This is a genomic window from Thalassococcus profundi (assembly GCF_003344785.1).
GTDB lineage: Bacteria > Pseudomonadota > Alphaproteobacteria > Rhodobacterales > Rhodobacteraceae > Puniceibacterium > Puniceibacterium profundi.
Map to the genome: position 1 here is coordinate 1 of NZ_QPMK01000002.1, position 55,782 is coordinate 55,782.

The following is a 55,782-nucleotide window of genomic DNA, read 5'->3' on the forward strand; positions in this document are numbered from 1 at the left end:
GGCCCCGGGCAAGGCGCATTCGGCCCTGTCGCCGCTGCCGGTGGCGGCGCTGCGCCTGCCCGACGACACGGTCGAGGCGCTGACCCGGCTGGGCCTGCGCCGCATCGGCGATCTGCTGGGCCAGCCGCGGGCGGGGCTGGCGCGGCGTTTCGGCACCGGGCTGGTGCTGCGGCTCGACCAGGCCATCGGCAGCGCGCCGGAACCGGTGAGCCCCGCCGCCCCGCCCGACCGCTTTGCCACCCGGCTGAGCCTGCCCGACCCCATCGGACTCGAGGACGATCTGCGCGCCGGCGTGGACAAGATGCTGGCCCCGCTTTGCGCGCGGCTGGCGCAGAAGGGCGTCGGCGCGCGGACCCTGCGGCTCGAGGTCTACCGCACCGACCAGACCATGCAGTGGGTCACGGTGAGCCTCGCCCGGCCGTCAGACACCCCCGACCGGCTGCGCCCGCTGCTGGCGATGAAGCTGTCCGAGATCGACGCGGGTTTCGGCATCGACATGCTGCGGCTCGAGGCGGTGCGGCACGAACCCCTGCACGCCCGCACCCGCACCGGACACCTGGAGGCCGGCGCCGCCGTCGCCGCCCGGCTGGCGCAGAACACAGCACTCGACGACCTGATCGGACGGCTGGGCGCGCGTATCGGGCTCGAGGCGATCACCCGCCGCCATCCCGGCGCCAGCCACCTGCCGGAGAAGTCGAGCCAGACGCTCGCCGCCGCCTGGTCCGACCCCGCGGGCGACTGGCCCGCACCACCCGCGCCGCGGCCGCTGCTGCTCTGGCCGCCGGAACCGGTGCAGGCGCCCGACCACCCCGCGCCACCCGACACCTTTCGCTGGCGCGGACGCGACTTTACCCTGCGCGGCGCGCAGGGCCCCGAACGGATCGCGCCGGAATGGTGGCTGGACGATCCCGACTGGCGCAGCGGCCAGCGCGACTACTGGCGGGTGGACACCGACCGGGGCGACCGGCTGTGGCTCTACTATGCCCATGGCGCGGCGCTGTCCTCGGGATGGTTCTGCCACGGCGCCTTTGCCTGAGCCGGCCAAACCCCTTGATCTTGCGCGCGATCAGCGCAACTCTTGATCCATGAACTCGCTCACCCCCTTTCCCGGACCGCAGGGCAGCGCCGAGGTCGTGGCCTTTCACCGCACCGAGCTGAGCGTGATCCTGGCGCTTTACGGTCGCATGGTCGCGGCGGGCGAATGGCGCGACTACGGCATTTCCAACCTGCGCGACCTCGCGGTCTTTTCGGTCTTCCGGCGCACCGCGGAAAACCCGCTCTACCGCGTCGAGAAACGCCCCAAGCTGCGCAACCGGCAGGGCCAGTATTCGGTGGTCGGGATGGACGGGCAGGTGCTCAAGCGCGGCAACGACCTGCGCACGGTGCTGCGGGTGCTGGACCGCAAGCTGATCCGCCCCGTCGACTGACGCGTCAGAGCCGCGCGTGCCGGGTGACCGGCCCGTCGCCCTGCGCCGCGATGCGATTGATCGCACCCTGCAACGCCTCAAGCGCGACGGCCATGTGATGGGCATTGGCATGGACCAGCGTATCGGGGCCTGCGACCCAAGCTACGTGACCTTTCCAGAACAGCAGATCCCCCCGTTGCGGCGGCGTGCCGTCGGGCAGGGTCGTGCCAAGCGCCGCCTCTTGCAGGTCGCTGTCGCCTGGGCAGCCGATGCCGCAGGCCGTGCAGGCGATCTGGACCAGGCCCGAGCAGTCGATCCCGAAAGCGGAATTGCCGCCCCAGAGATACGGCGTCCCGATCAGCCGTTCCGCCACGGACACGGGGTCGGCCTCCGGCTGATCGAGCGGCGCGAGGTGCTGTGCAGGCACGAAAAGATCCCGCTTGGAGGTATCCCGAGCCCAGGCCATCCGCGCCCAGCCGTCCGCCACCTCCAGCACCGCCAGTTCCGATCCCATCGACAGCGGCGTGACCGCGCCCGGTGCCTTCAGACCGGGACTGGTCTTGGCATAGCTCTGCGCCGCAGCGATCCGGTGAGTGGTGTCTGCGTGACCGGATGCGTCCAGCCCGGCAGTGTCGATCCAGCCCGAGTAACGGTCGGCCAGAGTGTCGCCCCAGGCCCAGCCGGTGCCATCGTCGATCGCGCGGATCGAGAACGCCTGACCGCGCAAAATCTGCCGGTCGCGGGCGCCCATTGGCGCGACGCAAAGGTCGGTCACCGGGTGCGGCAGACGCACGACCGATGCCTCGACCGGCCGCACGCCTTGTGCGCGGCAGGCCTCGGCGATCTGGGCGTCCGAGGCTTGCGACCAGAACCGGCGGCGGTCCATCAGATACCCAGCACCTGCGGCAGCGCACCGAAGATCGCCCGCGCGCCCTGCCCCAGCCCGCCTTTGCTGCGCCCGGGGGCGGGGCTGGGCTGCCAGCCATAGATGTCGAAATGGGCGTAACGCGGCGTGTCGGTGACGAAGCGGCGCAGGAAAAGGGCCGCCGTGATCGCACCGCCGAAACCGCCCGACGGCGCATTGTCGAGATCGGCGATGCCGGGCTCGATCAGCGCCTCGTAGGGTTCCCAGAATGGCAGGCGCCAGACCGGGTCGGCCATGTGTGGGCCTGCTTCTTGCAAAGCCGCGGCGACGCGGTCGTCATCGGTAAAAAAGGGCGCGAGGTCCGGCCCTACCGCCACCCGAGCCGCCCCCGTCAGGGTTGCCATGGAGACGATGAGGTCGGGTTTCTCCTCGTCCGCCAGCGCCAGCGCATCCGCCAGGACCAGCCGGCCTTCGGCATCGGTGTTGTTGATTTCGACCGTCAGACCCTTGCGCGAGGTCAGGATGTCCTGCGGGCGGAAGCTATTGCCCGAAATGCTGTTCTCCACCGCCGGGATCAGCACCCGCAGCCGCAGGTTCAGATCCAGCGCCATGATCATCCGCGCGAGACCCAGAACGTTGGCGGCGCCGCCCATATCCTTTTTCATCAGGCCCATGGAGCTGCCGGGCTTGATGTTGAGCCCGCCGGTGTCAAAGCAGACGCCCTTGCCCACCAGCGTCAGAGCCGGACCGCTGCCGCCCCAGCGCATGTCGATCAGGCGCGGCGCATCGGCGCTGGCGCGGCCCACGGCGTGGATCATCGGGAATTCGGTTTCGAGCGTCTCGCCCCTCGTGACCTCGACCTCTGCGCCGAAGTCCGATGCGAGGTCGCGCGCCGCCGCCTCGAGGGCGGTCGGCCCCATGTCCGAGGCCGGCGTGTTGATCAGGTCCCGGGTCAGCGCCTCTGCCGCGGCCAGCGCCTCGATGCGCGGGGCATCGACGCCTTCGGGTGCCACGAGGCCGGGCGCCTTCGCGGCCTGCGCACGGTAGCGGCTGAAGGCATAGCCGGTCAGCAGCCAGCCAAGAGACTCGGTCGCCGCCGCCTCGCCCGGAAGGCCGGATGCGATGCGGTAGCGGCCCGGCGCCAGCTGTGACACGGCCCCGGCGAGGGCGAAGCGCTGGCGCGCGCGCGCCGCGGCGGTGCCGTAACCCGCCAGCGCCATCGCCGGCGCGCCGTCGTCGCCCGGGATCATCAGGGCGCTGCCCAGGCCGCCGGAAAAGCCGCTGGCCGACAGCCAGGCCTGCACCCGCGTGGGTTGCTGCGCCGCCCAGCCCTCGACCGCATCCGGTTCGAGCACGTGAAGCGGCAACGCGGCGTCAGCGGGAGCGGCAAAGGTCAGGGGCATGGGCGGTCCTTTCAAAGGTCTGCGCCCAACCTATCCCGGTGACCCGCACCCGCAAGGGGGATCAGATCGACAGGTCCTGCAATTCCCAGATCGCCGTCAGCGACCGTTCGCCGTAGCGTGCCAGCCGTGCCAGCGTGGCCGCCAACGCGGTTTCGTCGGTGTCGTCGATGCAGGTGATCACGTGCTTTGCGACATGCGTCAGCCCGGTCATGCCGATCTGGTCGGCGATGGCCATCAGGGCGCGCGTGTTGCGCCGCATCTCGGCCAGATCCGCCTGGCAATACAGCCGGTCGATATGACCCAGCCGGTAGGCCAGCTCCTCCATCGCGCGGCACACCACGTTTTCGGCCCCGCGCGGCCCCAATTGAGAATAAAGCGAATCAAGCCGATCCGCATCCAGCCGCGCACCCTCTCTGGGTGCCAGAGTTACCACCTCTTGCACGTCCTATGTCCTTCACCCTTGCCCCCATGGCCCGGAAAAACTGGCGCATCGGGGTTCCCAAAAGGTTGAAGCGCAGCGGCCTTTTCTCTCGAATTCCCGTCAAATTCAGCATAATTACGCGGGAGCACACCCGCCCATGGAGGATGACATGAAGGCCGCCAAACCTCTCCCGCCTTATCTGGTCCGGCGCTACCAGGGATGGAAGGCGACGACGTATTCCGAGAATTCGACCTGGTACAAGCATCTGGCCAACGAGGGCCAGCATCCCCGCGCGATGGTGATTTCCTGCTGCGACAGCCGCGTGCATGTGACCTCGATCTTCGGTGCCGACACGGGCGAATTCTTCATCCACCGCAACATCGCCAACCTGGTGCCGGGATACGAACCCGACGGCGCACAGCACGGCACCTCAGCGGCGGTGGAATACGCGGTCACGGCGCTCAAGGTCGCTCATCTGATCGTCCTGGGACATTCGAGCTGCGGCGGCGTGGCCGGCTGCATGGCGATGTGCTCGGGCCATGCGCCGGAACTGCTTGAAAAATCGAGCTTTGTCGGGCGCTGGATGGATATCCTCAAACCCGGTTACGAAAAGGTGAAGGACGAGCCCGACCCGGAGACGCGCCAGCGTATGCTGGAAAAGGAAGCGGTGCTGACCTCGCTCAACAACCTCATGGATTTTCCCTTCGTACGCGAGGCGGTCGAGGCGCAGTCGCTGTCGCTGCACGGTCTCTGGACCGAGATCGGCGCCGGGGCGCTGGAGTATTACGACCCGGCGAAAGGCGGCTTCTACCCGGTCTGAAGCGGTCCGAAATCAGGCCAGGTTGCCGGAGTGGCCGTCGCGATGCGATTTCACGCAAGGTCGGCCGAGCCGGGCGGCCAGCGTCCGCAACGGCACACCCAACATGGTCCCGGTGCAGACCGGCATGTCGGTCTCCGCGTTGATCACGACCAGATGACCATCGCGGAAGGCGACGCCATAGCCCTTGGCGGCAAGCCGCTCGACCAGGTCGCCCCAGCTGCCCGCGGCTTCAAGCAGCGGAGTCAGGAAGCTGCGCAGCAGCGCCAGCGTTTCGCAATCCAGGGGTGGGGGCAGGACATCGTCCGAGGCGGCGGCATCGCGCCATCCCGCGGAACTGTCTGACTGATAGCGCATGCGCTTTCGTTCCTTAATCGTTACAAAACCACATTGCCCTGTCCACGTGGCAAAAAAAGGGCCGAATCGGTCCTTTTGAAGATTCTTACAAGGATGTGATGGATTTGGCGCGTTTTCAGGAGCCGGCTGCCGGTTTCTCGTGCGTGGTAACCGCGCGTTAACCGGATATCTGGTCCGATGCGGCCATGGACAGCTGCGAAATCTCCTTGATCCTGCCGAAACCGATGCTGGACGCCGCGCGGCAAATCGCGCGCGAACGCGATGTCAGCCTCGGCAGCTTGCTGCGCCATGCCCTGGCGGAAGAAATCCGCCGTGCGACGCGCAACGCGAAGACGCCCAACCGGGCGGATGAGCAGCTCCTTGGTCCCTTGCGGGCCCTCCTCGCCGTCGATTTCGGCGCGGCACAGGGCTGGGCCGAACTGCAGGCGCGACTGCGGGCAAAAGGCTTCGCCCTGCGCGAAGCCGGGGGCGGTCTTGCCCTGCACGCGCATTCCGACGGGACGCGGCTGTGCAAGGCGTCGGAACTCGGCCACGCCTACGGCAGCCTCATGCGCCGCTTCGGCGCGCCCTTCCCCGGTCACGCGCATCGGCATCTCGCCGACCGGCTCTTCGGCCCCCCGAACGACACGGGGCCGCCCGCAGGCGACCCCGATGAAGATTTCGACGTGATCGAACGCGATCAGCCCTTCTTGAGCACCCGTTGACCCAGCACTTCGGCGATCTGCACCGCGTTCAGCGCCGCGCCTTTGCGGAGGTTGTCCGAGACGCACCAGAGGTTGAGTCCGTTCTCGATGGTGCTGTCCTGCCGGATGCGGCTGATGAAGGTGGCGAAATCGCCGACGCATTCGACCGGCGTGACGTAGCCGCCGTCCTCGCGCTTGTCGATCACCATGATCCCCGGCGCCTCGCGCAGGATGTCGCGGGCCTCGTCCTCGTCCAGCGGATCCTCGAATTCGATGTTGATCGCCTCCGCATGGCCGACGAAGACCGGAACGCGCACGCAGGTCGCGGTCACCTTGATCTTGGGATCGACGATTTTCTTCGTCTCGGCCACCATCTTCCACTCTTCCTTGGTCGAGCCGTCTTCCATGAAGACGTCGATATGCGGAATCACGTTGAAGGCGATCTGCTTGGTGAACTTCTTGGCCGGCTTATCGTCCGTGGGGTTGTAGACCGCCTTGGTCTGGTCCCAGAGCTCGTCCATGCCCTCCTTGCCCGCGCCGGAGACAGACTGGTAGGTCGACACCACGACCCGCTTGATCCGTGCGCGGTCGTGCAGCGGCTTCAGCGCCACGACCATCTGCGCAGTAGAGCAGTTGGGATTGGCGATGATGTTCTTCTTGGAATAGCCGGTGATCGCGTCCGCGTTCACTTCCGGAACGATCAGCGGCACGTCCGGGTCGTAGCGGTAGAGCGACGAGTTGTCGATCACCACGCAGCCGGCCTTTGCCGCGACAGGCGCGTATTTCTTGGTGGCATCCGATCCGATGGCAAAGAGCGCCATGTCCCAGCCGGTGAAATCGAAGGTGTCGAGATCCTGCGTCTTCAGCGTCTTGTCGCCAAAGCTCACCTCGGTGCCCAGCGACCGGCGCGAGGCCAGCACGGCGATCTCGTCGACGGGAAATTCCCGCTCGGCAAGGATGTTCAGCATTTCGCGGCCCACATTGCCCGTGGCGCCTGCGACGACGACTTTGTAGCCCATGATCGGCTCCTTTCTCGGATCGGCGGGCGCATCCGGCCCGGTTGGCGCGTTGCATACCGCAGGCCACGGGGATGCGAAAGGCCCAGCTTGGAACAGGCACCGAGCGGCGGCGCCTATAAATCAGGCAAATTTGCATAATGATTCGGTATGTTTCAGCGTGCGATCAAGGCGCGGCGCAAAGCGGAAAGGCACCGCGGAAAGCGAAAAACTGTTTGAAAATCAGGCTTTCATCGGCCATTTCCATCGGTTTCGGTGGATTCCCGCCGGTTTTTGCAGACGCAGCATTTACGCTTGTCTAATGTTTGTGCGAACGCCTAAATACCGTCGACAGTCAGGTGACGTCCCTGACCGCCGGGGGAACCCCGAACCGGTCGATCCGGGCTCCAGGGACGCAGAGATTTTAGATCCGATGTCGGGATGCATTTCGTGTGACTATTGAAGGGGACAGGGTGTGATACTTTACAAGATCGCGACCACTCTGACGCGCAAGCAGAAACAGCTCTTCTTCATGGTCTTCGATGCCATCATGGTGAGCGTGGCCATGGCTGCCGCGATTCTCCTGAATTCGTCGATCGCCCTGCGCCCGTCCCTGATGGTCGAACTCGGCGCGCTGGTCGCGGTGATGACGGTCGCGGGCCTTGGCTATTCGGTCTATCTCGGCCTGCCCCGGATCAAGCTCAATGCCTATGAGATGCGCGGCATCATCCGCACCGCGATCTTTTCCGCCGCCGTCGGGATCACCGGCGCTGCGCTCAACGGGCTGATTTCGCCACGGCTCCCGGTCGAAGTGTTCGTGATCTTCTCGCTCTTCTACCTCGTCGCGGGAGCGGCCTGGCGGATTCTTCTGCGGCAGTTCCTGTTGCAGATCTATCGGCGCGGCCAGTCGCGCATGCGGGTCATCATCTATGGCGCGGGCCAGACGGGGCAGCAGCTGCTTGCGGCCCTGCGCACCGACGATGCCATCGTGCCGGTGGCCTTCGTCGATGACAATCCGACCCTGCAAAGCCTGGTGGTCGCCGGTCTGCCGGTTCACGCGCCGTCGAAGATCAAGGACTTGATCCACGAAAAGGCCATCGACAGGGTGGTTCTGGCGATGCCGTCGATCAGCCAGTCGAAACAAGCCCGCATCGCGCACCGCCTGCGCGGGATCGGGTGCGAAGTTCACGCGCTGCCGTCCTTTGCCGAACTGGTGGGCGACGGGGACCTGCGCAAACGCTCCTCGCCGGTGTCGCTCGATGATCTGCTGGGCCGCAACCGGCTGGAAAAGGAACTGCCCGGCGTCAGTCATGCCTACAGCGACCGCCGCATCCTGATCACCGGCGCGGGCGGGTCGATCGGGTCGGAACTCTGCCGCCAGATCATCGCCTGCAAGCCGGATTGCGTTGTCCTGCTCGATCACTCGGAACTGGCGCTTTTCCGGATCGACCGGGAAATGCGTGAACTGGCGGATGGGCTGACGGTCATCCCGGTGCTCGGATCGGTCTGCGATGAAGCGATGATGCGCGACATCCTGGCGCGCCACGACATCGACGTGGTGCTGCATGCCGCCGCCTACAAGCACCTGACACTGGTCCAGTCCAATTGCATCGCGGGTCTGCGCAACAACGTCATCGGCACCAAGGTCATCGCCGATGCCGCGCGCGAAGCGGGTGTCGAACGGTTCATCCTCGTGTCGTCGGACAAGGCGGTCCGCCCGACCAACGTCATGGGCGCGTCGAAGCGGCTGGCCGAGCTGGTGGTGCAGGACCTGGCGACGCGATCGTCGGGCACACGGTTTTCCATGGTGCGCTTTGGCAACGTCCTGGGGTCGAGCGGTTCGGTCATTCCCCTTTTCGAAGAGCAGATTGCTCGCGGCGGCCCGGTGACGCTCACCCATGGCGAAGTCACCCGCTACTTCATGACCATTTCCGAAGCGGCGCGGCTGGTACTGCTGGCGGGCTCCTTTGCCCGCGGCGGCGATGTCTTCGTGCTCGACATGGGCGACCCGGTGCCGATCGCCAAGCTGGCACGCCAGATGATCGAAGGCGCGGGCTATACGGTCAAGGATGCCAAGCATCCCGATGGTGACATCGAAATCCAGGTGACAGGCCTGCGTCCGGGCGAAAAGCTGCACGAGGAACTGCTGATCTCGTCCGACATGCTGACCACGCCGCATACGAAGATCCTGCGCGCGCAGGAAAGCTACCTGTCGGAAATCGAGATGGCCAACGCGCTCAAGGACCTGCGCCGCGCCATCGCGACACTCGATGCCGACGCGGCACAGGCGGTGCTGCACCGCTGGGTGGAACGGCACGACAGCGCCGTCATCTCGGGGGAAGGCGCCGTCTGAACGGCGTCAGGACCGCCGGCCTCTCCGACCGGACCCTCCTTACCGACCGGGAATGTCGCTGCGCGGCGGCGCCGGATCCCAGTTATCGATGATGTCCGCGGCCTCTTCTGCCGTCTCCACGAACCGGAAGAGATCGAGGTCTTGCGGCGAGATCGTACCCGCTTCGGACAGTGCGTCCCAGTTGATGATCTTTTCCCAGAACGCCCGCCCGAACAGCAGGAACGGCACCCGGTTCATCCGCCCGGTCTGGATCAGCGTCAGCGCCTCGAACATCTCGTCCAGCGTGCCGAAGCCTCCGGGAAAGACGCAGACCGCCCGCGCGCGCATCAGGAAGTGCATCTTGCGGATGGCGAAATAGTGGAAGTTGAAGCACAGCGAGGGCGTCACGTATTCGTTCGGCGCCTGTTCGTGCGGCAGCACGATGTTGAGCCCGATGGACTGCCCGCCCTCTTCCATGGCGCCGCGGTTGCCCGCCTCCATCACGCCGGGCCCGCCGCCGGTGACGATGACGAACTGCCGGCCCTCGGCCTCCATCGACTTGCGGGTCATCAGCCGGGCAAAGCGGCGCGCCTCGTCGTAGAACCGCGTGAGCTCGGCCAAGGTCTCCGTGCGCGCGCGCGCCTTGTGCTCGGGCGCCGGGATGCGCGCGCCGCCGAACAGCACGACGGTGGACTCGATCCCGGCCTCGTCCAGCGCCAGTTCCGGCTTCAGCAGTTCCAGCTGCAGTCGCACCGGGCGCAGTTCCTCGCGGCAGAGGAAATCCTCGTCCGCGAAGGCCAGCCGATAGGTGGGCGCCCGCGTCTGCGGCGTGTCGGGCACGTGGTCCGCGGTGTCGCGGTCGAGGTGGGCATCGCGGAACGGGCTGCGGCGGTCGTCTTTCATGGCGGGGCCTTTCGTGGTTTAGACCATGGGTAAAGACTTCGCGCGCCATGCGCCAGAGACAGGAGCCGCCATGGACTGGAAACAAGAGATCGCCGCCGCGGCGTCGCGGATCGCGGGGCATGTCGTGCGGACGCCGGTGATGATGTCGGACGCGCTCTGGTCCCGCCCGGTCGCGCTCAAGCTCGAACAGATGCAGCACACCGGCAGCTTCAAGGCGCGCGGCGCCTTCAACACGCTGTTGAGCCAGCCGGTGCCGAAGGCGGGTGTGGTGGCGGCATCCGGCGGCAATCACGGCGCCGCGGTGGCGCTGGCGGCGACGCGGCTGGGGAACCCGGCCGCGATCTTCGTGCCCGAGATGGCCGGCGCGGCCAAGATATCGCTGATCGAACGCACCGGGGCCGCGCTGACCGTGGTGCCGGGTGAATATGCCAACGCCCTGGCGGCGGCGCAGGAACACGAGGCAACGACCGGCGCGATGCAGGTCCATGCCTATGACGCGCCCGCGACCGTGGCGGGCCAGGGCACCTGCTTTGCCGAATGGGACGCGCAGGGGCTCGATGCCGATACGGTGCTGATCGCGGTCGGCGGCGGCGGGCTGCTGGCCGGGGCGCTGGCGCATTGGCAGGGGCAGCGGCGCGTCATCGCGGTGGAGCCCGAAACCGCCGCAGCCCTGCACGCGGCCCGCGACGCGGGCGCGCCGGTGGACGTGGCGGTGTCCGGCGTCGCCGCCAATGCGCTGGGGGCACGGCGCATCGGCAGGCTGGGCTTCGACCTGGCGCAGGCGCACCTGGCGGAGTCGGTGCTGGTCCCCGACGCCGCGATCACCCAGGCGCAGGTGGCGCTCTGGCAGGCGCACCGCATCCTCGTGGAACCGGCGGGCGCCTGCGCGCTCGCCGCCCTGATCACCGGCGCCTATGTGCCCGCGCCGGACGAGAGTGTCGCGGTGCTGGTCTGCGGCGGCAACATCGCGCCCGATCCGCTGCGCTGACGCAGACCATCTGCGCATTGTCTGCCGGGGATGCCAAGGCTATAGGGCTTGCAAACGCCATAACCCCGGGGGAGACGTCCAGATGTCCAACGCACAGCTTGAAACCGCCATCGAAGCCGCCTGGGAGGCGCGCGACACGATCACCCCGCAGACCGGCGGCGAGACCCGCGAAGCAATCGAGGCGACGCTGAACGCGCTCGACAGCGGCCAGCTACGCGTCGCCGAACGGCAGGAAAACGGCGACTGGCACGTCAACCAATGGGCCAAGAAGGCGGTACTGCTGGGCTTTCGCATCAAGGACATGGAAACCCAGCCCGGCGGACCGCAGGGCGGCGGCTGGTGGGACAAGGTCGACAGCAAGTTCCTGGGCTGGGGCGACAGTGACTGGAAACAGGCGGGCTTTCGCGCCGTCCCGAATTGCGTGGTGCGCAAGTCGGCCTATATCGCGCCCGGCGTGGTGCTGATGCCGTCCTTCGTCAACCTCGGCGCCTATGTGGACAGCGGCACCATGGTCGACACCTGGGCGACCGTGGGCAGCTGCGCGCAGATCGGCAAGAACGTGCACCTGTCGGGCGGCGTCGGCATCGGCGGCGTGCTGGAGCCGATGCAGGCGGGTCCGACGATCATCGAGGACAACTGCTTTATCGGCGCCCGCTCCGAGGTGGTCGAAGGCTGCATCGTCCGCGAAGGGTCGGTGCTGGGCATGGGCGTGTTCATCGGCCAGTCCACCAAGATCGTCGACCGCGAGACCGGCGAGGTCTTCATGGGCGAGGTGCCGCCCTATTCCGTGGTGGTGGCGGGGTCGATGCCCACGAAGAACAACCTCAACCTCTACTGCGCGGTGATCGTGAAGCGGGTGGACGAGCGCACCCGCTCCAAGACCGGGATCAACGAGCTGCTGCGCGACTGATCCGGGCGATCGGACTGGGCGCCCGGACGTCTCGAGACGTCCGGACCGCTTTTCTCGAGAAAAGCGGGCGCCGCGGAAGGCTCCCAAAGAATTGACGGATGCAACGACAGGCCCGGAATTCTCAAGAATTCCGGGTCGCTTTTCTCGAGAAAAGCGACTGTGCGGATCCGGGGCCGCCCCGCCATCAGGTCAGGCGCCGCAGGGGTTCGCGATTGCAGAAGATCACCAGCTGACCCGCATTTTCCACCACCGAAAATCCACGCCGCCGCATGTCGGCCAGGAACGGATCGAGTCCGATGAACCGTTCGATGTCGCGGCGCTTGCGGCGGATGACACCGCCCTGCCGCGCGGCCTTGGCCGCGAAGAGATCGGCAAGGAATCGGTCCGGGGTCAGGCAGGCGGGCAGCGTCATGCGCCGATGATCTCGCGGCAAGGTTAACAAACACCCAAGGAAACCAATCGTCGCCAAGGCGCGTTGGCCTTGATGATTTCAGACCTCCCCCTCGTTCCGCTGCTCGCGGTCTTCGCCGTGGCAGCGGCCGCCGTGGTGCTGGCCTCCATACGCGCGACCCGCCTGGCCGACATCATCGCCGACCGCACCCAGATCGGCGAGGCGCTTGCCGGGGGCCTGATCCTCGGCGGAGCCACGTCTCTCGCCGGGGTGGTCGTTTCGGTGAACGCGGCGCTGTCGGGGGATGCGAGCTTTGCCTTTTCCAACGCCGTGGGTGGGATCGCGGCGCAGACGCTGTTCCTCGCCATCGCCGATCTTCTGCACAAGAAGGCCAACCTCGAACACGCCGCGGCGGAGCCCGCCAACCTGTTCCAGGCGGTGATGCTGATCATCCTGCTCAGCCTGCCGATCTGCGCCATGGCCGGACCGGACATCGGATTCGTCGGCGTGCACCCGGTCTCCATCCTGCTGTTCCTGGCGTACCTGGCCGGGGTTAGGGCGTCCTCGACCGTCAGCGAGCAGCCGATGTGGCGCCCGGTCAAGACCGACGCCACGCGCGAGGACGAGCCAGAGGACGACGACGAAAAGGGCCGCTCCGCCCGCGGTCCGGCGCTGCGCTTTGCGGGGCTCGTCGCGATCATGGGCGTCGGCGGTTGGGTCATCAGCCAGGTGGGCGCGACCTTCATCGACCGGTTCTCGTTGTCCTCCAGCCTCGTGGGCGCGCTGATCACCGCCGTCGTGACCTCGCTGCCAGAGCTGGTGACGACGCTCGTCGCCGTGCGGCGCGGGGCGTTGCAGCTGGCCGTGGGCGGGATCATCGGCGGCAACACCTTCGACACGCTCTTCCTTGTCGCGTCGGACATCGCTTATCGCGACGGGTCGATCTACCACGCCGTGGATATCACAGACCTGTACTGGCTGGGCACCGGCCTGATGATGACCGCGGTCCTGCTGGCGGGCCTGATCCTGCGCCAGCGCAAGGGACCGGCTCGGATCGGCATCGAAAGCGTTCTGCTGATCGCGATCTATGCCACGGCGCTGGTGGTCGAGGTCACGCGCTGAGCGCCGGCGCTTGACATCGTACCGGCACCCGCGCCATCTGCGCCCATGTCTGACAAACGCGTATCGAAGCAAAAGGTCTACACCCTGCTGGTCGAGGTCGGCCGCAAGTCCGGCGACGGCTTGCCCAAGGGCGCCACCGGGGCGGCGCTGCTGTGCTATGCGAGCGGCATCGACGAGGCGGAGGCGGTGCGCGAGACCGTTGCGATCCTCAAACAGGCGGACCTCGCCCCGCTCGACGTGACCGGATACGGCACCGAAGAAGAGCGCCGCGCCGAGGGCCACGAGATCGACGCGGACGAAAGCGCGCTGATGGCGCAGGCGCTCTCTGAAAATTCGGTGATCGTGGCGCAGATGACGCCTTTTTTCGAAGCCGACGACGCGGCGAAGAGCTAGATCAGGCGGCCCGCGCCTCGGCCAAAGTGATCGCCTCGAAGGGCCGCAGCACCTGGTATCCGGCGCGGTGATGTTCCGGCAGCAGCGCCTGCGGGCAATCCGCCAGCAGGGTCGCCCGAAGCCTGTCGCGTTTGCGGCGCAGGCGTCCGGCATAGAGGCTTTCCATCGCGGCGTCGGCGGCGATCAGCGCTTCGTGACCCGGCAGCAGCAGGTGGCTGTACCTGACCAGCCGATGGCCCGTTTCATAGACCGCGGCGAACCCGTTCACCAGATTGATCGCCGGGATCAGCACCGCCTCGCGGCCGAAGATGTATTCGACCTCGGACCCGCCGATGACCAGCCGCTGGTGCGGCGCCACCACCACGTCGCGGCGCAGGCCGAAATACGGCGCGCGCAGGCGCACCGGCTGGAACGATCCCAGCGCCGGAACCGTGCGGTGCACCACGTGCAGCACCGGCACCGCGCCGTTGTCCCGGGTCAGCACCGTGTCGCCGCAGCCAAGGTCGCGTAGCGCCTTGTAGCCGAACGGGGTCGCCACCGGGACGCTCGGGGTCAGCGAGGGCATCGGTCCGATGGGTTCGATCCGGTCCGATACCGCGAAGAACACCACGTCCGGGTCCATCTCGCACAGCTGCGGGCGCAGCGTCATGGTGTGGATGTCCTCGAGCATCAGCGGCGGCGGCGCCGGGGTCGTCACCGCCTCGACCGCATCCGCCTCGGGCCGTTCGACCGCCAGCCGGCCCCAGCCTCTCGGGCTGTCCCAGCTGAAAGTCAGGCGCAGGACGTCGGTGCGCCCGTCGCGGCCGTGGCTCAGCACCGTGTGGAACACCTCGTCGCCCTGGTTCATCACCAGAACGATGCTGCCTCCGGGGATGGCCCGCAACGACAGCCCGCCGGCCCAGGGGTGGCGGCGCTGGTAGGACAGCAGCGTTTGCGGACGGCCATCCGGCGACAACCGCGTCTCGATCATCAGCGACCCGCGGCTCAGAAGCTGCGCACGTCCTGCCTCGGCCCTGCCGAAGGTGTCTGGACAGACCCAGCCGAGATCTTCGCCAGAGATGGCGATCCAGGTCACGCCGCGAGGCCCTCCTGCAAGAGCCGCGCCTCGTAACCGCGCAGGATCCGCCGCGCCGCGGGGCTGTAGCCCTCTCCGGTGCGGGTGTCGAGTTCCGGAAAGAGCGCGCAGATCTCGGACAGCACCTGCTCCTCGAAGAGCGTCTCGGTCTGGGCGCCGGGCAGGAAGCTTTCGCTGTCGAGACCGTTGGCGCTGATGATCTCGTGCCGGTCGAAGAGCACGTGCACGTATTCGACCGTGCCGCCCGCGGCGACGCAGATGCTTTGACCATTGACCAGATGCTTGGCCGCGATCAGCACCTCCGTTTCGCCGAAAAGCATGTGCGCCATCGGATCGCGGACAAGGATGCGGTGCAGCGGCGAGACCAGCAGAGTGTCGTGCCGCCCGAGTGTGCCCGCTTCGATCCGGATCGGGGCAAAGTCCCCCTCTGCCGCGACCACGCGCCGCCCGACCCAGCGAACGGGCTGCAGGCCGTTGTCCTTGGTCAGCACCATGTCGCCCGGACGCAGCGCCTCGACCGGGGTACGGCCGGTCTGGGTGCGGATCAGGCTGCCGGCGACGAAACACGGCACCGATCCCACGGTGACGAAGCCCACGTCGTTGGCGCCGGTGCTGCTTTCGACCGTGTAAGTGAAATTCACCGTCTCGATATCGCCATCGCCGGTGACGTCGAGTGTGCCGTTGGCGTTGAGCGTGACCATCTGCCCGGTGGCCAGCGAGACGCTGTCGCCTGCCGACACGGCGACGCCATTGATATGGGTCACGGTCAGACTGCCGCCGGTGGCGTTGATGTCATTTGCCAGCACATCGATATTGGCGGTGCCTGAGGGGTAAATCTCGGCGGTGTCGGTATTCGCGACAAGCGTGGTCTGGACCGAATCGCCGGCGATCAGCAGCGTCGAGTCGTAGTTGGCGTCGTTGACGTCCGCGATTCCGATACGGATCGAGTTGACCTGGCCGGGGATCACCGGGATGGTCAGCGTCATGGTGACGGTGAACCCGTCCATTTCGGTGTTGTACTGGCTGCCCGTGTTGTCGACGTAGAGGTTCTGGTTCGTGCCCGCGTTCAGGTTGTTGGGGTCGATGTCGCCATCGCCGATCTGCATGTCGACCTGCTGGCCGTTGATCCAGACGCCGACGAAATCCTGGTAGAGCGAGGTCTGGTATTCGGGATATTCCTCCGAGGCAAAGACGAACTGCATCGTCATCACGTTGCCGGTCGGGATGAAATCCACGTCGAGGTAGGACGCATCGTACGTGTAGGAGCCCGCCGCCTGGTTGAACTGGCTGTTGCCGTTGGCGCCGCTCGAGTTCGAGGTGGTCTGGCCGCTCTGGTTCGCCTGCCCCCAGAAATTGGTAAAGCTGCGCAGGTCGCCGGTCGAGAACATCACCCCCGTATCGCCCGGCGTCACCCCCGGCGTGACACTGTCGCCGTTGGTGTAGATGCCCGAGGAGTCGCGGTCGCCGGTGTAGCTCGCACGCACAACTGTGACCCCGTCGCCAAAGATCGTCTGCGCCATTTCGTTGGCGCTGGCACCGCGGTCGATCGGAAGTTCGGATGCATAAGCCATGCTGCCTGCCTTGCCTCTGATCGGGGCTCGGCAAACGCGACGGGCCAGCAACGGGCGTGTGATCCGCCCTTTGTCGCCGCTGGTTCGTCTTTGATACTGCGCGCCCTGCCCCGGGCTTTTTGTTATCTATCTGATAACATGCAGACTCCGGCGCCGTTAACACTTTCTTTAAGCGTTCTGCCCGCATTCGCCACCGAATTGCGCCCTTTTGGCCACATTTGCCGGGGTCCGCGTTCCGCGCTAGACCGGCGGCGCACAAGATCAGGACCCCGCCATGCCTTCCACCGATCCCGAAACCCTGACCGCGGCGCTGGTGCGCTGCCCCTCCGTCACGCCCGAGGAAGGCGGCGCGCTGGTGCATCTCGAAACCTTGCTGTCGGCGGCGGGCTTTGCCTGCACGCGGGTGGACCGCGGCGGCGTGTCGAACCTCTTCGCGCGCTGGGGCCGGGCCGGGCATCCGCGCACCTTCGGCTTCAACGGCCACACGGATGTGGTGCCCATCGGCAACCGTGCCGACTGGTCCGTGGACCCTTTCGGAGCCGAGATCCGGAACGGATATCTCTATGGCCGGGGCGCCACGGACATGAAGTCGGGCGTCGCCGCCTTCGTCGCGGCAGCGGTGGATTTCGTGACCGACACGCCGCCCGAGGACGGCGCGCTGATCCTCGCCATCACCGGCGACGAAGAAGGCGACGCCGTGGACGGCACCGTGGCGCTGCTGGACTGGATGGCCGAGGCGCAGGAGCGCATGAGCGTGTGCCTTGTGGGCGAGCCCACCAGCCCCGACCACATGGGCCAGATGATGAAGATCGGGCGGCGCGGGTCGCTCAACGCGCATTTCACCGTGACCGGCGTGCAAGGCCATTCCGCCTATCCGCACCGCGCCACCAACCCGATGCCCGCCATGGCACGGCTGATGGACCGGCTGTCGTCGCATGAACTCGACTCCGGGACCGCGCATTTCGACGCCTCGACGCTTGCCGTGGTGACCATCGACACGGGCAACCCGGCGACCAACGTGATCCCGGCGCAGACCCGCGCGACCGTCAACATCCGCTTCAACGACGCCCACACGGGCGCGGCACTGAGCGACTGGCTGCGGGCCGAGGCGGCGGCGGTGGACGCGGATTTCGGCACCACGACCGAGGTGCGGGTGAAGATCTCGGGCGAAAGCTTCCTGACACCGCCGGGGGACCTGTCGGACCTCGTGGCCCGCGCGGTCGAAGCCGAGATCGGCGTTGCGCCGGAGCTCTCGACCACGGGCGGCACCTCGGATGCACGGTTCGTCAAGGATCACTGCCCGGTGGTGGAATTCGGGCTGGTGGGGCGGACGATGCACCAGGTCGACGAACGGGTCGAGGTGGCGCAGATCCACCAGCTCAAGGCGATCTACGCCCGCATCCTCGCCGATTACTTCGCCTGAGATGCGCCGCCGCCTGGTCGTCATGCTCAAGGAACCGCACCCGGGGCGGGTCAAGACCCGGCTGGGCCGCGACATCGGCCTGACCGCCGCCGCCTGGTGGTTCCGGCACCAGACCGCCGCGCTGCTGCGGCGGCTGGAGGATCCGCGCTGGGACCTCGTGATCGCGGTCGCGCCGGATCGCGAGGGGCTGGCAAGCCGCGTCTGGCCGGCGCATCTGCCACGGGTGCCGCAAGGCCGGGGCGACCTGGGCGCGCGGATGGCGCGGATCTTGCGGGCTGGCCCGCCGGGGCCGGTATGCATCGTCGGCGGCGACATTCCCGGCATCACGCCCGCGCATGTCTGGCGGGCCTTCCGGGCGCTGGGAGACCACGACGCGGTGTTCGGACCTGCGCCCGACGGCGGCTACTGGCTGGTGGGACTGCGCCGCACCGGGCGCATCCCGCCGGGACTGCTAATGGGTGTGGCCTGGTCCACTGATGCAGCGCTGGCCGGCTCGATCGAAAGCCTGCGCGGACTGCGCGTCGCGCAGGTCGATACGCTCAGGGACGTCGACACCGCCGCCGGCCTGCCGCGAGGAAAGCCCGCAAGGGCTTGAAGAGCGGCGCGCCTCCGCCCTGACGGGCGTCTTCGCAGGTGACGCCCCCCGCGGCCCGTGCTAGGCGAGGATCATGAGCAAGCTGCCGACCAAATCCGAGATCCTCGACTGGATCGCCGACAACCCGACGTTGTCGGCCAAGCGCGACATCGCCAAAGCCTTCGGCATCAAGGGCGCCGCGCGCATCGACCTCAAGCGCCAGCTGAAGGAACTCGAAACCGAGGGTCACCTGGAAAAACGCAAGAAGACCTACCGCGACCCGGACCGCCTGCCGCCGGTAAGCGTGCTCGAAGTCAAGGCGCCCACCCCCGACGGCGACCTTTTTGCCCGGCCGATGGAATGGCACGGCGAAGGCGTCGAACCCATCGTGCTGATCGTGCCGCGCGCCAGCGACCCGGCGCTCGGCCAGGGCGACCGCATCCTCGCGCGCCTGCAGGTGGTGCAGGAAGAAGATCACAACTACGAGGCAAGGCTCATCCGCCGCATCGGCGCCAACCCGAAGAAGATCGTCGGCATCTTCCGCAAGGGTGCCGAGGGCGGGCGCATCCTGCCCATCGACAAGGGGGCGGACAGCGAATGGGCGGTGCTGCCGGATGCCGCCGGCGGCGCGAAGGACGGCGAACTGGTCGAGGCCGAACAGGCCGGTCCCAAGGGCCGTATGGGCCTGCCCCGCGCCCGCATCACCCAGCGCCTCGGCGATCCGTCTGAGCCGCGCGCGGTGTCGCTCATCGCCATCCACCAGCACGGCATTCCCGACGATTTCCCGGACGAGGTGTTGGCCGAGGCCGACAAGATGAAGCCCGCAGGCCTCAAGGGCCGCACCGACCTCCGCGACCTGCCGCTCATCACCATCGACCCCTGGGACGCGCGCGACCACGATGACGCCTGCTATGCCCATGCCGACGACGATCCGAAGAACCCCGGCGGCCATGTGATCTGGGTCGCCATCGCCGATGTCGCGCATTACGTCCGTCCCGGCACCGCGCTCGACGCCGAGGCACGCAAGCGCGGCAATTCCAGCTATTTCCCCGACCGCGTCGTGCCGATGCTGCCCGACCGGCTGTCGGGCGACCTCTGTTCGCTGCACGAAGGCGTGCCGCGCGCCTGTCTGGCCGTGCGCATGCGCATCGACGCCGAGGGCAACAAGATCGGGAAAAAGTTCGTGCGTGGCCTCATGCGCTCGCCCGCCTCTCTGACCTACCAGGAGGTGCAGGCGGCCATGGACGACACGCCGAACGCGCGCACCGAACCGTTGCTCGACGACGTGATCCGCCCGCTCTACGCGGCCTATGCCGCCCTGCGCGACGCGCGCGAGCGGCGCCAGCCGCTGGACCTCGACCTGCCCGAGCGCAAGATCCAGCTGTCGGACGAGGGCACCGTGTCCTCTGTGAACTTCGCCGACCGGCTCGATGCGCACAAATTGATCGAGGAATTCATGATCCTCGCCAATGTCGCCGCCGCCGAGACTCTGGCGGCCAAGAAGACGCCGCTGCTCTACCGCGTTCACGAGGAACCACCGCCCGAAAAGCTCGACAGCTTGCGCGACACGGCCGAGGCGGCGGGGCTGCAGCTGGCCAAGGGGCAGGTTCTGAAAACCGCGCATCTCAACCGGCTGCTGCACGACGCCGCGGGCATGGACGAGGCCGAGCTCATCAACATGGCGACGTTGCGGTCGATGACACAGGCCTATTACAGCCCCGCGAATTTCGGGCATTTCGGCCTCGCGCTGCAGTCCTACGCGCATTTCACCTCGCCGATCCGGCGCTATTCCGACCTGATCGTGCACCGTGCGCTCATCACTGCCCACGGTTGGGGCGACGACGGGCTGAGCCCGGGGGACATCGACAGGCTCGAGGCGACCGCGACCCATATCAGCGACACCGAGCGCCGGTCGATGATGGCTGAGCGCGACACCACCGACCGCTACCTCGCCGCCTATCTCTCGGACCGGATCGGCGCGGAATTCGGCGGGCGGATCAGCGGCATCGCGCGCTTCGGCGTGTTCGTGAAGCTCGACGAGACCGGCGCCGATGGGCTTATCCCCATGCGCAACCTCGGCAACGAGTATTTCCACTTCGACCGCGACAGCGCCACGCTGATGGGCGCGGACAGCGGCACCGTCGTCACGCTGGGACAGCGCGTGACCGTGCGCCTGACCGAAGCCGCACCGGTGACGGGCGGCATCGGGCTGGAGCTTCTGACACTGGAAAACGAGGCGATGCCAGAAGGCTCCGGGCGCGGCGGCGGGTCGCGCCGAGGCCGCGGAAAGAGCGGCGCCCCGAAACGCAAGCTGGCCCGCGCGCGCAAGAAGGACGCCAAGACCAAGGTCAAGCGCCGCCGCGCGAAAAAGGGCTGACACGCTTCGGCAGAACGCCGCGCGCTCCGCTCGCGCCACTTTGCGTGTGGCCGGATTCGCGGTAAGCTCTCTGCAAAACAACAGAGCAGCAGGTAAATCCCATGATCACGCGGTGCCTTTCCGGGACGCTGATTTTGCTATTGGTGGCCCCCGCCCTTCATGCCGAAGCGATAGACACATCGCTCAAGCCGCAGCGTCGGCCGGCGGCCGAGGTCAGCCGCAACGCCGCGGATCTGACCACGGTGCCCGCGCCGGCGCGCACCGACATCCGGCCCGAGGCCCGGCCCGCGCAGCGCGCTGCCGCAAAACCGGCCCCGAAACCGGTCGCCACGGCAAGCGCCGCCGAGGCCGCGGCCTTTGCCGTTTGGGTCCGCAACTTCCGCCGCCGCGCGCTGGCGCAGGGCGTGTCGCCCGGAACCCTCGACCGCGCCTTCCGCGATGCAGTCTACGACCCCGACGTGATCGCGCGGGACCGCAACCAGGCCGAATTCACCAAGCCGATCTGGGACTACCTCGCCTCCGCCGCCTCGGACAGCCGGATCGAGAACGGCCGCGCGGCGCTGGCGCAACACCGCGCCGTTCTGGACCGGATCGAGGCACGCTACGGCGTCGACAAGGAGGTCGTGGTCGCGGTCTGGGGCATGGAATCCGCCTATGGCGCGCATCGCGGCACCAAGCCGGTGATCGGATCGCTGGCGACACTGGCCCACAACGGACGGCGCGGCGCGTTCTTCGAAGAGCAGCTGATCGCGGCGCTGAAAATCCTGCAGAACGGCGACACCGCGCCAGAAACCATGACCGGCAGCTGGGCCGGAGCGATGGGGCACACGCAGTTCATCCCCACCTCCTACGAGGCGCTGGCGGTGGATTTCACCGGGGACGGGCGGCGCGACATCTGGTCGGACGATCCCACCGACGCGCTGGCTTCGACCGCCGCCTATCTCGCCCGCTACGACTGGAAGAAAGGGCAACCCTGGGGCGTCGAAGTGCGCCTGCCCGACGGCTTCGACTACACCAGCGTCAGCAAGAGCAACACCAAGATGCCAAGCGCCTGGGCGCGGCTGGGTGTCGTCGGCATGGACGGGCGCGCGGTGCCGGATCACGGCCAGGCGGCGGTGTTCCTGCCCGCGGGCTCACGCGGTCCGGCCTTCCTCACGTTCCGCAATTTCTCGGTCATCGCGCGCTACAACAACGCCGATGCCTATGTGATGGGGGTGGGCCACCTTGCCGACCGGCTGCGCGGAGCCGGGCCGATCCGGGGCGACTGGCCCACCGACGACCGCACTCTGAGCTTCTCGGAGCGCAAGGAACTGCAGCAACGCCTGACCGCGCAGGGCTTCGCCACCGGCGGCGTCGACGGCCGCATCGGGCCGCGCAGCACCGCCGCGATCCAGGACTTCCAGACGGCGCTCGGGCTGATCCCGGACGGCTTCGCCTCGCTCAGCCTGCTGGAGCGGCTGCGGTAGTCTAGCCGCAGCTTCCGGCCATGCAATCCTCGACGGTCTGCTGCTGCTCCGGCGTCGGGTCGGTATAGACCATGCCCGGGCACGGGCTGATGTCGAGCGTCAGTTCCGCCGCGTCCTGTTTCAGGAACACGATATGGCGCTGGCCGGTCTCGATCCGGGCGCACCACGGACCGATGCAGTTCAGGCGCAGGGTGATCTCCGTCTCGACAGGCCGGTCAAAGCCGCCGCGGCCGAGCATCTGGCCGGACAGCCGCGCGGGCACGGAAACGCCCTCCGGCCCGACGCTGTCGCCCGCCATCGGGCCGGGCAGCGCCGCCGGATCGAAGTCGATGCGCCCCAGCGCCACGATGTAGCGGTCCTCCGACGCATCGGCCCGGGCGAAATCCTCTGCGATCTCAGGCACCATGCAGGACAGCGCCGCCGCCTGCTGCGCAGCGCAAAAGGCCGCGACCAGGGCGACCGCGCGGATCACAGCCGGTCCTCGAAGGCGTTCAGCACGAGTTGGTAGACGGCGCGCTTGAACGGCACGATCTGGCCGACGAGTTCCGACGGCGGCAGCCAGCGCCATTCCGAAAACTCCGGATGATCTGTGTCGATGTTCACCTGGTCGTCGCGACCCTTGTAGCGCAGCAGGAACCACTTCTGCTCCTGTCCGCGAAACCGGCCCTTCCAGATCCGCGGCACGAGGTCGTGCGGCAGATCGTAGGGGATCCAGTCAGGCGTTTCGGCCTCGACGGTCACAAGCTCGGCGGGCACCCCGGTTTCCTCCCAAAGCTCGCGCAGCGCGGCAGCGCGCGGGTCTTCGCCGGGATCGACGCCACCCTGCGGCATCTGCCAGGCCGCCGCGTCGGTGTCGATGCGCTGGCCGACGAAGACATGGCCGTCCGCGTTGGCCAGCATGACGCCGACGCAGGGGCGGTAAGGCAGCTTGGCGATGTCTTCGGGTGTCATGCGAAACCTCGATCGTGGGCGACGGAAAATTCGAATTTTCCGGATCGTTTTCCTCGAGGAAAACGACGGCGAGGCACCTTTGCACCTGGCCGCCGGGCGCCCGGAAAATTCGAAATTTCCGGGCCGTTTTCCTCGAGGAAAACGCGCGGGGGCGAAGCACGCCTCCCGCAAGAGCTCATTGGTCGTTGGGACCGAGTGCCGTGAGGCCCTTGAGGATGTCGATGGCATAGGCCAGCTGGTAATCCTCTTCGCGCAGGGCCGCGGCGGCTTCGGCCTTTTCGCGGTCTTCTTCGATCTGGCGCGCCTCGTCCTCGGTCAGGCTGTCGTTGTCGAGCCGGCCACGCAGGTCCGCTTCGGAGCGGCTGGCGCGGGTGGTGCCCTCCTCTTCCTCGTCCGCGGCCTCGGCAGGGCGGGGCTGTTCGACCACGATGTCAGGCGACACGCCCAGCGCCTGGATCGACCGGCCGGACGGCGTGTAGTACCGCGCGGTCGTCAGCCGCATTGCGCCGTCGCCGCGCAACGGCATCACCGTCTGCACCGACCCCTTGCCAAAGGACTTGGTGCCCACGACGATGGCGCGGCGGTGGTCCTGCAGCGCGCCCGCCACGATCTCGGACGCCGAGGCCGAACCGCCGTTGATCAGAACGACGATGGGCTTGCCCTGGGCCAGGTCGCCGGGCGTCGCGTTGTAGCGATCGCCGTCGACCGGGTCGCGCCCGCGGGTCGAGACGATCTCGCCCTTTTCCAGGAAGGCGTCCGAGACGCGGATCGCCTGAGTCAGCAGTCCGCCCGGATTGTTGCGCAGATCCAGGACAAAGCCGTTGACCTGGTCGATGCCGCCCGCGGTCTCGACCTGCTCTGCCAGTCCCTCCTCGAGATTCGGGAAGGTCTGGTCGTTGAAGGTGGTGACGCGCAACACGACCGTTTCACCCTCGGTCCGGGTCCGCACGGCGGTGAGCGTGATCGTGTCGCGGATGATCGACACGTCGAAGGGTTCGGGCATGTCCTCGCGCACCACGGTGATGATGATCTCGGACCCCACGGGGCCGCGCATCAGGTCCACCGCCTCGTCGAGGTTGAGGCCCAGCACCGACTCGCCGTCCACATGAGTGATGAAATCGCCCGCCTCGATCCCGGCCTCGTCGGCGGGGGTGCCGTCTATCGGCGACACGACCTTCACGAAGCCCTCTTCCTGCGTGACCTCGATGCCGAGGCCGCCGAATTCGCCGCGCGTCTGCACGCGCATGTTGTCGGCATCGTCCGGCGACAGGTAGCTCGAATGCGGATCGAGCGAGGTCAGCATGCCGTTGATCGCCGCCTCGATCAGCTCGCCTTCCTCGACCTCTTCGACATATTGCGCGCGGATGCGTTCGAAGATGTCGCCGAAGAGATCGAGCTGTTCGTAGACGCTGGTGGACCGGGCGCTTTCCTGCGCCAGCAGGGGGCCGACGAATTGCGTGGTCGCGACCACGCCGGCCAGAGTGCCGCCGAGCGCGGCCATCACGAATTTCTTCATCTAGATCATCCCTTGTCGCTTGCGAACCACGTCAGTGGATCGACGGGCGCATCGCCCTGCCTCACTTCAATATAGAGCGTTTCGGACCGCTGAGTTCCACCCCTTTCACGCTCCGGAGACCGGATTTCGCCGATGTCCGGATCGGTACCGCCCATCAGTCCGATCGGTGCGCCTTCGGCCAGCACCTCGCCGGCGGTGCCGAAAGCCGTGTCGAGCCCTGCGAAGACGAAGAGTAGATCGGCCTGCGGCTCGATGATAGTTACAATTCCGTAATCCAGTAGAGGCCCGGCGTAGCGCACGGTCGCCGCGGTCGGGCTGGTCACCAGGGCCCGCGGACGCGTCGCCAAGAGGATGCCCGGACGGGTCACCCCGGCGGCGTCGGCCTCTCCGGCCCGGCGCAGCAGCTGGCCCGCGACCGGCAGCGCCAGGGCGCCCTTGCGGCTGTCGATGGGCGGCAGGGGATCGCTGTCATCGACGCCGTCCACGGCAATCTCGCTCAGCCCGCTGGCAAACCCTTCGAGCGTTTCGGTGGCGGCGATGAGGATCGCGGTGCGCACCGGATCCTCGGTGAAGCGCCGCGGCAGGTCGATGCGGTCGGCCAGCGCCTGGCTCAGTTCGGTGCGGGCCTCCTGCACGCCGCGCAGCCCGTCCTGCAGCGTCGACACCGCGTCCTGTTGCAGACGGCGCAGCGTCGTCACCTCTTCGAGATCGGCGCGCAACCGCTCCGCCTGCTCCGCCAGCCCCGGCGTCACCGCGGCGACGAGCATGCCGGCCCGCGCCGTGCCCACCGGTCCCGCCGGATGCAGCAAAGTCTGCGGCGCCGCGGCGCTGCCGATGCCCTGCAACACGCCCAGAAGCTGCGCCACCTCGCCGTCCTGCGCCGCGAGCTTGCGGCTGAGTTCGGTTTCCCGGATCGCCGCATCGCGCAGCCCGCCACGCATGGCGCCCAGCCCCGCCTCGTAGGCGCGCACGGTCTCGGTCAGCGCCGCCACGCGGTCGCGGGCGCTACTGGCCCGGTCGAGCTGCGCGCTCGCCGCCTCGATCTGGCGGGCGGCGGCGCGGGCGGCCTCGGCCGCCTCCTGCGCCGGTACGGCGGTGGCCATGAGGGCCAGGAGAAACGCCGCCCGGATCATCGGATCAACAGGCTCTGGCCGGTCATCTCGTCAGGCTGCGGCAGGCCCAGCAGCGACAGCAGCGTGGGCGCCAGATCCGCCAGCCGCCCGTCACGCAGCTGCACGCCCTCGGGGCCGCCGAACAGGATCACCGGCACCGGGTTCAGCGTATGCGCCGTGTGCGGCCCGCCGGTCTTGGGGTCGACCATGGTTTCGCAATTGCCGTGGTCGGCGGTCACGATCATCGCGCCGCCGCATGTCTCGAGGGCCGCAACGACCTGCCCAAGTCCCTGGTCCACCGCCTCGCAGGCCTTGATCGCAGCGCCGAGGTCGCCGGTATGGCCGACCATGTCGGGGTTGGCGTAGTTGGTGACGATAAGGTCATATCCGTGGTCGATGGCTTCGAGGAATTTCCCGGTCACCTCGCCCGCCGACATCTCGGGCTGCATGTCGTAGGTCGCCACCTTGGGCGACTTGGGCATGAAGCGGTCCTCCTGCGGCTCGGCCACTTCCTTGCCGCCGTTGAGGAAAAAGGTCACATGCGGGTATTTCTCGGTCTCGGCCAGCCGGAACTGCGTCAGCCCGTGCGCCGCGACCCAGGCGCCCAGCGTGTTGACGATCTTCTCCTTCGGATAGGCGGTGGCCATGTAGGCGTTGTGGGCGTCGGAATATTCGACCATGCCCAGCATCGTGGCGAGGTCGGGCGCGTCGCGCTCGAACCCGTCGAAGCCCGGATCGCCGATGGCCGCGAGAATTTCCCGCGCCCGGTCGGCGCGGAAGTTGAGGCAGAAAAACCCGTCGCCCTTGGCCACACCAGCGTAGTCGCCGACCACCGTGGCCGCGATGAATTCGTCGCTCTTGCCCTTGTCGTAGCTTTGCTCGACCGCCGCGACGGCATCCTCGGCGACAGCCACCCCCTGCCCGCCGATCATCGCGTCATAGGCGGTCTTCACCCGCTCCCAGCGGGTGTCGCGGTCCATGGCATAGTAGCGCCCGATCACCGTCGCGATCCGCACCGGCGCCGCGTCGGTCAGTGCGTCCACCCAACCGGCAAGGTCCTTGACGAAGCCCGCAGCGCTGTCCGGGGCCACGTCGCGCCCGTCGGTGATCGCGTGCAGCGCCACCGGCACGCCGGCCTTTGCGATCTTGTAGACCGCCGCCTTGATATGGCTGATATGCCCGTGCACCCCGCCGTCGGAGACAAGGCCCATCACATGCGCGGTGCCGCCGCTGTCCTTCAGCCTGTCGATGAAGTTCAGGATCCCGGCGTTGTCGAAGAACGATCCGTCCTCGATGGCAAGGTCGATCTGCCCGAGGTCCATGGCCACGATCCGCCCCGCGCCGATATTGGTGTGCCCGACCTCGGAATTGCCCATCTGCCCGGTCGGCAGCCCCGCATCGGGACCATGGGTGATGAGAGTCGCATTGGGGCAGGTCGCCATCAGCCGGTCCATCGTCGGCGTCTCGGCCAGCGCCGGCGCGTTGGCGCGGGTGTCGGGGTTGAGACCCCAACCGTCGAGGATCGTCAGGACGACTGGCTTGGGGGTGGTCATGCTGCGCTCCGCCTGCGGACTGGTTGCAGGCGGTTTAGCAGAGGTGTGCGGGGATGTGGAGGGGGATGACAAGCGGCTTTTCCACCCCGCGCCCGAAAGGCGCCATCGCCGGTCCGCGGGGTGGCGATCCAACCGACGCGCCTCTCGATTCATCCCGGCCATACCCGGATGACGCCGACACGGCGTGCTGACGTCACCAAGTTGCCGACCCATGGGCGGGCCGGCGATGGCGCGGCGGCCTGCGGCCTTATTCCGCGCTGTGGTGTTTCGCCGTGTAGGCCTCGGGGTCCGTAGTCCGGCACCTACCCCTGCAACGCCTTCACCACTAGTTCGCCCTCTTCGCGTTCCTTCATTGCCAGCGCGGCGGCGTGGGAGCCGGCGGCGGTGGTGAAGTACGGGATCTTGTCGTAAAGCGCGACGGAGCGGATTTCGCGGCTGTCCTCGATGGCGGCGGCGCCTTCGGTGGTGTTCATCACCAGCTGGATGCCGCCGTCCTTCATCAGGTCCACCACGTTCGGGCGGCCCTCGTAGACCTTCTTGACCCGGGTGCAGGGAATGTCGTTGGCCTCGAGGAAATCGGCCGTCCCGGCGGTCGCCACGATGGAAAAGCCGAGATCGCGCAGGATCGTGCCGGTCTCGACCAGCTGCGGGGTCTTGTCCTCGTCCTTGATCGAGAAGAACACCGCGCCATCGTGCGGCAGGTGCGTGCCCGCGCCCATCTGCGCCTTCAGGAAGGCGCGGGGGAAGGACCGGTCCCAGCCCATGACCTCGCCGGTGGAGCGCATCTCGGGCCCCAGAATGGTGTCGACGCCGGGAAAACGGGCGAAGGGCAGCACGGCCTCTTTCACCGAGAACCACGGCATGTTCGGATCGGCCAGCGTCATCGGATCGGCCAGTGGCAGCGTGGTATCGTAGTCGGCATTATCGGGGTAGGGCGCGCGCAGAGGGAAGTTGGACAGCGGCTCTCCGGCCATGATCCGGGCGGCGATGGAAGCTATGGCGCTGTCGGTGGCCTTGGCGACGAAGGGCACGGTGCGGCTGGCGCGGGGGTTCACCTCGATCAGGTAGACCTCGCCGTCCTTGATGGCGAACTGCACGTTCATCAGGCCCACGACGTTCAGGCCCAGCGCCAGCGCACGGGTCTGGCGCTTGATCTCGTCGAGGATCTCGGGGCTCAGCGAATAGGGCGGCAGCGAACAGGCGCTGTCGCCGGAATGCACGCCGGCTTCCTCGATGTGCTGCATGATGCCCGCGACATGCACATCCGTGCCGTCGGACAGGGCGTCCACGTCCAGCTCGACCGCGCCGGACAGGTAGCTGTCCAGCAGCACCGGGCTCTTGCCCGACACGACCACGGCATCGCGGATGTAGCGTTTCAGATGCGCCATGTCGCGCACGATCTCCATCGCGCGGCCGCCCAGCACGTAGGACGGGCGGATCACCAGCGGGAAACCGATGCTGTCGGCGATGTCGAGTGCCGCCTGATCGGTGGCGGCGATGCCGTTCTTGGGCTGCTTGAGGCCCAGCTTGTTGACCAGCGCCTGGAACCGTTCGCGGTCTTCGGCAAGGTCGATGGCGTCGGGCGTGGTGCCCAGGATCGGAATGCCCTCATCGTGCAGCTCTTGCGCGATCTTGAGCGGCGTCTGCCCGCCGAACTGCACGATGACGCCATGCAGCGTGCCGTTGTCCTGCTCGACGCGCAGGATCTCCATAACGTGTTCGAAGGTCAGCGGTTCGAAATACAGCCGATCCGAGGTGTCGTAATCGGTGCTGACCGTCTCGGGGTTGCAGTTGACCATGATGGTCTCGTAACCCGCGTTGGTCAGCGCGAAACAGGCATGGCAGCAGCAGTAGTCGAATTCGATCCCCTGCCCGATGCGGTTCGGACCGCCGCCCAGGATCACCACCTTCTTGCGATCCGAAGGCCGCGCCTCGCATTCGACCTCGCCCATCATCGGCGCCTCGTAGGTCGAGTACATGTAGGGCGTCTGGGCCTCGAATTCGGCGGCGCAGGTGTCGATGCGCTTGAAACTCGCGACGACACCGGCGGCGCGGCGGGCGCGACGCACCTCCGCTTCGGTCTGGCCGGTCAGCGTGGCGAGCCGCGCATCGGTGAAACCCATCATCTTGAGCTGACGCAGCCCCCAGTCCGATGTAGGCAGGCCGGTCTGGCGGACCTCGGCCTCGGCCTCGACGATCTCGCGGATCCGGGCGAGGAACCAGGGGTCGAACATGGTGACGCCGTGGATCACGTCATCGCTTAGCCCGTGGCGCATGGCCTGGGCGATGACGCGCAAGCGGTCTGGGGTCTGCTGGCTCAGCGCCTTGACGATGGCGGCATGATCGGCGTCGCTGTCGTCAAGGCCGGGAATGGCGATCTCGTCGAAGCCGGAAAGTCCCGTCTCCATCGACGCCAGCGCCTTCTGCAAGCTTTCGTGGATGGTGCGGCCGATGGCCATGGCCTCGCCCACGGACTTCATCGCGGTGGTCAGGTGCGGCTCTGCGCCCGGGAATTTCTCGAAGGCAAAGCGCGGGATCTTGGTGACCACGTAGTCGATGGTCGGCTCGAAGCTCGCGGGCGTGACCTTGGTGATGTCGTTGTCGAGCTCGTCCAGCGTGTAGCCCACGGCGAGCTTCGCGGCGATCTTGGCGATCGGGAAACCCGTGGCCTTGGACGCCAGCGCCGAAGAGCGCGACACACGCGGGTTCATTTCGATCACCACCATGCGGCCGTCTTCGGGGTTCACAGCCCACTGCACGTTGGACCCGCCGGTTTCGACCCCGATCTCGCGCAGCACGGCGATGCTGCCGTTGCGCATGATCTGGTATTCCTTGTCCGTCAGGGTCAGCGCCGGGGCGACGGTGATCGAATCGCCGGTGTGCACCCCCATCGGATCGACGTTTTCGATGGCGCAGACGATGATGGCGTTGTCGGCACGGTCGCGCACCACCTCCATCTCGAATTCCTTCCAGCCCAGCAGCGATTCGTCCACCAGGATCTGGTTGACCGGCGAGGCGTCCATGCCCGAGCGGCAGTAGTACTCGTAATCCTCGCGGTTATAGGCCACGCCGCCGCCGGTGCCGCCCAGCGTATAGGCGGGGCGGATGATCGCGGGCAGGCCGATGTCCTCAAGCGCCTCCAGCGCCAGCCGCACGCCTTCCTTGAGGTCGGCGCTGCCGTTTTCCTTCTTCGGCGCGGTGATGATCGTGGCCTTGGGGTTTTCCAGACCGATCCGGTCCATCGCCTCGCGGAACAGCTTGCGGTCCTCAGCCATCTCGATCGCTTCGCGGTTGGCGCCGATCATCTGCACGCCGAATTTCTCGAGCACGCCCATTTCCTCGAGCTTGAGCGAGGTGTTGAGCCCGGTCTGCCCGCCCATCGTCGGCAGCAGCGCGTCGGGGCGTTCCTTCTCGATGATCTTGGCCACGACCTCGGGGGTGATCGGCTCGATGTAGGTGGCGTCCGCAAGCTCCGGATCGGTCATGATCGTGGCCGGGTTCGAGTTCACCAGGATCACCCGGTAGCCTTCCTCCCGCAGGGCCTTGCAGGCCTGCGCGCCGGAATAATCGAATTCGCAGGCCTGCCCGATCACGATGGGTCCGGCGCCGATGATCATGATGGATTTGATATCGGTGCGTTTGGGCATGGCGGACCTCGTTTCAGCAGATGGCAGCGCGCGGGCGGGGGTGCGCAAATTGTTGCGGGTTATAGGCATGTCGGCCCTGCACGCAAGGGCCGAATGGCGAATCCCGGCCTGTCGACGACACCGGGCGTGCTTTGGCCCCGCGACGCCCGCAGTTCGGGCGTTGGCCGGCCTCCACACGGCCTTGGCGGGCGGCCCGTGTCAGTCCAGATTGCGCGCCCGTTGAGTCCAAACTAGCGTGCTTACATGGCGATCCCGGTCGAAACCTTTCTGCTGCGCCCCGATCAGGAGGGCACCCTTCAGGCGCGCATCCAGCAGATGGTCGCGACCGGCATCCTGTCGGGGCGCTTCCGGCACGGCGAAAAGCTGCCCTCGACCCGGGCGCTGGCGGCGCATCTGAGGGTCAGCCGGATCACCGTGACGCTGGCCTATACGGAACTTCTGGCCAACGACTATCTCACCGCGCGGGGCCGGTCGGGATACTTCGTGTCCGACAACGCCCCCAGTCCGCCGCGCTTTGCCGCGCCGAAAGAAACGGCCGAGACCGACAGCGCCACGCGCGTCGACTGGACACGCGCCCTCGGCCAGCGGTTCTCGGGCGGCGCCGGGCTGGTCAAGCCGCAGGACTGGGCGCGTTACCGTTACCCGTTCATCTACGGCCAGACCGATCCGACGCTCTTCGACCATGCCAACTGGCGGCTCTGCGCGATCCAGGCGCTGGGAACCAAGGATTTCGGCGCGCTCACCGGCGACTACTACGACCAGGACGACCCCAAGCTGATCGAGTTCATCGCCCGCCACACGCTGCCGCGCCGCGGCATCCTGGCCGATCCGCCCGAGATCCTGATGACGCTGGGCGCGCAGAACGCGCTTTGGCTGACCGCGCAGGTGCTGCTGAACCAGCGGCGGCAGGCGGCGGTGGAAAATCCCTGCTACCCGGCGCTGCGGGATATCCTGACACAGGCGCGCTGCCGGCTCGCACCGGTGGCAGTGGACGCAGCCGGGATGCGGCCCGATGCGGTGCCCGAAGGCACCGACGTAATCTTCACCACGCCCAGCCACCACTGCCCCACCTCCGTCACCCTGCCGATGGTCCGGCGCGAGGCGCTGCTGGCGCGGGCGCGCCAGCTCGACGCGCTGATCGTGGAGGACGATTACGAATTCGAGACGGCCTACCTGAAACCGGCGATGCCGGCGCTCAAGTCGCTCGATCCCGATGGGCGTGTGATCTACGTGGGCAGCTTTTCCAAGTCGCTTTTCCCCGGCCTGCGGCTGGGCTACCTCGTGGGCAGCGCCGCCTTCATCCGCGAGGCGCGGGCGCTGCGTGCCTCGGTGCTGCGGCATCCGCCGGGGCACATCCAGCGCACCGCCGCCTATTTCTTGAGCCTTGGCCATTACGACGCTCTGATCCGCCGCACCGCCCGCGCCTATACCGAACGGCGCGCGGTCATGGCGGCAGCACTGGCGCGGCACGGCCTGACGGTCGCGGGACAGAGCGATCACGGCGGGTCGTCCTTCTGGATCGAAGCGCCCGAAGGCATCGACACCGAAGAGCTGGCGCGGGACCTGCGTGCGGACGGCGTGCTGATCGAACCCGGCGCGCCGTTCTTCAGCGGCGCCGACACGCCGCGCAATTTCTTCCGGCTGGCCTACAGTTCCATCCCGGCCGCCCGCATCCCCGACGGCATCGCTCTGATCGCGAAGGCCATCACAGAGCGAAGCAGCGCCTAGAGCGACGCCGCGACCCGGAAGCCTTCGGGAATCTCCGCCTGCCCCTCGAGCACCAGGTCGGCCATGACCTCGGCCACCTTGGGCGCCATGCCGAAGCCGATCTTGAAACCGCCGTTGGCGATGAAATGACCCGGCCGGTCGGGCCATGCCCCCAGCATCGGCGCGCGGGACCGGGCGCGCGGCCGCACCCCGGCCCATCGCGCGATCACCGGCGCATCGGCCAAAGCCGGCACCGCCGCCACCGCCCGCGCCCAGAGCGCCTCGCACTGGCCGTCGACCGACGCGGGGTCGTCGAACTCCCGCTCGGAGGTGGAGCCCACCGCCACGGTGCCATCGGCATGCGGGATAATGTGCAGCCCGTCGACAAAGAGCTGCGGCACCTCCCCCGCGTCGTACCGCGCCAGCACTGCCTGCCCCTTGACCCCGGCGCCCACGGTCTTGCACAGACGCTCCGACAGGTCGCGCAACCCCAGCCAGCCGGTCGCCCAGACCACCTCGCCCGCATCCTCTGCCTCGGCCAGAACGGGCACGCCGCGCGCAGCCAATGCCGCGACCAGCGCATCGACGGCCCGCCGCGGATGCAGCCGCGCGCTCAAGCTGTCGCGGATGAGCCAGCCAGTCGGGCTCTGCGGCGCCCAGCCCCCGGCGGCCTCGATCACCTCCCAGACCGCGCGGCCCTGCCAGAGCGCTTGCGCGCCTGCCGTCCGGGCGCGGGCCAAACCCAGCGCCCTGTCGTCGGCCACCGGTTGCAGGCGCCCCAGCCGGCCATAGCCCGCCGAAACACCGCCCGCGGCCTCGACCTCGGACCAGAAGGCCTCAGCCATCAGCAGGCTGTCGAGCTGGAACGCCTTCTTGTCGTTCCAGTTCTCCGGCACGTGCGGCGCAAGCGCCCCGACGACCCCGCCGCTCGATCCGGCGCCGGCGCCGAAGGGGTCCACCACCTGCACCCGTGCGCCGCGCCGCGTGCAGGCCCAGGCCACTGAAAGGCCGAAAATGCCCGCGCCGCGCACCGTCACGTCGATCCTTGCCATTCCCGGCCCACCTCTTCATCTTCGCGCCAAGGCTTAGAGTATCCCGCCATGACCGACCAGAACCCGCTTGACTGGCGCGACGGCCGCGTGCCCGTCTCGACCCGCTTCGACGACCCGTATTATTCGCTTGACGACGGTTTGGCCGAAACGCGGCACGTGTTCCTGGCGGGCAACGGCCTGCCGGAACGGTTCCGTGACGGGTTCCACGTGGCCGAGCTGGGCTTCGGCACCGGGCTGAACCTGCTGGCCGTGCTGGACCTGTGGCGCCGCAGCGGGCAGACGGGCCGCCTGCGGTTCACCACCTTCGAAGCCTTCCCGCTGGCGGCAGAGGACATGATCCGCGCGCAGGCGGCCTTTCCGGAACTGGACGCGCTGGCCGCCGAACTCGCCCCGCAGTGGGGTCCCGTGCGGTTCGACCTGCCGGACCTGCGCTTCGAGATGATCACCGGCGACGCGCGGGCCACCCTGCCGCGCTGGGACGGCACCGCCGATGCCTGGTTCCTCGACGGCTTTTCCCCCGCGCGCAATCCCGAACTGTGGGAGCCGGCGCTTTTGCACTCCGTCGCAGATCACACGGCACCCGGCGGCACGGCGGCGACCTATTCCGCCGCCGGCCACATCCGCCGGGCGCTGGATGCGGCGGGGCTTGTGACCGCGCGCCAGCCGGGATACGGGCGCAAGCGACACATGACCACCGCCCGGAAGGCCCCTGCATGACCCGCAACGACACCCGCCTCGGCGTCTGGCTGATGGTCGCCACGACCTTCGTCTTCGCCATGCAGGACGGCATTTCCCGTCACCTCGCCGCGGAATACAACGTCTACATGGTGGTGATGATCCGCTACTGGTTCTTCGCCGCCTTCGTGATCTCCATCGCGCGGCGTCAGGCGGGCAGCGTGGCCGCCGCCGCGCGGACGTCGCAGCCGCTGGTGCAGGGCTTCCGCGCAGCGCTCCTGACGCTCGAGATCATGGTGATGGTGTTGGCCTTCGTCTACCTCGGGCTCGTCGAAAGCCACGCGGTCTTTGCCTGCTACCCGTTGCTGATCGCGGCGCTGTCGGGCCCGGTGCTGGGCGAGCATGTGGGCTGGCGCCGCTGGGCCGCGATCGGCGTCGGGTTCGTCGGCGTCATCATCATCCTGCAACCCAGCGGCGGCGTGTTCTCGCCCTACGCGATCATCCCGCTGATCGCGGCGCTGATGTTCGCGCTCTACGGCCTGCTGACGCGCTACGTCGCGCGCAAGGACACGGCGGCGACGTCGTTCTTCTGGACAGGCACCGTGGGCGCGGTCGTCTCGACCCTGATCGGCATGTGGTTCTGGGAGCCGATGACCGCAGCCGACTGGGGCTGGATGGCGCTTTTGTGCGTGACAGGTGCGACCGGGCATTACCTGCTGATCAAGACCTATGAGGTCGCGGAGGCGAGCGCCGTGCAGCCCTTTGCCTATCTGCAGCTGCCCTTTGCCTCGGCGCTCGGCCTCGTCGTCTTCGGCGAAACCCTGCGCCCGAACGTGGCGCTGGGGGCGGCACTGATCGTGGCGGCCGGGCTCTTCACCCTGGCACGGGCGCGCAGGAAAGCGCAGGGCTGAGGCCGATCCGTAGGGTGGGTTTTCAACCCACTGTCCGGCGCCTAATCCCCCGCCGACGCCATCAGCGTGGCCCCGGTCAGCTCTTCGGAAAACGGCACCGGGTGAGGGTCTTTGCCCAGCCGCGCGCGGTACACCGGCAGGCTTTCGGCGACGCGCATGACGTAGTTCTGGGTTTCCTGGAACGGAATGCTCTCGATGAAATCCACCGCGTCGATCTCGCCCCGGCGCGGGTCGCCATAGAGCTGCATCCAGCCGACGGGGCGGCTGGGGCCGGCATTGTAGCCCGCCGCCATCATCACCACGTTGCCGTCGAACTGGCGCGCCAGAGAGGCAAGGTAGGCAGCACCCAGCCGGGCGTTGTAATTCGGATCGCTGAGCAGGCCCGACAGGGAATAGGGCTCGTTGATCCAGCCCGAAACCTCCTGCGCGGTGCGCGGCATGACCTGCATGAGCCCGCGCGCCCCGACACCCGACACGACCTCGGGATTGAACTCCGATTCTCGGCGCGCGATGGACAGGACCAGTTCCGTGGGCACCGGATGCGCATCCTCCGCCAGCGGGTGCAGCGCATAGTAGGGTCCCGGCACCTCGATGCCGCGCTGCGCCGCGCGCTTGCCGACCATGACCTGGATATGCGGGCGGCCCATCTCGGCCAGCATGTCGCCCAGCTGTCCGATCTGGCTGCGGTCGAGCGATTCGGTCAGGTGGGTGAAAAAGCGGTCCGCCAGGTTGTCCTGGCCCGCGGCCAGCAGCAGCACCGCCGCCTGGTAGACCGAGCTTTCGATGAAGGCCGCGTCGCGCCAGGGCGGGAAATCCTCCTGCCCGGAAAGGGCCGGATCGGGCGGCATCCCGGCGCGTTCGGCCGCGAGAAGCCCGTAGAACGACGTCTGATAGCGGCCGCCGTCGCGGTAGGCCGCCTGCGCGGCGTCGCTGTCGCCCATCGCCTCGAGCGCCCGGCCCCGCCAGTATCCGGCACGGCCCAGCGAAATCGGCGAGTCGACCGCGTCGCGGTGGTTGGTGAAATGACGCAGCGCATCGGCGGGCGCGTCACGGAAGCGCAGCGAGATGTAGCCCGCCACCCATTCGAGATCGGCGAAATCCGACCCGTCGGTGAGCCAGTTCTGCGCGGCCACGGCATAGGCCGTGTCGGTTTCTCCGGCGCGCATCAGTTGCCGCGCGAGGCTGCGGCGGCGGGGCGCCCAGGCCCAGGGTTCACCCAGCGCCTCGGCGCTTTTCGACCGTTCCAGCAGCAGCTCCAGCGCGTCCGCGTCGCGGCCCTTGCGGGCGCGCCAGGCAAAGCGCTCGTAGGCCATGCCGGGATCGTCGGCCAGCGCGTCGGGCACCGCGGCGATGCGGGTGTCGACGCCGCCGTCGTTGTTCTGCAACGCCAGACGCGCCTCGGCCAGCTTGCGTTCGCCGTCGCTGACGAGCGTGAGCATGGCGCGAGCATTGACGGTCCAGCCCTTCCAAAGCGCCATGTCCAGCCGCGCCCAGTGATGCGGCGCCAGCAGATCACCGTGTTCCGCGAGGAAAGAGGCCTGTTCCTCCGATGACAGCGCCAGCGTGCGCCAGGCCAACACCACCTCGGCCTCGGCCGCGCCGCGGTCGCCCGCAGCGACCAGGGCGCGTGCCAGGCTCAGCGCGCCGGTGCCGGTCTGCGGCCGGGTGTCGGCAAAGAAGGCGCGCACATCCGCATGGCTGGCCTCGACGATCGCCTCTTCGGATTTCTCGCGCAGGTACTCCATGCCCGGCCAGTCCGGATTGCGCTCGATGAAATCCTTGACCTGTTCGGCGTTGCCCAGCCCGGCGCGCAGATAGTGCCAGGTGACGATGTCCATCGCGACCTGCCCGTCCGACCGCGCCGCGATCTGCGCTCCGGCCCAGTTGCCCTGCCGCATGTCGGACATCGCCCGCTCCAGCGGGCGCGGTCCTCCTTGCGCGGCGACGGAGCCGGCACACAGGATCAGGATCAAGGCCAATATGCGTGACATATGCTTGCAATTTCCGCGCTGAGGATGGATAGACACGCCCCTAAGGATACCGCGGCATGCCCGAGCATCAACTCACAACTCCGGCACGTCCCGATGTCCGCCCGCAATCTTGAGTGAATCGAAAAGGAGCGTGTCATGTTCAAAGGGTCGATGCCAGCCCTGGTCACGCCGTTCAAGGACGGCGCGGTGGATTTCGAGACGCTCAAACGCCTGGTCGACTGGCATATCGAGCAGGGCAGCCACGGATTGGTGCCTGTCGGCACCACCGGCGAAAGCCCCACGCTGAGCCATTCCGAGCACGAGGCTGTCGTGCAATGCGTGGTGCAGGCTGTCGACGGTCGTATTCCGGTGATCGCGGGCGCGGGGTCGAACAACACCGACGAGGCGATCCGCTTCATCACCTTTGCCGAGCGTGTCGGCGCCGATGCGGCGCTGGTGGTGACGCCCTATTACAACAAGCCGACGCAGGCCGGGCTCTATGCCCATTTCAAGGCGGTGCACGACTGCTGCAACCTGCCGATCATCATCTACAACATCCCCGGCCGGTCGGCGGTGGACATGTCGCCGGTGACAATGGGCGAGCTGTCGAAACTGCCGCGCATCGTCGGCGTCAAGGACGCCACCGGCGATCTGGACCGCGTCTGTTCGCAGCGCCTGACCTGCGGCCCGGATTTCCTGCAGATCTCGGGCGAGGATGCGACGGCGCACGGCTTCAACGCGCAGGGCGGCGTCGGCTGCATTTCGGTGACGGCGAACGTGGCACCCAAACTCTGCGCCGAGTTGCAAGAAGCGACGCTGGCGGGCGACTACGCCAAGGCGCTGTCGATCCAGGACCGGCTGATGCCGCTGCATCACGCGATCTTTGCCGAGCCGGGCCTCTGCGGTGCGAAATACGGCATGTCGCGGCTGGGCCTTTGCGCCGAAGACGTCCGCCTGCCACTGATGCCGCTGACCGCCGAAACGCGCGAGCGGGTGGATTTCGGCCTGCGCCATGCCGGGCTGCTGAACTGATCGCAGCCGTCGCGCGCCAGCAGCACTGCCAAAGCAAAACGCCCGGGATATCATCCCGGGCGTTCTTTCTTTCAACGGCAGGACCTTACTGCCCCGGCGTCTCCTCCAGCCCCTCGGGCTGGCCCACCACGACAAAGCGCAGTGCCTCGGGTTGCAGAAGGCGCGCGGCGACGCGCTGCACGTCCTCCAGCGTCACCGCCTCGACCTTCTCGTTGCGGGTCAGCGGGTAGTCGATGGGAAAGCCGTCCATCTGCATCCCCACGAGGATGTCCGCAATCGGCCCGTTGCCGTCGAAACGCAGCGGATAGGCGCCGGTCAGATAGGTCTTGGCCCGGTCCATCTCGTCCTGGGTCACGCCCTCTTCGGCCATGCGCTGCCATTCGGCGCGGATCACGTCGATGGCCTCGGCGATCCGGTCGTTGGCCGAGGCGACGCGCCCCACGATCAGGTTCGCATGGTCCTTGTTGGCAAGGTAGGAATAGACGCCGTAGGTCAGGCCGCGCTTTTCGCGAACCTCGCTCATCAGCCGCGCCTCGAATCCGCCGCCGCCCAGCACCACGTTCATCACGTAGGCCGGAAAGAAATCCGGATCGTCGATGTCGATGCCCTCGTGCCCGAACAGCGCCACCGATTGAGGCGTGTCGAACGGCACCACGGTCACACCGCTGGTGGTCGCCACGTCCACCGCTTCGGGCATCGGCGCGCCGGTCTCGGGCAGGTCGCCCAGCAGGTCGTCGATCAGCTGCGCCAGTTCGTCGGCAGAAATGTCGCCCGCCGCCGAGATATAGACCCTGTCGCGGGCGAGCGTGTCGTCATGGGCCTGCTCCAGGTCGGCGCGGGTCAGCTCTGCCACCGACTCGACCGTACCGCGGAAAGCAGAGCCGTAGGGATGGTCGCCGAACAGCTCCGCATCGAAGGCGCGCGAGGCGATGGCATCGGGGTCGGTCTGGTCAGACCGCAGGCCCGAGATCACCTGCGCGCGGACCCGCTCCACGGCGTCCGCGTCGAACCGCGGCGCCACCAGCGAGTCGCGCAGGAGCGCCACGGCCTCGTCGCGGTTTTCCGTCAGGAACCGCGCGGAGACGCTGAGCGCGTCGTCGTAGACATCGTAGCTGAAGCTGGCGGCAAGGCTTTCGGCGGCTTCGGCAAAGGCGCGGGCGTCGCGCTCGCCGGCGCCTTCCTCGAGCAGCCCGGTCATCAGGTTGATGGCGCCGCGCTTGCCGTCGCGGTCCAGCGACGCGCCGCCTCTGAAGCGCAGCTCCAGCGCCACGAAGGGAATCGACGGTTCCTCGACCAGCCAGGCGGTCAGGCCGCCGGGGCTCTGGACCTCCCGGATGTCGATCTCCGCATGGGCGGGAACTGCCGCGAAGACGGCGGCGCAGCCCAGCGCGATGGCTCTCAGAAAACTCATTGCGTCACCTCTTCGCTCATCAGCCAGCCGGTCACCGACCGTTCCTCCCGGAACACGTCGCGGGCGGCGGCGAGGATGTCTTCTTCGGTCACCGCCTGCAGCACGTCGGGCCAGGCCTGCACATCCTCGACCGTGAGGCCCGAAGTCAGGGCGTTGCCGTATTTCCGCGCGATGCCTTCGGCACTGTCACGGGCGTAGATCTGGCTGGCCTTCATCTGGAACTTGATCCGCTCCAACTGATCGGCATCGACGCCTTCCTCGATGAATTCGGCCACTGCCGCATCCAGTGCGTCCTCGGCCTCTTGCAGGCTGACGCCGTCGGCGGGCACGATCACCAGCCCGAAGGTCGTGTCGTCAAGCGCCGTCGCGTCGTAGAAGGCGCTGGTATAGACCGCCGTCTGCGTGTCGAACTGAAGCTTGCGGGTCAGCACCGAGGTCTGTCCGCCGCCCAGGATGTCGGCCAGCAGCACCAGTGCCGCTGCCTTTTCCTGCGCGCCCGGATCACGTTCAGGGGCCAGGTAGCTGCGCATCACGTAGGGCTGGGCCACCCGCGCGTCGCGGAAGGTCATGCGCCGGGCGGAAGTCTGCGGCGGCTCCTGCGCACGGTCGCGCGGGCCAAGCTCGGGGTTGGCCGGGATCACACCGTAGTATTTTTCGGCCAGGGTCCGTACCTGGTCCGGCGTCACGTCGCCCGCCACCACGAGGATGGCGTTGTTGGGCGCATAGAACTTGCGGTAGAAGGCCAGCGCCTTTTCGAGGTCCAGCTGCTCCATCTCGTGACGCCAGCCGATGATCGGCACGCCGTAGCGGTGGTTGAGATACTGCGCCGCGTTGCGCTGTTCGCGGAACAGCGCGCCGGGGTCGTTCTCGACCCGGGTGTTGCGTTCTTCGATGATCACGTCGCGCTCGGTCAGGATGTCCTCGGCATCGAGTTGGAGGTTGACCATGCGGTCGGATTCCATCTGCATCATCAGCTCGAGCCGGTCGGCGGCGACGCGCTGATAATAGCCGGTGTAATCGAAGCTGGTGAAGGCATTGTCGGACCCGCCGTTGGCCGCCACGACTTTGCTGAACTCGCCCGGCGCCATCTTTTCCGTGCCCTTGAAGAGCAGGTGTTCAAGGAAATGCGCCACGCCCGAGCTGCCCGCCGGTTCGTCCGCCGATCCGGCCCGATACCACAGCTGCTGCACGACAATCGGCGCGCGGTGGTCTTCGATCACCACGACCTCCAGACCGTTGTCGAGGGTGAAGGTCGTTACGTCGTCCTTGCCCTGTGCCGCGGCCAGTCCGGGCATCGCGGCGATCGCCACGACAGCGACGAGCCGAGTAAGAATGCGCATATACCGCTCCTGTTGATGCTTTCGCGTCAAGGTACGGTGCGGCGGCGCAAGATCAAGGCGGATTGCTATAAAGCTTTGTAAGGTTCGGCGGCGCTCAGTTCGCCTCGGGCGGGGCCGAGGGCGTGCGCGCCCCGGCGCGGCGCCAGCGCTCAAGCTCCGCATCCGCATCCAGCCGTTGCGGCCGGTAGGCGCGGGTATACTTGTCGTCCTGCACGATCTGCCAGTTAAAGAGCGACCGGCGCTTGCGGAACGCGACGTCCTCCTGCCGGAGGTCGGTGCGGATGTTGCCGTTCACGCCATAGCGCGTGGCCGCCCCCACCAGCGCCGCATCCGCCGCGGGCACGCCTGCGCCGCGGGTCAGACGGGACGGATCGCCGCCCAGAACGGCAACGGCATCGGCCTCCGGCGTCTGGTCGGTGCGGTTGGCGCCACCCGGCGTGGGCGGCGGCAGCTGCGCGTAGCTGTCGGGCTGCGTCAGCGGCTTGTTCGGAACGATGGAGAATTCCTCGGGCTCGCCGCGATTCGTGTTCAGATCGCGCAGTTGCGGATCGCCGCGCCCGCAGGCCGCGAGCACGCCCATCCCGAGCACCAGAAAAATCGCATGTCGCGGCACGAACATGGCCACCTCCGTCACATCTCTGGCCCAGCATTAGCCCATCGCGCAGCGAAGGTCACGGGGCCTTTTTCCACGCCGTCCCCGCTAGCGCTTCGCGCGATTGGGCGTCTTGGCCCCGGCGAAAAGCACGAGCCCCAGTGCGCCCGCAAAGATCGAGATATCCGCGACGTTGAACACGTAAGGATTCGAGATGCCGCAGCAGGACATGTTGATGAAATCCGCGACCGCGCCGTACAGCAGCCGGTCGATGACATTGCCCAGCGCTCCGCCGATCAGCAAGCCGCCTGAAATCAGGCCCCACCGCCCCGGCGGATCGCGCCGCAGCCAGACCAGCACGAACAGGACGATCCCGACGGCCACGGCGATCAGGATCCACTTGGTCAGCGGCGCCTGTCCCGACAGCAGCCCGAAGTTGATGCCGTAGTTCCAGGCCATGCGGAAATTCAGCAGCGGCGGCAGCACGTCGATCGCGCCGAGCGTACGCAGGTCCAGAAGATGCACCACCACGTACTTCGTCACCTGATCCAGCAGGAAGGTCCAGAATCCCACCCAGAATACCAGTTTCATGCCCGTCCCTTCCCGGCCTTGCGACGCGCGGTGGCGCGCCGCCTGTATGTTCCCTGCCCGGTCAATGCCGGAAATGCCGCATGCCGGTGAAGACCATGGCAAGCCCCGCCTCGTCCGCGGCCCTGATCACCTCGTCGTCGCGCATCGACCCGCCGGGCTGAATCAGCGCCGTCGCACCGGCCTCCGCCGCGGTCAACAGGCCGTCGGCGAAGGGGAAGAAGGCGTCGGAGGCCACCACCGACCCGTGGGTCAGCGGCTGGTCGAGCCCCAGCGCCTCGGCCATGTCCTGGGCCTTGCGCGCGGCGATGCGGGTGCTGTCGACGCGGCTCATCTGGCCGGCGCCGACACCCACCGTGGCGCCGTCGCGGACGTAGATGATGGCGTTCGATTTCACGTGCTTGGCTACAGTCCAGGCAAAGAGCATGTCGTCGATCTGCGCCTCGGTCGGCGCCTTTTGCGTCACCACCTTCAGGTCGCCCCGGGTCAGCCGCCCGATGTCGCGGTCCTGCACCAGCATCCCGCCCGACACCTGCCGGTAGGTCAGCCCGGCCTGCGCGGTATCCGCCAAACCGTCGGTCACCAGCAGCCGCAGGTTCTTCTTGGCCGCAAAGACCGCGCGCGCCTCGTCATCGGCGCCGGGCGCGATCACCACCTCGGTGAAGATCTCTGCAATCGCTTCGGCCGTGGCGCCATCCAACGGCTGGTTAAGCGCGATGATCCCGCCAAAGGCGCTGGTGCGGTCGCAGTCGAAGGCGCGGCGGTAGGCCTCTTCCAGAGTCGCGCCCTTGGCCACGCCGCAGGGATTGGCATGTTTGATGATCGCGCAGGCCGGGCCATCTTCGGGCTTGAATTCCGACACCAGTTCGAACGCTGCATCGGTGTCGTTGATGTTGTTGTAGCTCAGCTCCTTGCCCTGCAGCTGCCGCGCCGTGGCGACACCGGGCCGGTCGCTGCCGTCGACGTAGAAGGCCGCCGCCTGGTGCGGGTTCTCGCCGTAGCGCAGGGTCTGGCGCAGGCTGCCGGCAAAGGCGCGGCGGCGCGGCGCGGGTTCCGCCAGCGCATCGGCCATCCAGGTGCTGACGGCGGCGTCATAGGCGGCGGTGCGAGCATAGGCCATCTGCGCAAGCCGCTGCCGGAAGGCGTACGTCGTCTGGCCGCCGTTCGCGTCCAGTTCGGCCAGCAGCGGCGCGTAGTCCTGCACATCCACCACCACGTTGACGAAGGCGTGGTTCTTGGCCGCGGCGCGGATCATCGCCGGGCCGCCGATGTCGATGTTCTCGATGCAGTCGGCGTAGTCGCCGCCCTTGGCCACCGTGTCCTCGAACGGGTAGAGGTTGACCACCAGCAGGTCGATCTCCTCGATCCCGTGCTGCCGCATCGCCGCCACATGCGCCTCGTCGTCGCGCAGCGCCAGCAGACCGCCGTGCACGCCGGGGTGCAGGGTCTTGACCCGGCCATCCATCATCTCGGGAAAGCCCGTCACCTGCGCCACGTCGGTGACCTCGAGCCCCGCCTCGCGCAGAGCCTTGGCCGATCCGCCGGTGGACAGCAACACGATGCCGCGCGCCGCCAGCGCCTGGCCAAGGTCGATCAGACCAGTCTTGTCGGAAACGGAGATGAGCGCGCGGCGGATGGGGTGCAGGTCGGTCATGCGAAGGGGTCCCGGGACAGTTTCAATCGTCATCCGCCGCGTCCCGGGCCAGGTCGCGGATCGCCACGGCGGTGTCCTGCGCCTTGGCCAAAGACCAGCGGATGCGGGTCGCATACTCCATCGCGCGGGCGGATAAAACGACCTGTTGCGCCCCTCGGGGCCGCAATCGTCCCTTTTCCAGGTAAACCGAGGCGTCGAGGCTCAGATCCGCCTCGCCTTCGTAGCGGAACACCCAGATTTCACCCGATCGAAGCGCCATGGAGACTGCCGCGCCGCCCATGTCGAGCGCGCAGTCCACCTCGGGGTGCAGGTGAAACCGCAGCTGAAAGGGCAGCCCCGCCAGCCGCACCGCATCCATGCGTTGATCGAACCGCGCCTTGGCCGGGGCATCGAGCGCCAGCAGCATGTCCTCGCCAACCAGGCCGCGCCCGTCGAAGGTCAGTTCCAGCATTCGGGCATGGGTCAGCCCGTGGGTCGAGACGTAACCGTCGTGCCCGCCCTCGAACCGCAGTCCGTCGGGCGCGCTGCTGATCTGCACCGGCACATCCGCCGGCGCATCCTCCAGCATCTCGCGCCGCGCGCCCGCACTCCAGCCGGGCTTGCCCAGCCGGGCGCTGGAATATCCGTCGAGGCAGAGGGTGGAATGCGACGGCGTCGCCCGTCCTGCGCGCCGCCAGGCCTCGCCAAAGACCGCGCCCGAGCCGCAGTTGACGATCAAGGGGCGCCGCCCGGAGGTCAGTTCGAAGGCCAGCGTCGAAGCATGGGCGTTGAAAGACGCCCGCCCTTCGGGCGGCGGTGCCGCGTCGATGATGATGCTGGTGCGCCCCGCCGACAGCCGGGCGAACCCCATGGCCAGTCCGTCCGCTTGCCGCTTGCGCACGCCGCTGGCCGCCAGTGCCGTGTCGAGCCGCCCCTCGATGCCGCGGCCGCCGCCGTGGAACCGCGCCAGCCCGCCATCGGCATGGCGCAGGGTGCGCAGGGTCGGCGCGATGCGCCGGATCGCGGCGGTGTGTTCGGGATCGGGAGCGTGACCCCGCTCTTCCAGCGCGGAGGCGGCCCAGGTGAGCAGGGTGAACACCTCGAGCAGGTCCTCGGCGTTGCGAGTCGGCAACCCGCCCTGCCCGTCGATCTGGCGCGCGCATTCGGCGCCCAGCGCCCGGCGCGCCGGGTCCACATGCGTCTCCATGCCTTCAAGCGACAGCCCGGCGTAGATCATGCCCGTGAGCGCCTCGAACCGCGCCAGCCCCGGCGGCGTGCTCTGCCAGCGTCGACTCAGAAAGATCGTCTGTTGGGCGAGGCTGCGGTAGAAGGCGGCAGAGCGTTCGGAGTCGATGCCGCGCAGCAGGAACAGCGCGTGGTGGATCCAGCGGATCAGCCGCCGCCCGGTCAGTTCCGGCGTCCAGCCCGGCCCGCGTCCGGGGCCAAAGCGGTCGATCCAGCCCCAGAGCCAGGCCTGCGCTACCCTGCGGCTCTGCGGCTCGCCCACCGCGGCCAGGTCGTCGAGCCAGCCGAAGCCCTGCACCTCCGCCTCCCAGACCGGATCGGGCGGGGTCACGTCCCAGAGCAGCGTGTCGGGCGCCTCGCTCAGGTGGCCCGCAAACAGCAGGTTTCCGGCGGTCAGCTGCCGCCCGCGGGCAAAGGACCCGACGGTGCGCGGCTCGGGCGCGGACACGAAACCGGTCGCCGGACGCACCCGCGCCGCCAGCCGCGCGTGCCAACGGTTCATCAGGCGTGTCCACGCCGCATGCCAGCTTTCCGTGTCGGACATCTGCCCTGCCCCTTGCCGCCGTTCCGGCGTGTCATAGGACAAGAATACCCGCCACGCCGGGCAAAGTCACCTTTGAAAACGTCGCGCGTCGGGCGCGCCCGCCCGGCCAGCGCCCCGCTGCAATGGACCGCGCTCCGCGCCGCATCGGTCCGATACCTCAGGCGGTGTCGATCCCCGCCTCTCCGCGCTCACCCCATGTTCGTTCCCAACAGGCCACGTTCGGCGAAAAGGAAACGCCCGCCCCCTTCTTCGGTTTTCAATAACCCTCGGAGAGCGCGAGAGGCTGGCCTCTCGCATCGCGCGGCACGCGCGATCCCGCCCTCAGCCAACGCTTTGCAGCAACGCCATGTAGAACCCGTCCATCCCGCCGCGTGCCGACCAGAAGTCGGGGCGCAGGCGCAGCCCGCCTTCGGAGGACCGCCAGCCGGGTTCGATCCAGTCCGCCGCGGGGGGCAGGACGCGCAGGCCGGGGTGACGCGCCAGCGCCGCGTCGACCTGCGCCTCGCCCTCGTCGGGCAGCAGCGAACAGGTGCAGAAGACCAGCCGCCCGCCGGGCGACAACAGCCCCAGGGCGTGATCCAGCATCGCGGCCTGCAGGTCGATCAGCTCGGCGATGCCGTCGCCGGTACGGGCGTGCGGCAGGTCCGGGTGCCGCCGAATCGTGCCGGTGGCGGAACACGGCGCATCCAGCAGGATGGCGTCGTATTCGCTGGCATGGGTCAGCGCGTCGCCCGCGACGATCTCGGCAGTCAGCCCGGTGCGGGCGAGGTTCTCCGCCACCCGCTCCAGCCGCGGCTCGGACAGGTCCAGCGCCGTCACGCGCGCCCCGGCGGCGGCGAGCTGCAGCGTCTTGCCCCCGGGCGCGGCGCACATGTCGAGCACACGCTGCCCGGAGACGTCCCCCAGCAGACGGACCGGCAGCGCGGCAGCGGCGTCCTGCACCCACCAGTCGCCGGCGTCATATCCCGGCAAGGCGGTGACCTGGCCGGGATCGTGCAGCCGCACCGACCCGGTCGGCAGCAGATCGCCGCCCACCGCCGACGCCACGACCGCCGGGTCACCCTTGGCCGAAAGGTCCAGCGGCGCCCCGGCGAAATGCGCCGCTTCCATCGCCGCCACCGCCTCGCGGCCCCAGGCCTCGACCAGCGGCCCGCGCAGCCAGTCGGGCAGGCGCGGCACGCGCAGGATCGCCCACTGCCCGGGACCGCTGGCGGCGACCTTGCGTAGCACGGCGTTCACGAGACCCTTCATGCCTGCCGTGCGCCCGCTACGCCCGACGATGGTCACCGCCTCGTTGACCACGCCATGCGCCGCCCCGCCGGTGCACAGCTCGTAGGCCGCCAGCCGCAGCACGTTGCGGACGCGAAGAGGCGGATCCTTCTTGAGATAGGGTTTGAGGATGCGGTCAAGCCGTTCCAGAGCGCGCAACACGTCACCTGCCAGCCGCTGCGCCGCGGCGCGTTCGCCGGGCACCATCGCGGCCCAGGCCGCGCCGTGCATCAGTTCCGACATCAGACGGCCTTGCCCCAGCACCTGGTCGAGAAGATCGACGGCGGCGTGGCGCGCGCTCAGCGGTTTTGCGTTCATGCGTCCTGTCCCGGCGCGACGGTCCGGCCCCTTGCCCCGTCTTCGGCGGCGCGTATATCAGGGGCATGAGCGAAGGAAAACCAGCCATGACCGAAGAAGCCGCCCGGGATGATCTGCCCCCCGCCGCGCAACGCGCGCTGGCCGAAGCCGCAGAGCGCCGCCGCCTGGCCGAAGCCGAAGCGAAGCCGCTGCCGACCGAGCTGGGCGGCCGCGACGGACCCGAGCCCGTGCGCTACGGAGATTGGGAAAAGAAGGGGATCGCCATCGACTTCTAGGCGTTTCCGCGCCGGCGGCTCTTGCCGCCAGACGACATCAGCGCAGAGTGAAAGCGGCGGACTGCCCGTCTCCGCGGTCCGACGTAAAGCGGATGCGCGATCCGTCGCTGTGGACCGCCTGGCAGTTGTAGCCCAGCTCGTCTCCGCCCCAGTTCAGGTCGCGGCAGAAATACCCGTCCTTCCAACTCCAGCTGCCGGTCACGTCCCAGCCGGCGCCGTTGCCGGAAATTCCGCCATTCGGGCTGACCCACAATTCGACCAGCGTACGCGACAGGGTCTTGCCCGCGATCAGCTTGATGAACTGGGCTCTGTCGGTCACCTGTTCAAACTCCGCCAAGGCGGGGCCGGTTGTCGTCAGTACAACAAGCGCGGCCATGGCCGCTGTGCGCAATCCACTCATGACACCTTCCTCTTCGAATACCAAACCTACGCACGGCGTCACGAATTGGTTTCATTTTGACATGCAGATCACGCTGACGTGCGCGGATTTCAGCGTGGACCGGGCCAAGGCTCAGTCGTCGCCCAACCCCAGTACGTCGAGCATGTCATACGCGCCCGGCCCCTTGTCCTGCCCCCAGAGCGCCGCCCGCAGCGCGCCACGGGCAAACAGCGCCCGGTCGCTGGCGATGTGGCGCAGAACGATGCGCTCGCCGGCGGCGGCAAAGATCACGTCATGCTCGCCCACCACATCGCCGCCGCGAATCGCCGAAAAGCCGATGTCGCCGCGCTTGCGCGCGCCGGTGATGCCGTCTCGGCCCCGGTCGCTGACCGCGTCCAGCGACACGCCGCGCCCTTGGGCCGCGGCTTCGCCCAGCATCAGCGCGGTGCCCGAGGGCGCGTCGACCTTGCGGTTGTGATGGGTTTCGACCACCTCGATGTCCCAGTCGGCATCCAGAGCCTCGGCGACCTTGCGGGTGAGCACGGTCAGCAGGTTGACGCCGAGGCTCATGTTGCCTGCGCGGATCACCACCGCGTGCCGCGCGGCCTTGTCGATGCGCGAGATGTGTTCGGGCGCGAGCCCCGTGGTGCCGATGACATGCACGGCGCGGGCCTGTGCCGCGAGGTCGGCGAAGGCGACCGTCGCGTCGGGCGTGGTGAAGTCGATCACCGCCTGGGCGCTGGCAAAGGCCTCGAGCGCGTCGTCGGTCACGGTCACGCCGGTCTCCGCCCCGCCCATGCAGGTCCCCAGATCGCCCCCGACCCAGTCGTGACCCGCGCGCTCCACCGCGCCGACCAGCTTCAGCCGGTCCTGCGCCGCCAGTTCGCGCACCAGCATCTGGCCCATCCGGCCCGACACCCCTGTCACCACCACGCCCGGTTGGTCGGTCATCCGCGTCTCTCCTGCCTGTTTCCGCATCGTCCTTGCGGCGTGCATAGCTTGCGACGGCTCGCTTGGCAAAGCCTGCCCGAGCGCTTAGATGAAGGCCATGGCCAAGAACCGACTCAACGATCATGCCGGACCGTCCCAGCGCCAGTTGCGCGTGGGCGAATTGATTCGCCGTACCCTTTCGGACGTGCTGGGCCGTGGCGACATCCACGACCCGGAGCTCAACCGCATGTCGGTGACGGTGGGCGAGGTGCGCGTGTCACCGGACCTCAAGATCGCCACCGCCTACGTCCTGCCCCTGGGCGGCAAGGGCGCGGACCTGCTGATCGACCTGCTGGCGCGCAACAAATCCGAGCTGCGCCGCGCCGTGTCGAAACAGCTGACTCTGAAATTCGCCCCCGACCTGCGGTTCCGGCTGGACGAGACCTTTGACCGGCTCGACGACACCCGCCGCCTGTTTTCGCAGGACAACGTCCGCCGCGACCTGGACGACTGATGCTGCGCTGGCTCGCTCTCTTCGGTCTCGGCACTCTGGCCCAGGCCGCGCCTGCCGCGACCTGCGAACGTGTGTCCTATGACGGCAACCGCTACACGCTGTGCAGCGTCGACATGACCTCCGAGGACCTGCGCCTCTTTCTCTACGACGACACCGGCGAACCCTACGGCCAGTTCTCCAGCATCGACGCCAAGCTGGCGGAGACCGGCGAGGCGCTCGGCTTTGCGATGAACGCAGGCATGTACCATGCCGACCGCGCGCCGGTGGGTCACTATGTCGAGGACGGCACCGAGGTCATGCGCGTCGTGCCCAATGCCGGGCCGGGCAATTTCGGGCTTCTGCCGAACGGCGTCTTTTGCATCCGCGACGGCCGCGCCGACGTCATCGAGACGCTGCGCTTTGTCGAGGACGCGCCGCAATGCACATATGCGACACAGTCGGGGCCGATGCTGGTCATCGACGGCGCCCTGCATCCGCGGTTCCTGAAGGACAGCACCTCGCGCTACATCCGCAACGGCGTGGGCACCACCGCCGACGGCAGCACCGCGGTTTTCGCGATTTCCAGCGATGCGGTCACTTTCCACGAATTCGGGCGCCTGTTCCGCGACCACCTGGGCCTGCCCAACGCGCTGTTCCTCGACGGCAACATCTCTCGGCTGCACGCACCCAAGCTGGGACGCTCGGACATTGGCCGCTGGATGGGTCCAATTTTGGGCACTGTCGTTCCGAAGCCGTGAAAATCACATTTTTTCACTGAAAAGTTTGCGGACTCCGCTCTGGAATTGGTATGTCTTTTTACATAGCTATGCGGCGGCATCAGCTGCCGCAATCCATTTCAGGGGAGAGTATTATGGATCAGAAGATCATGGGCGCGGGCGTCGTGTCGCTGCTGGTGGGATTTGCTCTGGGCAACGTGACCGCCGACCGCAGCCCCAAGATGGAGGATATCCGCGCCGCGCTTGGCGCCGAGATGGAGGCCGCGGGCAGCGCGGTGGACGGCATGTCGGCTTCGGTGCAGGAACAGTTCGCCGCATTGGGTGACCGGCTCGGGGCCCTGGAAGAACAGCTGGGGTCGGGCAGCGATGCGATGGGCGCGATCGGCAGCCGGATCGACGGCCTGTCGGAAGAGCTGCGGACCACGCTTTCGGAACAGCAGGCCGCGGTGTCGGATGGGATCAGCGCCCTGGGCGCACGGATCGAAAGCGCCGCGGCTGCGGCCGGCAGCGCGGCGCAGGGCGGCTCTGACAGCGCAGAAGAGGTAGCTGAAGAGATGAGCCCCGCCGATCCGATCGAGGGCGGCACCGATCTGCGCGTTGGTGAGACGGCGATGCTGGCCGATGGCGCGATGCGCGCCTTCCTGTCGCGGGTGACCGAAGATGCCGCGCGCCTTTCGGTTGGCGGCGAAATGATCGACCTGGCCGTGGGCCGGTCGGGCACCGTGGGCGATTGCGAGGTCACGCTGAACGGCACCGACGGCGCCGTCGCGCGGCTTTCGGCAACTTGCGGCGGCAGCGGCGGTGATGCCGAAGACAGTGCCTCCAGCGAGGCGGAGATGTCGGGCGACGGCACCGGAGTAGGCGAGATCGCCCTCGTGGGCGACGGCGCGGCGCGGGTCTTCGTGTCGGGCATCGCGGCGGACGGCAGTGCCGCGCGGATCGCGGTCAACGGCATCGCCACGCAGGCGGTCGCGGTCGGCGAGCGTGCCGAAGTGGGCGACGAGGGCTGCGCCGTGACCGTCGAGGCGATCAGCGGCAACCGGGTCAGCCTGGGCTACGCCTGCGACTCCTGACCTGCGCCACGAAATTGCGCGCCCGCCGCGGGACGGCGGCGCGCCGGGCCCGGAAATCTCGAGGTTTCCGGGTCGTTTTTCTCGGGAAAATCGGCGCAGTCCCCGCCCGACGGCGCGGGGCCTTGCACAGTCGCCGCCGCGGGCCTAGGTCACTGCTCAGATTCCACGCACCGGATTGCCCATGGCCCATGACCTCTCTGCCCTGACCCAAGCCCTGCTCGACGCCGCCAGAACGGCCGGAGCGGACCACGCCGATGCCATGGCGGTCGAAGGCGCGTCGCTGTCCATCGACGTGCGCGGCGGGCGGCTGGAACAGGCCGAACGGTCCGAAGGCACCGATATTGGGCTGCGGGTCCTGATCGGCCAGCGCTCCGCCACCGTGTCGGCCTCCGACATCAAGCCCTCGACACTGGCCACCATGGCCGAACGCGCCGTGGCCATGGCCCGGGAAGCGCCCGAGGACAAATGGATCGGCCTCGCGGACCCGGACCAGCTGGCCCGCGACTGGGATGCCGACTCGCTCGAAATGGCCGACCCTGCGCCCGAGCCGTCGCCCGAAGCGCTCGAGGACGACGCCCGGCGCGCCGAGGCCGCGGCGCTGGCGGTCGCGGGCATCTCGCAGATCGACGCGGCCTCTGCCGCCTACGGTGCTCGGCGCATCCACCTTGCGGCGACAAACGGGTTCTCGGGCGGCTATGCGCGGTCCTCGCGGTCGGTCTCCTGCGTCGCAATCGCCGGATCGGGTACCGGGATGGAACGCGACTACGACGGCGATTCGCGGACCTTCCAGTCCGATCTGCGCAGCCCGGAAGAGATCGGCGCCCGCGCCGCCGAACGCACGCTGGCGCGGATGAACGCCCGCCGTCCAAGGACCGGTTCGTATCCGGTGCTCTACGATGAACGCATTTCCGGCTCGCTGATCAGCCACCTGCTGTCGGCGGTGAACGGATCGGCCGTGGCGCGCGGCGCCTCGTGGCTGCGCGACGCGATGGACAGCCCGGTCCTGCCGGACGGGCTGTCGCTGATCGAGGACCCGCACCGTCCGCGCGCCATGGGCTCGCGCCCCTTCGACGCCGAGGGCCTGCCGACCGCGCGCCGCGCGCTGGTCGAGGACGGGGTGCTGAAGGGCTGGACCATGGACCTTGCCACGGCCCGCAAGCTGGGGCTGAAAAGCAGCGCCAACGCCGCGCGCAGCGCCGGGTCGGGGCCGAGTCCCAGCGCCTGGAACGTGGCGCTGACCCAGGGCGACCGGAGCCGCGAGGAGTTGATCCGCGAGATGGGCACCGGGCTGGTCGTGACCTCGATGATCGGCGCCACGATCAACCCCAACACAGGCGATTACTCCCGCGGCGCCGCCGGCTACTGGGTCGAGAACGGCGAGATCGCCTACCCGGTCTCAGGCGTGACCGTGGCCGGCAACCTGCGCGACATGCTGCGCCGGATCATACCGGCCAACGACGCGCGCCCCTGGCTCAGCCAGGTTGTACCGTCACTGCTGGTCGAAGGCCTGACCCTTGCCGGCGACTGATCTCGAACTGCTCTGCGACGCGGCCCGGGCCGCCGGCAGGCTGGCGCTCGAACACCGCTCCGGCGACCTGAACGTCGTGCGCAAGGCCGATGACAGCCCGGTGACCGGCGCCGACCTCGCGGTCGACGCGCTCTTGCGCAACCTGCTGAGCGCGGCGCGGCCCGACTACGGCTGGCTGTCCGAGGAAACCCCGGACGACGCGCACCGGCTGTCGCGCCGTCACGTCTTTATCGTCGACCCGATCGACGGCACCCGCAGCTACATCGCCGGCGAGGACACCTGGGCGCATTCGCTGGCCGTGGCCGAAGACGGCGAGGTCACCGCCGCCGTGGTGCTTCTGCCGATGAAGGACCGTCTCTATGCCGCCGCCCGCGGCCGCGGCGCCACCCGCAACGGCATGCCGCTGCGCGCCTCGGATGCGGCGGCGCTGACCGGCGCGCGGGTGCTCGCGACCAAGCCCAGTCTCGACGCCCGCCACTGGCCGCGGGGCGTGCCTGATGTCCGCCGCTCGCACCGCCCGTCGATCGCCTACCGCCTGGGACTGGTAGCCGAGGGGCGCTACGACGGCATGTTCACCTTCCGGCCGAGCTGGGAATGGGACATCGCCGCGGGCAGCCTCATTGCCGCAGAGGCCGGCGCCCGCGCCAGCGACGGCACGGGGTCCGCGCTGCGGTTCAACAATCCGCATCCCCAGAGCGACGGCATCGTCGCCGCCAGCCCCGGCATCTGGCAAGAGATCGTCGCGCGGCAGGGCACGGACCGTGCGCAGCGCCCGGCTTGACGCAACCCGCCGCATCGCAGAGGCTTTGCACAGTGCTTGCAACCCCGCCAGACCGGCACGTGACACGAGGACAGACCGCCAAGGTGCGAAAACCGCCGCTCAGCCTTCGGACCTATCTGGCCCTGTCCCGAACCGATCCCGCTGCCGTACCGCCGGCAGCGCGCGCGCCGCGTCCCGCAGGTCCGCTGGTCTGGGCCCATGCCGCCAATCCGCAGACAGACCGGGCGCTCGCCTCGCTCTGCACCCGCATCCAAAGCCAGAGCGACGGCGCGCATGTGTTGCTGACCGGGGTCGCATCGTCAGAGCACATGACCGACGCAATACCCGCCGACACCCCGGCGCAGGCGCAAGCCTTTCTCGATCACTGGCAGCCCGATCTCTGCCTCTGGTCGGGCGAGGCGTTGCGTCCCGCGCTGCTGCACTGCGCCGCCCGCGCCGACTGCCGACTGGCGCTGATCGGCGCCGGCGACACCGGCTGGAGCACGCCGGGCGCGCGCTGGCTGCCTGACACCGCCCCGGCGGTGCTGCAGGGGTTCGACGTGATCTTTGCCCAGAACGCCGCCGCCGAGCGGGATCTGCGCCGCATGGGCGTGTCAGGCGACCGGCTGCGCCGCAGCGGCCCGCTGGCAGAGGCCACGCTGCCGCTCGATTGCCGGCCCGAACTGCACGAGGAGATGTCCGAACTCCTGTCGGGCCGCCCGGTCTGGACTGCGGCCCGCATCCGCCAGCCCGAAGCCGACCTGGTGCTGAACGCACATCGCGCCGCGGCCCGACTGGCGCACCGGCTGCTGCTGATCCTGGTGCCCGCCGATCCCTCGGAGGCGGAGGCGTTCACCGTCGCGGTGCACCGCAGCGGGTTGCGCAGCGCCTTCTGGGGCGAAGGCGACATGCCGGACGAGAATACCCAGGTGCTGATGGCGCCGGGCCCCGAAGAGCTGGGCCTGTGGTACCGGCTGGCGCCCGTCTGCTTTCTCGGCGGTTCGCTGGCGCCCGGCTTCGGCGGCCACGATCCGTTCGAGGCGGCAGCGCTGGGGTCGGCGGTGCTGTACGGACCGAACGTCGGACAGCACCTTGGCGCCTATTCCCGCCTCGTCGATGCCGGGGCGGCCCGCATCGTGCGGGACGAACACAGCCTGAGCGGCGCGGTGTCGCAGATGATCGCGCCGGATCAAGCGGCGGCCATGGCCCATGCCGGCTGGGACGTGGTGTCGGCGGGGGCCGAGATGACCGACCGGGTCGTCGAACAGGCGCTGCACTGGCTCGATCAGGCGCAGAGACGCTGATGCCGGCGCCGCTCTTCTGGCTCAATCCGCCCGAGGCTCCGGGCTGGCGCGCGCGGGCGCTGGCGCCGCTGGGCCGGGTTTACGCAGCTTTGACCGCGCGGCGACTCGCGCGGGGACAGCCGCAGCGCCTGCCTGTGCCGGTGATCTGCGTCGGCAATATCAACGCCGGGGGCACCGGCAAAACGCCGACCGTCATCGCCCTGCTCGACCGGCTGTCGCGCCGCGGCATTGCGGCGCAGGTGGTCACGCGCGGCTACGGCGGCCGGGAAGCCGGACCGCTGCGCGTAGACCCCGCCCGTCATACCGCGGGCGATGTCGGCGACGAGCCACTGCTGCTTGCGGCCTTTGCGCCGGTATGGGTCGCCCGCGACCGCGCCGCCGGGGCGCAGGCGGCGGTGGTGGCGGGCGCACAGGCGATCCTGCTCGATGATGGCTTCCAGAACCCGGCGCTGCACCAGGACCTGTCGCTGGTTGTGGTCGATGCCGCCATGGGCTTCGGCAACGGACGCTGCATTCCCGCCGGCCCGCTGCGCGAACCGGTGCAGACCGGCCTCGCCCGCGCCGACCTGCTGCTGTCGGTCGGCCCGGACCAGGCGCAGGCGCGGTTCCGCGCGCTCTGGCCGCTGCCCGACGGACTGCCCCATGTCACCGCCGAACTCGGCCCGCTGCAGACCGGGATGGACTGGCGCGGCCTGCGCAGCCTCGCCTTTGCCGGGATCGGCCAGCCCGAGAAATTCTTCGCCACCCTGCGCGGTCTCGGAGCGG

At 68.2% G+C, this 55,782-nt stretch carries 51 protein-coding genes (1 of these 51 only partly in view); 25 read left to right on the forward strand and 26 right to left on the reverse strand.

Annotation, left to right across the window (positions count from 1 at the left end):
* Both DU478_RS22830 and DU478_RS02295 read left to right on the forward strand, forming a co-directional pair.
* Nucleotides 1-1,036 (forward strand): DUF6504 family protein (locus tag DU478_RS22830; protein WP_199488279.1); only part of this gene is annotated, 1,036 nt, incomplete at its 5' end.
* A 49-nt stretch (nt 1,037-1,085) separates the two neighbouring features.
* Nucleotides 1,086-1,427: a DUF2794 domain-containing protein gene (locus tag DU478_RS02295; RefSeq protein WP_114509327.1), complete on the forward strand. Its 342-nt coding sequence runs from the start codon at nt 1,086-1,088 to the stop codon at nt 1,425-1,427.
* 4 nt (nt 1,428-1,431) lie between these two features.
* On the opposite strand, the gene DU478_RS02300 is transcribed toward DU478_RS02295, so the two are convergent.
* The 3 genes from DU478_RS02300 to DU478_RS02310 all read right to left on the reverse strand — a co-directional run bounded on the left by DU478_RS02300 (nt 1,432) and on the right by DU478_RS02310 (nt 4,116).
* The gene (locus tag DU478_RS02300; protein WP_114509328.1) at nt 1,432-2,292 is read right to left on the reverse strand and encodes a C40 family peptidase; all 861 of its coding nucleotides are present in this window, start codon (nt 2,290-2,292) and stop codon (nt 1,432-1,434) included.
* Nucleotides 2,292-3,674, reverse strand: coding sequence for a leucyl aminopeptidase family protein (locus DU478_RS02305; RefSeq protein WP_114509329.1), 1,383 nt, complete (start codon nt 3,672-3,674; stop codon nt 2,292-2,294). Before DU478_RS02305 ends, DU478_RS02300 begins: the two co-directional genes overlap by 1 nt.
* A gap of 61 nt (nt 3,675-3,735) precedes the next feature.
* Nucleotides 3,736-4,116: a hypothetical protein gene (locus DU478_RS02310; RefSeq protein WP_114509330.1), complete on the reverse strand. Its 381-nt coding sequence runs from the start codon at nt 4,114-4,116 to the stop codon at nt 3,736-3,738.
* A gap of 148 nt (nt 4,117-4,264) precedes the next feature.
* Between DU478_RS02310 and DU478_RS02315 the strand changes: the two genes are divergently transcribed.
* Nucleotides 4,265-4,915 carry a carbonic anhydrase gene (locus DU478_RS02315; RefSeq protein WP_114509331.1) on the forward strand — a complete coding sequence of 217 codons (651 nt, stop codon included), beginning with the start codon at nt 4,265-4,267 and terminating at the stop codon, nt 4,913-4,915.
* A gap of 12 nt (nt 4,916-4,927) precedes the next feature.
* Here DU478_RS02315 and DU478_RS02320 read toward each other — a convergent pair whose 3' ends face one another.
* Entirely contained in the window at nt 4,928-5,269 is a 342-nt protein-coding gene (locus tag DU478_RS02320; protein ID WP_233501090.1) for a hypothetical protein, read from the reverse strand.
* Nucleotides 5,270-5,475: 206 nt separating this feature from the next.
* Between DU478_RS02320 and DU478_RS02325 the strand changes: the two genes are divergently transcribed.
* On the forward strand, nt 5,476-5,973 hold the full coding sequence (locus tag DU478_RS02325) for a hypothetical protein (RefSeq protein WP_233501091.1): 498 nt from the start codon (nt 5,476-5,478) through the stop codon (nt 5,971-5,973).
* Here the strand turns inward: DU478_RS02325 and DU478_RS02330 are convergent.
* Nucleotides 5,949-6,971 (reverse strand): aspartate-semialdehyde dehydrogenase, encoded by a 1,023-nt coding sequence (locus tag DU478_RS02330; protein ID WP_114509333.1) that lies wholly within the window; start codon nt 6,969-6,971, stop codon nt 5,949-5,951. The genes DU478_RS02325 and DU478_RS02330 overlap by 25 nt on opposite strands.
* A 508-nt stretch (nt 6,972-7,479) precedes the next feature.
* Between DU478_RS02330 and DU478_RS02335 the strand changes: the two genes are divergently transcribed.
* The gene (locus DU478_RS02335; protein WP_407703145.1) at nt 7,480-9,300 is read left to right on the forward strand and encodes a polysaccharide biosynthesis protein; all 1,821 of its coding nucleotides are present in this window, start codon (nt 7,480-7,482) and stop codon (nt 9,298-9,300) included.
* A gap of 39 nt (nt 9,301-9,339) precedes the next feature.
* On the opposite strand, the gene DU478_RS02340 is transcribed toward DU478_RS02335, so the two are convergent.
* Nucleotides 9,340-10,182 carry an LOG family protein gene (locus tag DU478_RS02340; protein ID WP_114509334.1) on the reverse strand — a complete coding sequence of 281 codons (843 nt, stop codon included), beginning with the start codon at nt 10,180-10,182 and terminating at the stop codon, nt 9,340-9,342.
* A 70-nt stretch (nt 10,183-10,252) separates the two neighbouring features.
* Between DU478_RS02340 and DU478_RS02345 the strand changes: the two genes are divergently transcribed.
* Together DU478_RS02345 and dapD are read left to right on the forward strand one after the other, a co-directional pair.
* Nucleotides 10,253-11,170, forward strand: coding sequence for a threonine/serine dehydratase (locus DU478_RS02345; RefSeq protein WP_114509335.1), 918 nt, complete (start codon nt 10,253-10,255; stop codon nt 11,168-11,170).
* An 82-nt stretch (nt 11,171-11,252) separates the two neighbouring features.
* Nucleotides 11,253-12,080, forward strand: coding sequence for a 2,3,4,5-tetrahydropyridine-2,6-dicarboxylate N-succinyltransferase (gene dapD / locus DU478_RS02350; protein ID WP_114509336.1), 828 nt, complete (start codon nt 11,253-11,255; stop codon nt 12,078-12,080).
* Nucleotides 12,081-12,264: 184 nt separating this feature from the next.
* Here the strand turns inward: dapD and DU478_RS02355 are convergent, their stop codons facing one another.
* Nucleotides 12,265-12,492 (reverse strand): N-(5'-phosphoribosyl)anthranilate isomerase, encoded by a 228-nt coding sequence (locus DU478_RS02355; protein WP_114509337.1) that lies wholly within the window; start codon nt 12,490-12,492, stop codon nt 12,265-12,267.
* A gap of 72 nt (nt 12,493-12,564) precedes the next feature.
* Between DU478_RS02355 and DU478_RS02360 the strand changes: the two genes are divergently transcribed.
* Both DU478_RS02360 and DU478_RS02365 read left to right on the forward strand, forming a co-directional pair.
* Nucleotides 12,565-13,593: a sodium:calcium antiporter gene (locus tag DU478_RS02360; protein WP_114509338.1), complete on the forward strand. Its 1,029-nt coding sequence runs from the start codon at nt 12,565-12,567 to the stop codon at nt 13,591-13,593.
* 45 nt (nt 13,594-13,638) lie between these two features.
* Nucleotides 13,639-13,986 (forward strand): hypothetical protein, encoded by a 348-nt coding sequence (locus tag DU478_RS02365; protein ID WP_114509339.1) that lies wholly within the window; start codon nt 13,639-13,641, stop codon nt 13,984-13,986.
* A 1-nt stretch (nt 13,987) separates the two neighbouring features.
* On the opposite strand, the gene DU478_RS02370 is transcribed toward DU478_RS02365, so the two are convergent.
* Both DU478_RS02370 and DU478_RS02375 read right to left on the reverse strand, forming a co-directional pair.
* Complete coding sequence (locus DU478_RS02370) at nt 13,988-15,061, reverse strand: Hint domain-containing protein (RefSeq protein ID WP_114509340.1); 1,074 nt, start codon at nt 15,059-15,061, stop codon at nt 13,988-13,990.
* Complete coding sequence (locus DU478_RS02375; RefSeq protein WP_114509341.1) at nt 15,058-16,632, reverse strand: Hint domain-containing protein; 1,575 nt, start codon at nt 16,630-16,632, stop codon at nt 15,058-15,060. Before DU478_RS02375 ends, DU478_RS02370 begins: the two co-directional genes overlap by 4 nt.
* A 274-nt stretch (nt 16,633-16,906) precedes the next feature.
* On the opposite strand from DU478_RS02375, the gene dapE reads away from it, so the two are divergent.
* The 4 genes from dapE to DU478_RS02395 all read left to right on the forward strand — a co-directional run bounded on the left by dapE (nt 16,907) and on the right by DU478_RS02395 (nt 22,472).
* Complete coding sequence (gene dapE / locus DU478_RS02380; RefSeq protein ID WP_114509342.1) at nt 16,907-18,055, forward strand: succinyl-diaminopimelate desuccinylase; 1,149 nt, start codon at nt 16,907-16,909, stop codon at nt 18,053-18,055.
* 1 nt (nt 18,056) lies between these two features.
* Nucleotides 18,057-18,650: a TIGR04282 family arsenosugar biosynthesis glycosyltransferase gene (locus DU478_RS02385; protein ID WP_114509343.1), complete on the forward strand. Its 594-nt coding sequence runs from the start codon at nt 18,057-18,059 to the stop codon at nt 18,648-18,650.
* A gap of 73 nt (nt 18,651-18,723) precedes the next feature.
* Nucleotides 18,724-21,006: a ribonuclease R gene (gene rnr / locus DU478_RS02390; protein ID WP_114509344.1), complete on the forward strand. Its 2,283-nt coding sequence runs from the start codon at nt 18,724-18,726 to the stop codon at nt 21,004-21,006.
* A 101-nt stretch (nt 21,007-21,107) separates the two neighbouring features.
* On the forward strand, nt 21,108-22,472 hold the full coding sequence (locus DU478_RS02395; RefSeq protein WP_114509345.1) for a lytic murein transglycosylase: 1,365 nt from the start codon (nt 21,108-21,110) through the stop codon (nt 22,470-22,472).
* Nucleotide 22,473: 1 nt separating this feature from the next.
* On the opposite strand, the gene DU478_RS22835 is transcribed toward DU478_RS02395, so the two are convergent.
* From DU478_RS22835 to carB, 6 genes are all read right to left on the reverse strand, one after another.
* Entirely contained in the window at nt 22,474-22,944 is a 471-nt protein-coding gene (locus tag DU478_RS22835) for a hypothetical protein (protein WP_158545726.1), read from the reverse strand.
* A complete protein-coding gene (locus DU478_RS02405; protein WP_114509346.1) occupies nt 22,941-23,423 on the reverse strand; it encodes an RNA pyrophosphohydrolase in 483 nt (160 codons plus the stop codon). The genes DU478_RS22835 and DU478_RS02405 overlap by 4 nt, the downstream gene beginning before the upstream one ends.
* Nucleotides 23,424-23,598: 175 nt before the next feature.
* Nucleotides 23,599-24,939: a S41 family peptidase gene (locus DU478_RS02410; protein ID WP_114509347.1), complete on the reverse strand. Its 1,341-nt coding sequence runs from the start codon at nt 24,937-24,939 to the stop codon at nt 23,599-23,601.
* 5 nt (nt 24,940-24,944) lie between these two features.
* Nucleotides 24,945-26,072: a murein hydrolase activator EnvC family protein gene (locus DU478_RS02415; RefSeq protein ID WP_114509348.1), complete on the reverse strand. Its 1,128-nt coding sequence runs from the start codon at nt 26,070-26,072 to the stop codon at nt 24,945-24,947.
* Entirely contained in the window at nt 26,069-27,604 is a 1,536-nt protein-coding gene (gene gpmI / locus DU478_RS02420; protein WP_114509349.1) for a 2,3-bisphosphoglycerate-independent phosphoglycerate mutase, read from the reverse strand. The genes DU478_RS02415 and gpmI overlap by 4 nt, the downstream gene beginning before the upstream one ends.
* Nucleotides 27,605-27,906: 302 nt before the next feature.
* The gene (gene carB, locus DU478_RS02425; protein ID WP_114509350.1) at nt 27,907-31,251 is read right to left on the reverse strand and encodes a carbamoyl-phosphate synthase large subunit; all 3,345 of its coding nucleotides are present in this window, start codon (nt 31,249-31,251) and stop codon (nt 27,907-27,909) included.
* 243 nt (nt 31,252-31,494) lie between these two features.
* Between carB and pdxR the strand changes: the two genes are divergently transcribed.
* Entirely contained in the window at nt 31,495-32,979 is a 1,485-nt protein-coding gene (pdxR, locus tag DU478_RS02430; protein WP_114509351.1) for a MocR-like pyridoxine biosynthesis transcription factor PdxR, read from the forward strand.
* On the opposite strand, the gene DU478_RS02435 is transcribed toward pdxR, so the two are convergent.
* Nucleotides 32,976-34,010 carry an NAD(P)/FAD-dependent oxidoreductase gene (locus DU478_RS02435; RefSeq protein WP_114509352.1) on the reverse strand — a complete coding sequence of 345 codons (1,035 nt, stop codon included), beginning with the start codon at nt 34,008-34,010 and terminating at the stop codon, nt 32,976-32,978. The genes pdxR and DU478_RS02435 overlap by 4 nt on opposite strands.
* Nucleotides 34,011-34,058: 48 nt before the next feature.
* Here DU478_RS02435 and mnmD point away from each other — a divergent pair, with 48 nt between their 5' ends.
* Nucleotides 34,059-34,727: a tRNA (5-methylaminomethyl-2-thiouridine)(34)-methyltransferase MnmD gene (gene mnmD, locus DU478_RS02440; protein ID WP_114509353.1), complete on the forward strand. Its 669-nt coding sequence runs from the start codon at nt 34,059-34,061 to the stop codon at nt 34,725-34,727.
* The gene (locus tag DU478_RS02445; protein WP_114509354.1) at nt 34,724-35,596 is read left to right on the forward strand and encodes a DMT family transporter; all 873 of its coding nucleotides are present in this window, start codon (nt 34,724-34,726) and stop codon (nt 35,594-35,596) included. Before mnmD ends, DU478_RS02445 begins: the two co-directional genes overlap by 4 nt.
* 41 nt (nt 35,597-35,637) lie before the next feature.
* Here DU478_RS02445 and DU478_RS02450 read toward each other — a convergent pair whose 3' ends face one another.
* Nucleotides 35,638-37,587, reverse strand: a complete 1,950-nt coding sequence (locus DU478_RS02450) for a lytic transglycosylase domain-containing protein (RefSeq protein ID WP_114509355.1) — start codon at nt 37,585-37,587, stop codon at nt 35,638-35,640.
* A gap of 135 nt (nt 37,588-37,722) precedes the next feature.
* Between DU478_RS02450 and dapA the strand changes: the two genes are divergently transcribed.
* On the forward strand, nt 37,723-38,598 hold the full coding sequence (gene dapA / locus DU478_RS02455) for a 4-hydroxy-tetrahydrodipicolinate synthase (protein WP_114509356.1): 876 nt from the start codon (nt 37,723-37,725) through the stop codon (nt 38,596-38,598).
* A gap of 85 nt (nt 38,599-38,683) precedes the next feature.
* Here the strand turns inward: dapA and DU478_RS02460 are convergent, their stop codons facing one another.
* The 7 genes from DU478_RS02460 to DU478_RS02490 form a co-directional block, all read right to left on the reverse strand.
* On the reverse strand, nt 38,684-40,009 hold the full coding sequence (locus DU478_RS02460; protein ID WP_114509357.1) for a M16 family metallopeptidase: 1,326 nt from the start codon (nt 40,007-40,009) through the stop codon (nt 38,684-38,686).
* Nucleotides 40,006-41,349, reverse strand: a complete 1,344-nt coding sequence (locus tag DU478_RS02465; protein WP_114509358.1) for a M16 family metallopeptidase — start codon at nt 41,347-41,349, stop codon at nt 40,006-40,008. Before DU478_RS02465 ends, DU478_RS02460 begins: the two co-directional genes overlap by 4 nt.
* 94 nt (nt 41,350-41,443) lie before the next feature.
* Nucleotides 41,444-41,968, reverse strand: a complete 525-nt coding sequence (locus tag DU478_RS02470) for a DUF3035 domain-containing protein (protein WP_199488280.1) — start codon at nt 41,966-41,968, stop codon at nt 41,444-41,446.
* An 81-nt stretch (nt 41,969-42,049) separates the two neighbouring features.
* Nucleotides 42,050-42,532, reverse strand: coding sequence for a signal peptidase II (gene lspA, locus DU478_RS02475; protein WP_114509359.1), 483 nt, complete (start codon nt 42,530-42,532; stop codon nt 42,050-42,052).
* Between the two features lie 61 nt (nt 42,533-42,593).
* Complete coding sequence (gene purH, locus DU478_RS02480) at nt 42,594-44,183, reverse strand: bifunctional phosphoribosylaminoimidazolecarboxamide formyltransferase/IMP cyclohydrolase (protein WP_114509360.1); 1,590 nt, start codon at nt 44,181-44,183, stop codon at nt 42,594-42,596.
* Nucleotides 44,184-44,205: 22 nt separating this feature from the next.
* On the reverse strand, nt 44,206-45,951 hold the full coding sequence (locus DU478_RS02485) for a heparinase II/III family protein (protein ID WP_114509361.1): 1,746 nt from the start codon (nt 45,949-45,951) through the stop codon (nt 44,206-44,208).
* Nucleotides 45,952-46,272: 321 nt separating this feature from the next.
* Entirely contained in the window at nt 46,273-47,538 is a 1,266-nt protein-coding gene (locus tag DU478_RS02490) for an RsmB/NOP family class I SAM-dependent RNA methyltransferase (RefSeq protein ID WP_114509362.1), read from the reverse strand.
* An 86-nt stretch (nt 47,539-47,624) separates the two neighbouring features.
* On the opposite strand from DU478_RS02490, the gene DU478_RS02495 reads away from it, so the two are divergent.
* Nucleotides 47,625-47,813 (forward strand): DUF1674 domain-containing protein, encoded by a 189-nt coding sequence (locus DU478_RS02495; protein ID WP_114509363.1) that lies wholly within the window; start codon nt 47,625-47,627, stop codon nt 47,811-47,813.
* 37 nt (nt 47,814-47,850) lie between these two features.
* On the opposite strand, the gene DU478_RS02500 is transcribed toward DU478_RS02495, so the two are convergent.
* Nucleotides 47,851-48,213 (reverse strand): dihydrodipicolinate reductase, encoded by a 363-nt coding sequence (locus DU478_RS02500; RefSeq protein ID WP_114509364.1) that lies wholly within the window; start codon nt 48,211-48,213, stop codon nt 47,851-47,853.
* A gap of 111 nt (nt 48,214-48,324) precedes the next feature.
* Nucleotides 48,325-49,143 (reverse strand): 4-hydroxy-tetrahydrodipicolinate reductase, encoded by an 819-nt coding sequence (gene dapB / locus DU478_RS02505; protein WP_114509365.1) that lies wholly within the window; start codon nt 49,141-49,143, stop codon nt 48,325-48,327.
* 97 nt (nt 49,144-49,240) lie between these two features.
* Here dapB and rbfA point away from each other — a divergent pair, with 97 nt between their 5' ends.
* The 7 genes from rbfA to lpxK all read left to right on the forward strand — a co-directional run.
* Nucleotides 49,241-49,636, forward strand: coding sequence for a 30S ribosome-binding factor RbfA (gene rbfA / locus DU478_RS02510; RefSeq protein ID WP_114509698.1), 396 nt, complete (start codon nt 49,241-49,243; stop codon nt 49,634-49,636).
* Nucleotides 49,636-50,373, forward strand: a complete 738-nt coding sequence (locus tag DU478_RS02515) for a phosphodiester glycosidase family protein (protein WP_114509366.1) — start codon at nt 49,636-49,638, stop codon at nt 50,371-50,373. Before rbfA ends, DU478_RS02515 begins: the two co-directional genes overlap by 1 nt.
* Nucleotides 50,374-50,486: 113 nt before the next feature.
* Nucleotides 50,487-51,425: a hypothetical protein gene (locus DU478_RS02520; RefSeq protein ID WP_114509367.1), complete on the forward strand. Its 939-nt coding sequence runs from the start codon at nt 50,487-50,489 to the stop codon at nt 51,423-51,425.
* Nucleotides 51,426-51,606: 181 nt separating this feature from the next.
* Complete coding sequence (locus tag DU478_RS02525; RefSeq protein WP_114509368.1) at nt 51,607-52,953, forward strand: TldD/PmbA family protein; 1,347 nt, start codon at nt 51,607-51,609, stop codon at nt 52,951-52,953.
* Complete coding sequence (locus DU478_RS02530) at nt 52,940-53,734, forward strand: inositol monophosphatase family protein (protein WP_114509369.1); 795 nt, start codon at nt 52,940-52,942, stop codon at nt 53,732-53,734. Before DU478_RS02525 ends, DU478_RS02530 begins: the two co-directional genes overlap by 14 nt.
* Before the next feature lie 59 nt (nt 53,735-53,793).
* Nucleotides 53,794-55,017 (forward strand): 3-deoxy-D-manno-octulosonic acid transferase, encoded by a 1,224-nt coding sequence (locus tag DU478_RS02535; protein ID WP_233501092.1) that lies wholly within the window; start codon nt 53,794-53,796, stop codon nt 55,015-55,017.
* A protein-coding gene (gene lpxK / locus DU478_RS02540) for a tetraacyldisaccharide 4'-kinase (RefSeq protein ID WP_114509371.1) crosses the window boundary here: on the forward strand, nt 55,017-55,782 show its 5' portion. 230 nt of this gene lie beyond the right edge of the window; the window shows 766 of its 996 coding nt (coding positions 1-766); the start codon lies at nt 55,017-55,019; the stop codon falls past the right edge of the window. Before DU478_RS02535 ends, lpxK begins: the two co-directional genes overlap by 1 nt.

Excerpts from the sequence above, each read along its gene's own strand:
- DU478_RS02360 (WP_114509338.1), top strand. The coding sequence starts at position 12,565 with ATGATTTCAGACCTCCCCCTCGTTCCGCTGCTCGCGGTCTTCGCCGTG.
- rnr (WP_114509344.1), top strand. The coding sequence starts at position 18,724 with ATGAGCAAGCTGCCGACCAAATCCGAGATCCTCGACTGGATCGCCGAC.
- DU478_RS02465 (WP_114509358.1), bottom strand. The coding sequence starts at position 41,349 with ATGCGCATTCTTACTCGGCTCGTCGCTGTCGTGGCGATCGCCGCGATG.
- DU478_RS02500 (WP_114509364.1), bottom strand. The coding sequence starts at position 48,213 with ATGAGTGGATTGCGCACAGCGGCCATGGCCGCGCTTGTTGTACTGACG.
- DU478_RS02470 (WP_199488280.1), bottom strand. The coding sequence starts at position 41,968 with ATGTTCGTGCCGCGACATGCGATTTTTCTGGTGCTCGGGATGGGCGTG.
- DU478_RS02450 (WP_114509355.1), bottom strand. The coding sequence starts at position 37,587 with ATGTCACGCATATTGGCCTTGATCCTGATCCTGTGTGCCGGCTCCGTC.
- rbfA (WP_114509698.1), top strand. The coding sequence starts at position 49,241 with ATGGCCAAGAACCGACTCAACGATCATGCCGGACCGTCCCAGCGCCAG.
- DU478_RS02330 (WP_114509333.1), bottom strand. The coding sequence starts at position 6,971 with ATGGGCTACAAAGTCGTCGTCGCAGGCGCCACGGGCAATGTGGGCCGC.
- DU478_RS02460 (WP_114509357.1), bottom strand. The coding sequence starts at position 40,009 with ATGAGTTTTCTGAGAGCCATCGCGCTGGGCTGCGCCGCCGTCTTCGCG.
- DU478_RS02315 (WP_114509331.1), top strand. The coding sequence starts at position 4,265 with ATGAAGGCCGCCAAACCTCTCCCGCCTTATCTGGTCCGGCGCTACCAG.
- DU478_RS02355 (WP_114509337.1), bottom strand. The coding sequence starts at position 12,492 with ATGACGCTGCCCGCCTGCCTGACCCCGGACCGATTCCTTGCCGATCTC.
- DU478_RS02410 (WP_114509347.1), bottom strand. The coding sequence starts at position 24,939 with ATGAAGAAATTCGTGATGGCCGCGCTCGGCGGCACTCTGGCCGGCGTG.
- DU478_RS02515 (WP_114509366.1), top strand. The coding sequence starts at position 49,636 with ATGCTGCGCTGGCTCGCTCTCTTCGGTCTCGGCACTCTGGCCCAGGCC.
- carB (WP_114509350.1), bottom strand. The coding sequence starts at position 31,251 with ATGCCCAAACGCACCGATATCAAATCCATCATGATCATCGGCGCCGGA.
- dapA (WP_114509356.1), top strand. The coding sequence starts at position 37,723 with ATGTTCAAAGGGTCGATGCCAGCCCTGGTCACGCCGTTCAAGGACGGC.
- DU478_RS02340 (WP_114509334.1), bottom strand. The coding sequence starts at position 10,182 with ATGAAAGACGACCGCCGCAGCCCGTTCCGCGATGCCCACCTCGACCGC.
- DU478_RS02485 (WP_114509361.1), bottom strand. The coding sequence starts at position 45,951 with ATGTCCGACACGGAAAGCTGGCATGCGGCGTGGACACGCCTGATGAAC.
- gpmI (WP_114509349.1), bottom strand. The coding sequence starts at position 27,604 with ATGACCACCCCCAAGCCAGTCGTCCTGACGATCCTCGACGGTTGGGGT.
- DU478_RS02525 (WP_114509368.1), top strand. The coding sequence starts at position 51,607 with ATGGCCCATGACCTCTCTGCCCTGACCCAAGCCCTGCTCGACGCCGCC.
- DU478_RS02395 (WP_114509345.1), top strand. The coding sequence starts at position 21,108 with ATGATCACGCGGTGCCTTTCCGGGACGCTGATTTTGCTATTGGTGGCC.
- DU478_RS02495 (WP_114509363.1), top strand. The coding sequence starts at position 47,625 with ATGACCGAAGAAGCCGCCCGGGATGATCTGCCCCCCGCCGCGCAACGC.
- DU478_RS02520 (WP_114509367.1), top strand. The coding sequence starts at position 50,487 with ATGGATCAGAAGATCATGGGCGCGGGCGTCGTGTCGCTGCTGGTGGGA.
- lspA (WP_114509359.1), bottom strand. The coding sequence starts at position 42,532 with ATGAAACTGGTATTCTGGGTGGGATTCTGGACCTTCCTGCTGGATCAG.
- DU478_RS02490 (WP_114509362.1), bottom strand. The coding sequence starts at position 47,538 with ATGAACGCAAAACCGCTGAGCGCGCGCCACGCCGCCGTCGATCTTCTC.
- DU478_RS02300 (WP_114509328.1), bottom strand. The coding sequence starts at position 2,292 with ATGGACCGCCGCCGGTTCTGGTCGCAAGCCTCGGACGCCCAGATCGCC.
- DU478_RS02320 (WP_233501090.1), bottom strand. The coding sequence starts at position 5,269 with ATGCGCTATCAGTCAGACAGTTCCGCGGGATGGCGCGATGCCGCCGCC.
- dapB (WP_114509365.1), bottom strand. The coding sequence starts at position 49,143 with ATGACCGACCAACCGGGCGTGGTGGTGACAGGGGTGTCGGGCCGGATG.
- DU478_RS02385 (WP_114509343.1), top strand. The coding sequence starts at position 18,057 with ATGCGCCGCCGCCTGGTCGTCATGCTCAAGGAACCGCACCCGGGGCGG.
- pdxR (WP_114509351.1), top strand. The coding sequence starts at position 31,495 with ATGGCGATCCCGGTCGAAACCTTTCTGCTGCGCCCCGATCAGGAGGGC.
- DU478_RS02435 (WP_114509352.1), bottom strand. The coding sequence starts at position 34,010 with ATGGCAAGGATCGACGTGACGGTGCGCGGCGCGGGCATTTTCGGCCTT.
- DU478_RS02295 (WP_114509327.1), top strand. The coding sequence starts at position 1,086 with ATGAACTCGCTCACCCCCTTTCCCGGACCGCAGGGCAGCGCCGAGGTC.
- mnmD (WP_114509353.1), top strand. The coding sequence starts at position 34,059 with ATGACCGACCAGAACCCGCTTGACTGGCGCGACGGCCGCGTGCCCGTC.
- DU478_RS02335 (WP_407703145.1), top strand. The coding sequence starts at position 7,480 with ATGGTCTTCGATGCCATCATGGTGAGCGTGGCCATGGCTGCCGCGATT.
- DU478_RS02445 (WP_114509354.1), top strand. The coding sequence starts at position 34,724 with ATGACCCGCAACGACACCCGCCTCGGCGTCTGGCTGATGGTCGCCACG.
- DU478_RS02405 (WP_114509346.1), bottom strand. The coding sequence starts at position 23,423 with ATGACACCCGAAGACATCGCCAAGCTGCCTTACCGCCCCTGCGTCGGC.
- DU478_RS02305 (WP_114509329.1), bottom strand. The coding sequence starts at position 3,674 with ATGCCCCTGACCTTTGCCGCTCCCGCTGACGCCGCGTTGCCGCTTCAC.
- DU478_RS02365 (WP_114509339.1), top strand. The coding sequence starts at position 13,639 with ATGTCTGACAAACGCGTATCGAAGCAAAAGGTCTACACCCTGCTGGTC.
- dapE (WP_114509342.1), top strand. The coding sequence starts at position 16,907 with ATGCCTTCCACCGATCCCGAAACCCTGACCGCGGCGCTGGTGCGCTGC.
- DU478_RS02345 (WP_114509335.1), top strand. The coding sequence starts at position 10,253 with ATGGACTGGAAACAAGAGATCGCCGCCGCGGCGTCGCGGATCGCGGGG.
- DU478_RS02375 (WP_114509341.1), bottom strand. The coding sequence starts at position 16,632 with ATGGCTTATGCATCCGAACTTCCGATCGACCGCGGTGCCAGCGCCAAC.
- purH (WP_114509360.1), bottom strand. The coding sequence starts at position 44,183 with ATGACCGACCTGCACCCCATCCGCCGCGCGCTCATCTCCGTTTCCGAC.
- dapD (WP_114509336.1), top strand. The coding sequence starts at position 11,253 with ATGTCCAACGCACAGCTTGAAACCGCCATCGAAGCCGCCTGGGAGGCG.
- DU478_RS02415 (WP_114509348.1), bottom strand. The coding sequence starts at position 26,072 with ATGATCCGGGCGGCGTTTCTCCTGGCCCTCATGGCCACCGCCGTACCG.